The sequence below is a fragment of the Embleya sp. NPDC050154 genome, from assembly GCF_044460165.1.
In the GTDB taxonomy this organism is placed as follows: Bacteria; Actinomycetota; Actinomycetes; order Streptomycetales; family Streptomycetaceae; genus Embleya.
On the sequence record NZ_JBITJP010000014.1, the window covers coordinates 55,988 to 112,902 of the forward strand.

Annotated in this window: 51 protein-coding genes and 1 tRNA gene (2 of these 52 running past the window's edge); 21 read left to right on the top strand and 31 right to left on the bottom strand. The window is 71.7% G+C overall.

Annotated elements, in window-relative coordinates:
• From ACIBSV_RS27525 to ACIBSV_RS27545, 5 genes are all read right to left on the bottom strand, one after another.
• Positions 1-70, bottom strand: the beginning of a protein-coding gene (locus ACIBSV_RS27525; protein WP_395867553.1) for a response regulator. 587 nt of this gene lie to the left of the window's left edge; only the first 70 of its 657 coding nucleotides appear in the window; the start codon lies at positions 68-70; its stop codon lies beyond the left edge, outside the window.
• Positions 71-75: 5 nt separating this feature from the next.
• Positions 76-1,260 (bottom strand): sensor histidine kinase, encoded by a 1,185-nt coding sequence (locus ACIBSV_RS27530; protein WP_395867556.1) that lies wholly within the window; start codon positions 1,258-1,260, stop codon positions 76-78.
• 5 nt (positions 1,261-1,265) lie between these two features.
• The gene (locus ACIBSV_RS27535; protein ID WP_395867558.1) at positions 1,266-3,485 is read right to left on the bottom strand and encodes an MMPL family transporter; all 2,220 of its coding nucleotides are present in this window, start codon (positions 3,483-3,485) and stop codon (positions 1,266-1,268) included.
• A 204-nt stretch (positions 3,486-3,689) separates the two neighbouring features.
• Positions 3,690-3,778, bottom strand: a tRNA-Ser gene (locus ACIBSV_RS27540).
• 103 nt (positions 3,779-3,881) lie between these two features.
• Complete coding sequence (locus ACIBSV_RS27545; RefSeq protein ID WP_395867560.1) at positions 3,882-5,435, bottom strand: trypsin-like peptidase domain-containing protein; 1,554 nt, start codon at positions 5,433-5,435, stop codon at positions 3,882-3,884.
• Between the two features lie 439 nt (positions 5,436-5,874).
• On the opposite strand from ACIBSV_RS27545, the gene ACIBSV_RS27550 reads away from it, so the two are divergent.
• The 3 genes from ACIBSV_RS27550 (at position 5,875) to ACIBSV_RS27560 (ending at position 8,611) form a co-directional block, all read left to right on the top strand.
• A complete protein-coding gene (locus tag ACIBSV_RS27550) occupies positions 5,875-6,702 on the top strand; it encodes a glycerophosphodiester phosphodiesterase (RefSeq protein WP_395867562.1) in 828 nt (275 codons plus the stop codon).
• 202 nt (positions 6,703-6,904) lie between these two features.
• Positions 6,905-7,378, top strand: coding sequence for an ATP-binding protein (locus ACIBSV_RS27555; RefSeq protein ID WP_395867958.1), 474 nt, complete (start codon positions 6,905-6,907; stop codon positions 7,376-7,378).
• A gap of 261 nt (positions 7,379-7,639) precedes the next feature.
• Positions 7,640-8,611 (top strand): DUF5926 family protein, encoded by a 972-nt coding sequence (locus ACIBSV_RS27560; protein ID WP_395867564.1) that lies wholly within the window; start codon positions 7,640-7,642, stop codon positions 8,609-8,611.
• 66 nt (positions 8,612-8,677) lie between these two features.
• Here ACIBSV_RS27560 and ACIBSV_RS27565 read toward each other — a convergent pair whose 3' ends face one another.
• Positions 8,678-10,333, bottom strand: a complete 1,656-nt coding sequence (locus ACIBSV_RS27565) for a sensor histidine kinase (RefSeq protein ID WP_395867566.1) — start codon at positions 10,331-10,333, stop codon at positions 8,678-8,680.
• A 49-nt stretch (positions 10,334-10,382) separates the two neighbouring features.
• Complete coding sequence (locus tag ACIBSV_RS27570) at positions 10,383-11,126, bottom strand: response regulator transcription factor (protein ID WP_395867568.1); 744 nt, start codon at positions 11,124-11,126, stop codon at positions 10,383-10,385.
• A 158-nt stretch (positions 11,127-11,284) separates the two neighbouring features.
• Here ACIBSV_RS27570 and ACIBSV_RS27575 point away from each other — a divergent pair, with 158 nt between their 5' ends.
• Positions 11,285-13,513 (top strand): MMPL family transporter, encoded by a 2,229-nt coding sequence (locus ACIBSV_RS27575; RefSeq protein ID WP_395867570.1) that lies wholly within the window; start codon positions 11,285-11,287, stop codon positions 13,511-13,513.
• Positions 13,514-13,824: 311 nt separating this feature from the next.
• On the opposite strand, the gene ACIBSV_RS27580 is transcribed toward ACIBSV_RS27575, so the two are convergent.
• Together ACIBSV_RS27580 and ACIBSV_RS27585 are read right to left on the bottom strand one after the other, a co-directional pair.
• Entirely contained in the window at positions 13,825-14,451 is a 627-nt protein-coding gene (locus tag ACIBSV_RS27580; protein WP_395867572.1) for a hypothetical protein, read from the bottom strand.
• Positions 14,452-14,631: 180 nt separating this feature from the next.
• Positions 14,632-15,378 carry a bifunctional DNA primase/polymerase gene (locus tag ACIBSV_RS27585; RefSeq protein ID WP_395867574.1) on the bottom strand — a complete coding sequence of 249 codons (747 nt, stop codon included), beginning with the start codon at positions 15,376-15,378 and terminating at the stop codon, positions 14,632-14,634.
• A gap of 404 nt (positions 15,379-15,782) precedes the next feature.
• Here ACIBSV_RS27585 and ACIBSV_RS27590 point away from each other — a divergent pair, with 404 nt between their 5' ends.
• Positions 15,783-16,544: a glycosyltransferase gene (locus tag ACIBSV_RS27590; protein ID WP_395867576.1), complete on the top strand. Its 762-nt coding sequence runs from the start codon at positions 15,783-15,785 to the stop codon at positions 16,542-16,544.
• A 49-nt stretch (positions 16,545-16,593) separates the two neighbouring features.
• Entirely contained in the window at positions 16,594-18,069 is a 1,476-nt protein-coding gene (locus tag ACIBSV_RS27595) for a hypothetical protein (protein ID WP_395867577.1), read from the top strand.
• On the opposite strand, the gene ACIBSV_RS27600 is transcribed toward ACIBSV_RS27595, so the two are convergent.
• From ACIBSV_RS27600 to ACIBSV_RS27615, 4 genes are all read right to left on the bottom strand, one after another.
• Positions 18,002-20,131, bottom strand: coding sequence for a hypothetical protein (locus ACIBSV_RS27600; protein ID WP_395867579.1), 2,130 nt, complete (start codon positions 20,129-20,131; stop codon positions 18,002-18,004). The two genes, ACIBSV_RS27595 and ACIBSV_RS27600, sit on opposite strands and share 68 nt — an antisense overlap.
• 81 nt (positions 20,132-20,212) lie before the next feature.
• Complete coding sequence (larC, locus tag ACIBSV_RS27605; protein ID WP_395867581.1) at positions 20,213-21,406, bottom strand: nickel pincer cofactor biosynthesis protein LarC; 1,194 nt, start codon at positions 21,404-21,406, stop codon at positions 20,213-20,215.
• 118 nt (positions 21,407-21,524) lie between these two features.
• The gene (gene larB, locus ACIBSV_RS27610; RefSeq protein ID WP_395867583.1) at positions 21,525-22,310 is read right to left on the bottom strand and encodes a nickel pincer cofactor biosynthesis protein LarB; all 786 of its coding nucleotides are present in this window, start codon (positions 22,308-22,310) and stop codon (positions 21,525-21,527) included.
• An 80-nt stretch (positions 22,311-22,390) separates the two neighbouring features.
• Positions 22,391-22,831 carry an ATP-binding protein gene (locus ACIBSV_RS27615; protein ID WP_395867585.1) on the bottom strand — a complete coding sequence of 147 codons (441 nt, stop codon included), beginning with the start codon at positions 22,829-22,831 and terminating at the stop codon, positions 22,391-22,393.
• Positions 22,832-23,093: 262 nt separating this feature from the next.
• Here ACIBSV_RS27615 and ACIBSV_RS27620 point away from each other — a divergent pair, with 262 nt between their 5' ends.
• From ACIBSV_RS27620 to ACIBSV_RS27650, 7 genes are all read left to right on the top strand, one after another.
• Positions 23,094-23,846, top strand: a complete 753-nt coding sequence (locus ACIBSV_RS27620) for a hypothetical protein (protein WP_395867587.1) — start codon at positions 23,094-23,096, stop codon at positions 23,844-23,846.
• A gap of 119 nt (positions 23,847-23,965) precedes the next feature.
• Positions 23,966-24,715: a YcnI family protein gene (locus ACIBSV_RS27625; protein WP_395867590.1), complete on the top strand. Its 750-nt coding sequence runs from the start codon at positions 23,966-23,968 to the stop codon at positions 24,713-24,715.
• A 165-nt stretch (positions 24,716-24,880) separates the two neighbouring features.
• Complete coding sequence (locus ACIBSV_RS27630) at positions 24,881-25,600, top strand: SCO family protein (RefSeq protein WP_395867592.1); 720 nt, start codon at positions 24,881-24,883, stop codon at positions 25,598-25,600.
• Positions 25,597-26,250 carry a copper chaperone PCu(A)C gene (locus tag ACIBSV_RS27635; protein WP_395867593.1) on the top strand — a complete coding sequence of 218 codons (654 nt, stop codon included), beginning with the start codon at positions 25,597-25,599 and terminating at the stop codon, positions 26,248-26,250. Before ACIBSV_RS27630 ends, ACIBSV_RS27635 begins: the two co-directional genes overlap by 4 nt.
• On the top strand, positions 26,237-28,051 hold the full coding sequence (locus ACIBSV_RS27640) for a copper resistance protein CopC (RefSeq protein ID WP_395867595.1): 1,815 nt from the start codon (positions 26,237-26,239) through the stop codon (positions 28,049-28,051). The genes ACIBSV_RS27635 and ACIBSV_RS27640 overlap by 14 nt, the downstream gene beginning before the upstream one ends.
• Entirely contained in the window at positions 28,048-30,453 is a 2,406-nt protein-coding gene (gene efeB / locus ACIBSV_RS27645; RefSeq protein ID WP_395867597.1) for an iron uptake transporter deferrochelatase/peroxidase subunit, read from the top strand. The genes ACIBSV_RS27640 and efeB overlap by 4 nt, the downstream gene beginning before the upstream one ends.
• Before the next feature lie 5 nt (positions 30,454-30,458).
• A complete protein-coding gene (locus ACIBSV_RS27650) occupies positions 30,459-30,884 on the top strand; it encodes a hypothetical protein (RefSeq protein ID WP_395867599.1) in 426 nt (141 codons plus the stop codon).
• Positions 30,885-31,091: 207 nt separating this feature from the next.
• Here the strand turns inward: ACIBSV_RS27650 and ACIBSV_RS27655 are convergent, their stop codons facing one another.
• Positions 31,092-32,033, bottom strand: coding sequence for an NADP-dependent oxidoreductase (locus ACIBSV_RS27655; RefSeq protein WP_395867601.1), 942 nt, complete (start codon positions 32,031-32,033; stop codon positions 31,092-31,094).
• Positions 32,034-32,098: 65 nt separating this feature from the next.
• Here ACIBSV_RS27655 and ACIBSV_RS27660 point away from each other — a divergent pair, with 65 nt between their 5' ends.
• Positions 32,099-32,506, top strand: coding sequence for a winged helix-turn-helix transcriptional regulator (locus ACIBSV_RS27660; protein ID WP_395867603.1), 408 nt, complete (start codon positions 32,099-32,101; stop codon positions 32,504-32,506).
• A 112-nt stretch (positions 32,507-32,618) separates the two neighbouring features.
• Here ACIBSV_RS27660 and ACIBSV_RS27665 read toward each other — a convergent pair whose 3' ends face one another.
• From ACIBSV_RS27665 to ACIBSV_RS27680, 4 genes are all read right to left on the bottom strand, one after another.
• A complete protein-coding gene (locus ACIBSV_RS27665) occupies positions 32,619-34,148 on the bottom strand; it encodes a DHA2 family efflux MFS transporter permease subunit (protein WP_395867605.1) in 1,530 nt (509 codons plus the stop codon).
• Between the two features lie 195 nt (positions 34,149-34,343).
• The gene (locus ACIBSV_RS27670; protein WP_395867607.1) at positions 34,344-34,832 is read right to left on the bottom strand and encodes a MarR family winged helix-turn-helix transcriptional regulator; all 489 of its coding nucleotides are present in this window, start codon (positions 34,830-34,832) and stop codon (positions 34,344-34,346) included.
• Positions 34,833-34,992: 160 nt separating this feature from the next.
• The gene (locus ACIBSV_RS27675; protein WP_395867609.1) at positions 34,993-35,820 is read right to left on the bottom strand and encodes an ABC transporter permease; all 828 of its coding nucleotides are present in this window, start codon (positions 35,818-35,820) and stop codon (positions 34,993-34,995) included.
• Positions 35,817-36,821 (bottom strand): ATP-binding cassette domain-containing protein, encoded by a 1,005-nt coding sequence (locus ACIBSV_RS27680; RefSeq protein WP_395867611.1) that lies wholly within the window; start codon positions 36,819-36,821, stop codon positions 35,817-35,819. Before ACIBSV_RS27680 ends, ACIBSV_RS27675 begins: the two co-directional genes overlap by 4 nt.
• Positions 36,822-36,995: 174 nt before the next feature.
• On the opposite strand from ACIBSV_RS27680, the gene ACIBSV_RS27685 reads away from it, so the two are divergent.
• Positions 36,996-37,748, top strand: a complete 753-nt coding sequence (locus ACIBSV_RS27685; protein ID WP_395867613.1) for a TetR/AcrR family transcriptional regulator — start codon at positions 36,996-36,998, stop codon at positions 37,746-37,748.
• Between the two features lie 60 nt (positions 37,749-37,808).
• On the opposite strand, the gene ACIBSV_RS27690 is transcribed toward ACIBSV_RS27685, so the two are convergent.
• Positions 37,809-38,045 (bottom strand): hypothetical protein, encoded by a 237-nt coding sequence (locus ACIBSV_RS27690; protein ID WP_395867615.1) that lies wholly within the window; start codon positions 38,043-38,045, stop codon positions 37,809-37,811.
• Positions 38,046-38,094: 49 nt separating this feature from the next.
• Between ACIBSV_RS27690 and ACIBSV_RS27695 the strand changes: the two genes are divergently transcribed.
• Positions 38,095-40,005 (top strand): FGLLP motif-containing membrane protein, encoded by a 1,911-nt coding sequence (locus tag ACIBSV_RS27695; protein ID WP_395867617.1) that lies wholly within the window; start codon positions 38,095-38,097, stop codon positions 40,003-40,005.
• Here the strand turns inward: ACIBSV_RS27695 and ACIBSV_RS27700 are convergent.
• The 3 genes from ACIBSV_RS27700 to ACIBSV_RS27710 are packed head-to-tail and all read right to left on the bottom strand — an operon-like array spanning position 39,980 to position 42,338.
• A complete protein-coding gene (locus ACIBSV_RS27700) occupies positions 39,980-40,468 on the bottom strand; it encodes a hypothetical protein (RefSeq protein ID WP_395867619.1) in 489 nt (162 codons plus the stop codon). The two genes, ACIBSV_RS27695 and ACIBSV_RS27700, sit on opposite strands and share 26 nt — an antisense overlap.
• Positions 40,465-42,096, bottom strand: a complete 1,632-nt coding sequence (locus tag ACIBSV_RS27705; RefSeq protein WP_395867622.1) for an alpha/beta hydrolase — start codon at positions 42,094-42,096, stop codon at positions 40,465-40,467. Before ACIBSV_RS27705 ends, ACIBSV_RS27700 begins: the two co-directional genes overlap by 4 nt.
• Positions 42,096-42,338: a hypothetical protein gene (locus tag ACIBSV_RS27710; RefSeq protein WP_395867624.1), complete on the bottom strand. Its 243-nt coding sequence runs from the start codon at positions 42,336-42,338 to the stop codon at positions 42,096-42,098. The genes ACIBSV_RS27705 and ACIBSV_RS27710 overlap by 1 nt, the downstream gene beginning before the upstream one ends.
• A 418-nt stretch (positions 42,339-42,756) precedes the next feature.
• Between ACIBSV_RS27710 and ACIBSV_RS27715 the strand changes: the two genes are divergently transcribed.
• Entirely contained in the window at positions 42,757-43,581 is an 825-nt protein-coding gene (locus tag ACIBSV_RS27715) for a BRO family protein (protein WP_395867626.1), read from the top strand.
• On the opposite strand, the gene ACIBSV_RS27720 is transcribed toward ACIBSV_RS27715, so the two are convergent.
• Positions 43,551-44,336 carry an ABC transporter permease gene (locus tag ACIBSV_RS27720; protein WP_395867627.1) on the bottom strand — a complete coding sequence of 262 codons (786 nt, stop codon included), beginning with the start codon at positions 44,334-44,336 and terminating at the stop codon, positions 43,551-43,553. The two genes, ACIBSV_RS27715 and ACIBSV_RS27720, sit on opposite strands and share 31 nt — an antisense overlap.
• 163 nt (positions 44,337-44,499) lie before the next feature.
• Between ACIBSV_RS27720 and pheA the strand changes: the two genes are divergently transcribed.
• A complete protein-coding gene (pheA, locus tag ACIBSV_RS27725) occupies positions 44,500-45,447 on the top strand; it encodes a prephenate dehydratase (RefSeq protein WP_395867629.1) in 948 nt (315 codons plus the stop codon).
• A gap of 22 nt (positions 45,448-45,469) precedes the next feature.
• Here pheA and ACIBSV_RS27730 read toward each other — a convergent pair whose 3' ends face one another.
• Both ACIBSV_RS27730 and ACIBSV_RS27735 read right to left on the bottom strand, forming a co-directional pair.
• A complete protein-coding gene (locus tag ACIBSV_RS27730) occupies positions 45,470-47,116 on the bottom strand; it encodes a diacylglycerol kinase family protein (RefSeq protein WP_395867631.1) in 1,647 nt (548 codons plus the stop codon).
• 30 nt (positions 47,117-47,146) lie between these two features.
• Positions 47,147-47,962, bottom strand: coding sequence for a phosphatase PAP2 family protein (locus ACIBSV_RS27735; RefSeq protein WP_395867633.1), 816 nt, complete (start codon positions 47,960-47,962; stop codon positions 47,147-47,149).
• Positions 47,963-48,063: 101 nt separating this feature from the next.
• On the opposite strand from ACIBSV_RS27735, the gene serS reads away from it, so the two are divergent.
• Together serS and ACIBSV_RS27745 are read left to right on the top strand one after the other, a co-directional pair.
• Positions 48,064-49,341 carry a serine--tRNA ligase gene (gene serS / locus ACIBSV_RS27740; protein ID WP_395867635.1) on the top strand — a complete coding sequence of 426 codons (1,278 nt, stop codon included), beginning with the start codon at positions 48,064-48,066 and terminating at the stop codon, positions 49,339-49,341.
• Positions 49,338-50,135, top strand: a complete 798-nt coding sequence (locus ACIBSV_RS27745; protein ID WP_395867637.1) for an HAD family hydrolase — start codon at positions 49,338-49,340, stop codon at positions 50,133-50,135. The genes serS and ACIBSV_RS27745 overlap by 4 nt, the downstream gene beginning before the upstream one ends.
• A 34-nt stretch (positions 50,136-50,169) precedes the next feature.
• Here ACIBSV_RS27745 and ACIBSV_RS27750 read toward each other — a convergent pair whose 3' ends face one another.
• The 6 genes from ACIBSV_RS27750 to ACIBSV_RS27775 form a co-directional block, all read right to left on the bottom strand.
• On the bottom strand, positions 50,170-51,438 hold the full coding sequence (locus tag ACIBSV_RS27750; RefSeq protein ID WP_395867639.1) for a CynX/NimT family MFS transporter: 1,269 nt from the start codon (positions 51,436-51,438) through the stop codon (positions 50,170-50,172).
• Positions 51,435-52,250, bottom strand: a complete 816-nt coding sequence (locus tag ACIBSV_RS27755) for a FadR/GntR family transcriptional regulator (protein ID WP_395867641.1) — start codon at positions 52,248-52,250, stop codon at positions 51,435-51,437. The genes ACIBSV_RS27750 and ACIBSV_RS27755 overlap by 4 nt, the downstream gene beginning before the upstream one ends.
• 219 nt (positions 52,251-52,469) lie before the next feature.
• Positions 52,470-53,423, bottom strand: a complete 954-nt coding sequence (locus ACIBSV_RS27760; RefSeq protein ID WP_395867643.1) for an LLM class flavin-dependent oxidoreductase — start codon at positions 53,421-53,423, stop codon at positions 52,470-52,472.
• A gap of 2 nt (positions 53,424-53,425) precedes the next feature.
• On the bottom strand, positions 53,426-54,262 hold the full coding sequence (locus ACIBSV_RS27765; RefSeq protein ID WP_395867645.1) for a hypothetical protein: 837 nt from the start codon (positions 54,260-54,262) through the stop codon (positions 53,426-53,428).
• A complete protein-coding gene (locus ACIBSV_RS27770) occupies positions 54,259-55,062 on the bottom strand; it encodes an alpha/beta hydrolase fold domain-containing protein (RefSeq protein WP_395867647.1) in 804 nt (267 codons plus the stop codon). Before ACIBSV_RS27770 ends, ACIBSV_RS27765 begins: the two co-directional genes overlap by 4 nt.
• Before the next feature lie 165 nt (positions 55,063-55,227).
• Positions 55,228-56,745, bottom strand: coding sequence for an MFS transporter (locus tag ACIBSV_RS27775; protein WP_395867649.1), 1,518 nt, complete (start codon positions 56,743-56,745; stop codon positions 55,228-55,230).
• A 95-nt stretch (positions 56,746-56,840) separates the two neighbouring features.
• Between ACIBSV_RS27775 and ACIBSV_RS27780 the strand changes: the two genes are divergently transcribed.
• Positions 56,841-56,915: the 5' end (the start) of a TetR/AcrR family transcriptional regulator gene (locus ACIBSV_RS27780; RefSeq protein WP_395867651.1), read on the top strand. 630 nt of this gene lie beyond the right edge of the window; the window shows 75 of its 705 coding nt (coding positions 1-75); its start codon is at positions 56,841-56,843; its stop codon lies off the right edge, out of view.

Below are 56,915 nucleotides of genomic sequence, written 5' to 3' on the forward strand. Positions count from 1 at the left end.
GGGCGACCACCCCGGCCCGCATCACCGAGTGGTCGTCGACCACGATGACCCGCAGCGTGTCCTGTGTCATGTCCTTCACTCCTGACCGTCGGTGGGAATCATCGCCAGGATCCGGGTGCCGTCGCCGACGGAACTGGTGACGGTGAACTCGCCGCCGAGTTCGGCCAGTCGTTTGCGCATGCCGTCGAGCCCGAAACCGCGGGCGTCCCCGACCACGAACCCCCGCCCGTCGTCGGTGATCTCCAACTCGATGCCGTGCGGGTGCCGGGCGAGCACCACGCCGACCGCGGCGGCCTCCGCGTGCTTGCGTACGTTGGCCAGCGACTCCTGGGTGCAGCGCAGCAGCGCGATCCGGGTCGGCTGGTCGCACTCGACGTCGGGCAGGTCCGCGTCCACGGTGATCCCGGTGTCCTCGACGAAGCGGTCCAGTGTGCGGCGCAGGGCTCCGGCGACCGAGCCGGGGACGACGCCGCTCTGCGGGGCGGAGCCGACCAGTACCCGGGCCTCGGCGAGGTTCTCCCGAGCGGTGTGCTCGATGGAGAGCAGTTGCCTGCCGCTGGTCGCGGGATCGCTGGCGATGCCGGAACGGGCCGCCTCCGCCAGCACGATGATCGACGCGAAGCCCTGGGCGAGGGTGTCGTGGATCTCCCGGGCCAGCCGCTCCCGCTCCTCCGCGGCGCCCCGACGCTGGTTGGCCTCGGCCAACCGGAGCTGGGCGCTCTCCAGTTCGCTGCCCAGGACGCGGACCCGCTCACCGCTCTGCTCGACGAGGCGGTGCACCGACAACCCCAGCGGCACGCTCACCGTGTAGGCGATCAGGGTGGCGACGGTGTTGCCGGTGAGCAGGTCCGGACTCCAACCCTGCGGCGCCACCCCGCCGATCACGGTGGCGACCGCGGCGAGGCCGCCGTACGTGATCGCGGGCCTGGGGTCCCGAGTGAGGAACCAGAAGAGCGGGAGGGTCGCGACGTACACCGAGGCACCGCCGTCGCGCGGGTAGGCCATCGCGCCCAGCCCGATGATCAGCACCCACACGAAGGTGTGCGGTCGCAGCACCCGGTTGCCGGGGAACACCCGCGTGATCAGGTAGGCCAGGCCGAGCACGACCGGCAGCCCCACCGACCAGTACCGGGTCGCGCCGGCATCGTCCGTGCCGGCGACGGCCATCGGAGCCAGTCCCAGCAGCACCCAGAAGAGGATGTACCACCGGTGCAGGGTCCACATCCGGAACGGGTCGGTGAGCTGCGGCCGTTCGGACATACCGATCAGCCTACTTTTTCGGTCGTGCGAGCGTCGGCGGCGGGGGCTTGCTCCCGGGTCCGACGCGTCCCGATCGACGGCCACCAGGTCTTCTCCCCCAGCAGCAACATCGTCGCCGGCAGGATCATGATCCGGATCACGAACGCGTCCAGGAGCACGGCCACCGCAAGGCTGAAGCCGAACTGCTTCATCTCGATCAGATGCAGACCGATGAAGCTGGCGAACACGGTCACCATCACGAACGCCGCGCTGGTCACCACGCCGGCCGAGCTGCCGATCCCGTCGAGCACCGCCTGCCGGGTCGACACCCCACGCAGCGCGGCCTCCCGGATCCGGCTGATCACGAACACCTGGTAGTCCATCGACAGCCCGAACAGGATCACGAACAGGAACAGCGGTACGCGAGAGCCGATCGATCCGGTGGAATCGAAGTCGAGCAGCCCCTCCGCCCAGGTGCCCTGGAAGGTCAGCACGAGCAGCCCGAGCGCGGCGCCGGCCGAGAGCAGGTTCAACACCACGCCGACCAGGCCCAGGACCACCGACCGGAACGCGAACACGGTGATCACGAAGGTGACCAGGAGCAGCGTCACCACGATCAGCGGCAACTTGCCCTTTTGATGTTCGGGATAGTCCGCGTAGCGGGCGACGTCACCGGTCACCGCGACGTCGACGCCGGACAGCCTGCCCACGGTGGCCGGCACGTACTCGTCGCGTACCCGATCGAGCGAGTCCTGCGCGGTGGCGGCGCTGACGAAATGCGGCACTCGCAGTTCCAGCATGGTGATCCGGCGGTCGGGCGACGTGCGCAGCTCGGTGACCCGGGAGAGCGACGGGTCGGCCTGGGCCCGCTGTTCCAACTCGCGCAGCGCGCCGGCCACCTCGTCGGCGCGGCCGGCCTCGGCCCGAACCACGACCTGGTGCATCGACTTCAGTTCCGGGAACGCCTGGTTCTGCCGGTGCCAGGTCTCCATCGCCGGGAGGTCGCGGGAGTAGGTCTCCCGGCCGATGTCGGTCAGCTTGAGGTCCGCGAGCGGAGCGGTCATGGCCAGCATGGCCAGCACGGCGACGGCGAGCGTGGCGCCGGGGCGCCGGCTGGTGACCCGCAGCATGGCCGAGGTGATCCGGCCGGCTCCGGTGGTACGCGGCGGCTTGGCCGCCGCGACCTCGCCGCGTCGGTTCGCCCGCTCGGCCCGACGGGCCGCCCGGCGCTCGGCCCGGGCACCGAGCTTGACCAGCAGCGCGGGCAACACGGTCAGCGAACCGAGCACCGCGACCAGGCTGACCACGATCGCACCGGTGGCGATCGAGGAGAAGATCACGTCGTCCGCGAGGAACAGCGTCGCACTGGAGGCGGCGACCGCGAGCCCGGACACCACGACGGCGTGTCCTGAGGTGGCCGCGGCCAGCTCCACCAGGGCCCGCGAGTCGAGCCGGCCGTCGGACCGGGCCCGCTCCTCGCGTTCGCGCTTGAGGTAGAAGAGCGCGTAGTCGACGCCGACCGCCAACCCGATCAGCAGGATGACGTTGGTACCGACGCCGGCGTCCGGGAACACGTGCGACACGAGCATCGACAACCCGATGGACGCCGCGATCGAGGACAGCGCGAGCAGCAGCGGCACGGTGGCCATCGCCGCCGACCGGAACACGATCAGCAGGGTGATCAAGGTGATCGGCAGCGCGATCAGTTCGGTACGCGAGAGGTCCTCGCCGCGTTGGCCCTGGACGTCCTTGCTGATCGAGGGGCCGCCGGTCTCCGCGATCAGCAGCCCGGGATGGCCGGCCCGTACCTTCGCGGTCTGCGCCAGCAGCGGGTCGACGTGCTCCTTGCCCTCGAGTTCGGCGCCCTTCATGGTGACGTCGACCCGGACCGCCGTACCGTCCGCCGAGCGCACCGGCGCGGCCACGGACAACACTTCGGGCAGCGCCCGCATCCGGTCGACGACCTCGCGGGCCGCGGCGTCGGCGGCGCCCGGGTCCAACTGTTGCGCCCCGGGCTTCGCGGTGATCAACACCCGCTCCGTCGGCTTCTGTTGCAGGCCGCCCTCGGTGGCCAGCGCCTCGCCGCGCCCGGCCTCGCCGACCCGGAAGTCGTCGGCCGTGGCCGCGTTGGTCCCGACACCGATCCCGGCTCCGAGGCACAGCGCGACGAAGAGGAACCAGCCGGCTATCGCCCGCCAGGGATGTCCGGCGCTCCACCGCGCCATGCGAACAGGAAGTTTCGTCATGCCCGAAATCCTGGTCTCGGCGCCCATATCCCGGACAGGCTCGACCGATGGAACTCGTCGTCCACCGATCGGTGGACAAGGGCGACGGGGAGCAGCGATCACGACCGCTCCACGAACACCACGACACACAGGTGGGCGGCGGCACCCGATTCCCTCCGGGTACCGCCGCCCACCTGTGTTCTCGTGTGTCCGCGTTGCTTCCTGCGGAGGACGTGGGATTCGAACCCACGAGCAGAGTCACCCCTGCTAGCAGTTTTCAAGACTGCCGCCATCGGCCACTAGGCGAGTCCTCCAGCGTCGCGACCGGGATCGGGCGCGGGCGGGATCAGTCTCTCATGAGCGATGGTGTCGATCACTGGGGATTCGGGGCGGGGGTGTTCGGGCCCGGGGTGGCGGTCAGTTGTCACCGACGCGCTGGCCCAGGGTGACCTCGGTGGTGGCTTCCTTGCCGTCGCGCTGGTAGGTGACCTTCACCTTGTCGCCCGGGCGGTGGCTCCAGATCTCGCTGAAGAGGTCCTCGTAGGAGCCGATCGCCCGGTTGTTCAGCCTGGTGATCACGTCGCCGGCCTTCAGGCCCGCCTTCGCCGCCGGGCCGTTCGCGGTGACCGGGTCCTGGCCGTTGGTGTTCTGCGCCACGATCTGCGCGCCGGTCCCGGTGTAGCGCGAGTCGGGCAGGATGCCCATCTGCGCGTAGACCGGCTTGTTGCCCTGGATCAGGGTGTCCGCGACCCACCTGGCCTGGTTGATCGGGATCGCGAAGCCCAGGCCGATGCTGCCGGACTCCTGCTGCTGGCCGAACGGCGACTGGCCGCCGCCACCGGTCGAGCGGATCGCCGAGTTGATCCCGATCACCTCGCCGGCCGCGTTCAGGAGCGGACCGCCGGAGTTGCCGGGGTTGATCGCCGCGTCGGTCTGGATCGCGTTCATGTAGGAGACCTTTTGCTGGTCGCCGGAGGCGACCGGACGGTCCTTGGCGCTCACGATGCCCGTGGTCACCGTGTTGGAGAGGGTGAACGGTGCGCCGATCGCGATCACCGGGTCGCCGACCGCGACCTTGTCGTTGTCGCCGAGCGGCAGCGGCTGCACGCTGGCCGGCATGTCGTCGACCTTGATCACCGCGAGGTCGTAGCCCTCGGCGCGGCCGACGATCTTGGCCGGCTTGGTGGTGCCGTCGGAGAAGGTCACGCTCAATTCGCCACCGGCGGCGGCGAGCGAGACCACGTGGTTGTTGGTGAGGATGTGGCCCTGCTTGTCGTACACGAAGCCGGCGCCGGCGCCGGTCTCGGTGCCCTGACCGGACGCGCTGCCCTTGGTCTTGATCGTCACCGTGCTGGGAACGGCCTGCTTGGCGATCCCCGCCACGCTCGTGGGCGAGCGGTTCAGCGAGGCCGGGTCCACCGGGGAGGAGGACGGGCTGACGCCGGCCGTGGCCGGAGTGTCGTCGCGGTCCACGATCCACGCGCCCACCCCGCCGCCGACACCACCGGCGAGCAGCGCGGCCACCACGGCCGCGACCAGGATCCCGGACGGGCGACGCTTGGGCTTGGGCGGTGCGCCGAAGCCGGGGTAGCCCGGGTAACCGGGGTAGGCACCGGTGGTCCCGAACGGCGGAACGCCCGCGCCGGCCCCACCACCCGCACCGGCCGTGGACGCGCCGGCCGCGAACGCGGCGGGCACCTCGGCCGACGGCTCGCCCACCGGCGGCAGCGGAGCGGTCGGCGACACCGACGCGGCGTGCGACTGACCCACGGTGGGCGCCTCGACCGGCTTGGCCGGCACCTCGGCCCGAAACTCCGGCTCGGCCGCCGCTTCGGAACGGAACGCCGGCTCGGCCGGCCCGGACCCGATCACCGGCTCCGCCGGCAGTGGTGTGGCGGGAGACGATCCGTTGCCCTCCCCTGGCACCGGTGAACCGACTTCGCCGCCGGTCACGTCGCGGTCGTCGCTCACGGTCTTCCTCCCACACACTTCGGAATCGTTGATGTCCACAGACTCCCCGACGCCCTGTCTGAACACCGTAAGCGCCGGGCGTCCCGACCGCCCGCCCCCCTTATCCCGGGGTTATCCGCGCAGGTCGAACCCCCTGAACCGGGGTGCAAATCCCGGAAGAATCACCGAAGATCGACCCGATCCGGCGCCGTCGGGCCGGTGCGCGCCCCGGTTCGCACCCCGATCGGCGGCCCCATCGGCGCCGTATCGACCGCTTCCGGTGAGCGCTCCGGGAGCATCCGAGGGCCCACCCCACCGGCCTTCCGCCGGACCTGCCGACCATTTTGCCGGCGCCCCGCCGGCACCCCGGCGGCAATCCCGACAACGACCCGCCGCCGGACACCGACGCCGGACACCCGGCCGTCACCCTGTGCTCACCTCGGGATGGCACGATTGTCCCGTGTCCACCACCGGGGCGCGCCCACTGCGCGCCAACGTGCAGGTCGTCGCCCATCGAGGCGCGTCCGACACCGTCCCCGAGCACACGCTCGCGGCCTATCTCCAGGCCATCGAGGACGGCGCCGACGCACTCGAATGCGATGTCCGATTGACCGCCGACGGCCATCTGGTCTGCGTCCACGACCGCAAGGTCGACCGCACCTCCAACGGCAGCGGGATCGTCTCGACGCTGGAGCTCGCGGACCTGTCCGCGCTCGACTTCGGCTCCTGGAAGGAATCCGGCGTCGAACGCGAACGCCCGGAGGAGCCGGAGGCCCCCGACTGGGACCGCCGGTCGGTACTCACCCTGGAGCGCCTGCTCGAACTGGTCGTGGACGCGCCGCGCACCGTGCGCCTGGCGATCGAGACCAAACACCCCACCCGCTACGCGGGCCTGGTCGAGCGCCGCCTGGTCGACCTGCTGGAGCGGTTCGCGCTGACCCGCCCGACCGCCGAGGGCCCGTCACTGATCCGGGTGATGAGCTTCTCCCAACTGTCCCTGCGCCGGATGCGGCTGATGGCGCCGGAGTTGCCCACGGTGTTCCTGATGGAGCACGTCCCGCTGTTGTTCCGCGACGGTACGTTGCCCCGCGACGTGCGCATCGCCGGCCCCAGCATCGACATCGTGCGGGACCATCCGCGCTACGTCGCCCGCCTGCACCGGGCCGGCCACCGGGTGCACGTGTGGACCGTGGACGCTCCCGAGGACGTCGAGTTGTGCCTGCGGCTCGGCGTGGACGCCATCATCACGAATCGGCCACGACAGGTACTGGCCCAAGTGTCCGATTGAACCCCATAAGGGGGCGTACGCTGGTAGCCTTTCGAGCCGTTATATCCGTCTTGGCAGGATCGCATACCCCTATACGCCCCTGGGCGAGTCGGAGCGCGCGTCGCCCCGCCGTTTCCCGTCCGTCGGCATCGGGCATCTCAAGCCCGACGCGCGAGAGATGCGCTCGCGACAGGCGTGTGCACTAAGGAGGCCGGGGGTGGCAATGGTCGTGGCCCGTGGGGTGCCCGATTCCGCGGCGGTGTTGGTACCGCACGCTCCGATCGGTGTGTCCGCGGCTCGGCACCGCCTGGCCACCGACCTCGGCGAACGCGGCATCGCCGGGGACGTCGTGGACGACGCGGTGCTGATCCTGTCCGAATTGTTGAGCAACGCGCTACGGCACGCCCGCGCGCTGCCGTCCGGCAACGTCCGCGCGGCCTGGTGGGTGCGTCCCGACGGGCTGCTCGCCATGGAGGTCACCGATGGCGGCAGTTCGACCCGCCCCCGGCAGGCCAGCCCGTCGCTGAGCGCGCACGGCGGCCGAGGCCTGTCCATCATCGGCACTCTGGCGGCCGACTGGGGCGTGCGCGGCACCCCGGACGAGGTCACCGTGTGGGCACTGGTCCCGATCAAGTCGCGCACCGGCGACCGACTGTGGGACGAGTTCGACCTGGACGCGGTGGACCCACTCGACTGAATCCGGCCGCGCCGACCCCCGCGGCGTACGCACGGCGAGTTCACCCGTGCGGCCGAACCCGGGCCACCGAGCCCGCACCACCAAGCCCGCACCGCCGAGCCGGTACGCCGACCGACGCGGGCCGACCCGCGCACCCATCGCGTCAGCCACGCGTTCGCCCACCCGTTCGAGCGGCTACCCGTGCTCGCGGAACTCAGTACCCTCGGACCTGGTGAGTCGTCGACCACCATCCCCCCGACACCGAGGCGGAGAGACCGCAGCATGGGCAAGAAGGCCGCGCTGAAGGGCCACACCGGCAACAAGACCCAGACCGCAGCCGCCACGGGATCCGTCCCGGTCGTCGGCGGTCGCGAACCGTGCCCGTGCAACTCGGGCCGCCGGTACAAGGCATGTCACGGACGTGAGGCGTCCTCCGCCGCCGAGACGCTCGTGCTGCGTCCGTTCCAGGGGCTGCCGAACGAATGCGACTGGATCGCGCTGCGCGAGTTGGTCCCGGCCGCGACCGCGCGGCTGACCCTGACCGGCGAGCACGCCGACCAGGTCGTCACGCTCGCGACCGTGCTGCCGATGGCCTGGCCCGCGCTGCGGCGCGCCGACGGCGCGATCCTGGTCGGTCTGCAGACCCACACCAGCTCGGGTGACGTCAGCCGGGACCTCGCGCACGCCCTGGAGCGCGCGCTCGCGCAGGAGGACGGCACCTCGGTCACCCCCGGCCCGCTGCCCGAGTCCGGCGACCGGCTGCAGGACCTGCTCGACCTGTCCAAGCCGCTGGAGATCACCGTCCACCAGGGCTTCGACTTCTGGGTGGACGACCCGGCCGCGATGAACGCCGAGGTGAGCGCGTCGCTGGAGCGGGCGAACGCGGCGGCCATGCCGACCGTACGGCTGACCTCGGTGGACGCCGCCTACTGGTGCGGCACCACCGAGAAGAACCACCTGCGCTGGGTGATGCCGTACGCGGAGGAGGAGCTGCTCGACGCGATCGCGCGGCTGCACGCGGCCGGCGAGTCGAGCCTGGGCGAGGGCACCCGCTTCGTCGGTTCGTTCCGCGCGCACGGGCTGCTCGTCCCGGTGTGGGACCTGCCGACCGCGATGAGCGCCGAGGACGTGGAGAAGCCGGCCCGCGAATTCGGTGAGCGGCTCGCCGCCGCGATGGCGGACACCAGCCCGTTGACGCCGCGTCAGCGCAGCGCCCGCAACGGTCTGCTGAACCGCCAGATCACGCTGAACTAGTCGGACCCCGCGGGCACCCGGGTCGGCCGCACCCGCGGCCGACCCGGTCGGTCGACCGGACCGCGTTCAGCGCGAATCCGACGTCGGGGCCACCAGCGACGGCGGTCGCGGGCCGAAGTCCTCATCCGTCCCCTCGTCCGCCCCGCCCTCCCGCCGCCGCGCGTCGGCATCCGCGGCCGGCAGTTCGACGACGACGGACAGCCCCGCCCCCGGTGCGGTCTCCACCCGCACACTGCCCCGGTTCGCGGCCACCCCCGCCCACACGATGGCCATGCCGAGCCCGCTCCCGGTGTCCGAACCGGTCCCCCGGTCGATGCCACTCGCCGTGCCGTTCCCGCCGCGCTCGCGCGCGGCCCGGAAGAACCGGTCGAAGATGCGCTCGGCATCCCGCGGACGCATGCCCGGCCCCTCGTCGCGCACGCACAACACGACCCGCCGCTCCCCGTCCTCGCCCGCGGCCTCGGACATCGACACGGACACGTGCACATCCGCGGACGTCGGCGTGTGCGCACGCACATTGGTCAGCAGATTGCCGACGATCTGACTCAGCGTCGCCTCGTCGGCCAGCACCACACAGGTCTCCGGCAGATCCGTGTGCACCCGCCGGGTCGCCTGCTGCGCGCGCAGGTCGGCGATCGCGCCACGCACCACGCACACCAGGTCGATCGGGCGCGGCCGCAACTGCGGGCGCTGGTCCAGCCGGGCCAGCGCCAGCAACTCGTCGACCAGCCGGTCCATCCGCTCGGCCTCGACCCCCATGCGGTTCAGCGCCCGGGTGCGCTCGTCCTCCGAGGCCAGCATCCCCTTTTCGTACAACTGCAGATAGCCGCGAATCGCCGCCAACGGTGTACGCAGCTCGTGCGACGCGTCGGCCACGAACCGCTTGAGGTGCGTCGCCGCGTGTTCGCGGATCTCGAACGCCGACTCGACCTGCTGCAACATCGCGTTCAACGCGGTACGCAGTTGCTCGACCTCGCTGAACGACCGATGGCGCGGCGCCACGCGCGCGGACAGGTCGGGTCGGTCCGGACCGCCCTCGGCGATGCCCGACGCCGTCTCGACCATGTCCTCCAACGGCCGCAGCCGCCACCGGGCGACGAAGTAGATGGACCCGCCCAACAGCACCAACAGGGCGCCGCCGACCAGCAGTTCGAAGTGCACGACCTGGTCGACCACACCATCGAGGTCCTCGGTCGAGCGGGCGAGGAGGATGTAGTGACCGTCGGCCAGGCGTGCCGTGACGACCCGGTAGGACTCCCCGCCGAGGGAGACGGCGCGCGGCTGTTCGTGCGCCGTCATGCCGCGTGGATCCCGGACCACCGCCGCCAAGGCGCGCTGCAGGGCGTTCGGCGTCTGGTCGGCGACCGGCAGGGCGGTGCCCCGCTCGTCGACCATCACGAAGACTTTGCCGTGCAGGCCGACCGACATCAGCACATCGCGCAGGCCCGCGGTCGGGCCCGGTTCGGACAACTGCGCGCGGGTGAGGCCGGCCCGCTCGATGCCGGTCCGGCCCGTGGTCAGGTCGTCGTCGACGCCCGACTCCAGATAGTGCCGAACCCCCATCATGCTGAACCAGATCAGCAGCGCCAGCCCGATCGCGAGCACCCCGATGCTGCTCAGCGCCAGCGTCGCGCGCATGGCCACGATGTGCGGACGCTTGCGCTCGCACGCCTTTTTGCGCCGGCGCAGTCGTCCGCCCGCCCGCCCCGTCAACCCGCTCACGTCGACCCGCCCACGTCGCTCCGCCCCTCGCTCCCGCCGATCCCGCCCGTCACGCCCCGTAGTCCGCCGGCCGGAGCCCGTACCCCATGCCCCGTCGCGTCGTGATCAGCGGCGGCCCGTCCGGCACCAGCGGGTCGAGCTTGCGACGCAGATAGCTGATGTACGTCTCGACCACCGTGGACTCCACGACGTGCTCGTACTTCCACACCTCGCGCAGCAGTTGCTCCTTCGGCACGATCCGGTCGCCGTGCCGGATCAGGTGGCGCAGGAGCGCGAACTCGGTCGGGGTCAGCTCCACGCCGCGTCCGCCCCGGCGCGCGGTGTACGTCGCCTCGTCCAACTCCAGGTCGCCGTGCCGCAGTACGGGCGGACGCGCGATCGGCGGCGCGCTCGCGTCCGGCGCCGGCCGGGTACGTCGCAACACCGCGCGCGTGCGCGCGACCAACTCGTCCACATTGAACGGCTTGGTGATGTAGTCGTCGCCGCCGAGGGTGAGCCCCTTGACGACGTCCGCGGGCGCGTCGCGGGCGGTGAGGAACACGACCGCGATCTCCGGCCGTTCGGCGCGCAATATGCGGCACACCTGGCGTCCGTCGCCGTCCGGGAGCGAGATGTCCAGCAGCACGACGTCGGGTCGCACGCTGCGCGCGGCGGCGAGGGCGGCGTGCACACCGTCCGCCGTGGCCACCTCGAAGCCGTGGAACCGCAGGGTGATGGCGAGGACGTCGGTGATGCTCGGCTCGTCCTCGACGATCAGGACCGTGGCGCCCGCGCGCGGCTGACTGCTGCTCATGTCCCCAGTATCCGGCGGAAGTTTGCGGAACTGCGGGGGACTGCTTGTGAGCTTCCTGTGAGTGCGCCGGCCGGCCGCCGCACCGCCTCGGCCGCCGCCGAGTCTGGCCTCGGAACGCACGACCGGGCCGCGTGGCCCGCACGAGGAAGGGAACGGCTATGGCGGCTTGGGCGCGATGGTGTCTCGATCACCGGTGGGCGGTGGTCCTGCTGTGGGTGGCCGCGCTGTTCGGAACCGTCGCGGCGAGCGTGACGGCGGGCAGTGCGTACTCCAACGTGTTCAAGATCCCCGGGACCGAGTCGTCGACCGCGTACGAGCGCCTGCAGAAGGCCTTCCCCGACGCGGCCGGCGATGTGGACAACGTCGTGTGGCAGACCGAGCGCGGCACCGTGCACGATCCGGCGGTACGCGACCGGATGACCGCGCTGCTCGCCGACATCGCGCGCATGCCCGACGTCGGTCGTGTGGTCGGCCCGTACGATCCGGACGGCGCCGAGCAGGTCGGCGCCGACGGCCGGATCGCGTTCGCGCAGGTGACCTTCGTCAAGCAGCAGTTCGAGCTGGACACCGAGAATCTCAAGCACCTGATCGAGCGCTCCGAGCAGGCCCGCGCCCCCGGACTGCGCGTCGAACTCGGCGGTCCCGCGATCGAGGCCGCCCAGGAGCCTCCGGCCGGGCTGGCCGAGGCGGTGGGCATCGTCGCGGCGGGCATCATCCTCTTCCTCGCCTTCGGATCGTTGTTCGCCATGTTGCTCCCGCTGGTCAGCGGGGTGTTCGCGGTCGGCACCGGGATCTCCACGGTCGTCCTGCTCAGCCACGTCACCGACATCCCGGAGACCGCGACGCTGCTGGGCAGCCTGATCGGGCTGGGTGTGGGCATCGACTACGCCCTGTTCATCGTGACGCGACACCGCAACGGCCTCAAGGCGGGCCTGTCCCCCAAGGAGGCGGCGGTACGGGCACTGGACACCTCCGGGCGGGCCGTGGTGTTCGCGGGCGGCACGGTGTGCGTCGCGCTGCTCGCGCTGTTCACCGTCGACATCACCCTGTTCGACGGAATCGCGATCAGCACCACGCTCGTCGTGGTGCTCAGCGTGCTCGCGTCCGCCACCCTGCTGCCCGCGCTGCTCGGGCTGCTCGGCCTGCGCGCGCTCAGCCGCCGCGAACGCCGGGCCTTGGCCGCGACGTCCGCCGCCGACGCCCCGCGCGACGCGGAGGCCGGGCGCGCCGCGCTGCGCTGGGCGAGCCTGGTGCAACGCCGGCCCCGACTCCTCGGCCTCGTCGCGCTGGTCGTCATGGCGGCGCTGTCGGTGCCCGCGCTCTCGCTCCGCCTGGGCACCAACGACCAAGGAAACCAGCCGACTTCGCAGACCGTGCGGCAGGCGTACGACCTGCTCGCCAAGGGTTTCGGCCCCGGCTTCAACGGCCCGCTGCTGATGGTCGCCGAGCTCGACGGTGCGCGGGACCGGCAGGCGTTGGACACCCTGATCACCGAGATACGCCGTACCCCCGGTGTCGTGCGCGTCATCGAGGCCCCGGTGCCCGCCGACGCCCGCGGCCTCGCCGCCGATACCCGGGTCGTACAGGTCGTGCCCGCGACGTCCCCGCAGGCCGAGGCGACCGACAAGCTGATCGACACGTTGCGCGACAAGACCGTCCCCGCCGCCGCGAAGGGCAGCACGCTCAAGGTCCACATCGGCGGCGAGACCGCGCTGCAGAAGGACTTCGCGGCCGTGGTCGGCGACCGCATGCCGAGCTTCATCGCCCTGATCGTGGGGCTGGGCGCCCTGCTCATGCTGGTCGCGTTCCGCAGCCTGCTGGTGCCGCTGACCGCCGCGCTGATGAACCTGATCGCCGCGTGCGCGTCGTTCGGCCTGCTGGTCGCGATCTTCCAGTGGGGCTGGGGCATGGATCTGCTGGGGCTCGGCAAGGAGGGGCCGATCATCTCCTTCCTGCCGGTGATCATGCTGCCGCTGCTGTTCGGGCTGTCGATGGACTACCAGGTCTTCCTGGTCAGCCGCATGCACGAGGAATGGCTGCACACCGGCGACAACGCCCGTGCGGTACGCGTGGGCCAGGCCGGGACCGGACGGGTGATCAACTCGGCCGCGCTCATCATGATCTTCGTGTTCGGCTCGTTCATCCTCAGCGGCGACCGCGGCGGCATGATGGCCGGCCTCGGCCTGGCGGGCGCGGTCGCGCTGGACGCGTTCATCCTGCGCATGCTGCTCGTGCCCGCCCTGATGCACGTCCTGGGCCGGGCCAACTGGTGGCTGCCCGCGTGGCTCGACAAGGTGCTGCCGCACCTGGCGGTGGACCCGCCCGACCGACCCGCCGGCGGCACCGCCGAGGGCACCGCGGAGAAGGTGCTGACGCCCAGCCGATAGGGAACGGGGCGGGGTCGATCCGCCCGGTCGCCGACGTACACCGAGGACGACAAAAATCGCCCGCACGCCCGACAACGGGCGTGCGGGATCGGTCGCGATCGGTCGATGAACGGCCCCGGATTGGAGATCGGCCGGCTTGTTGTTACCTTTGAGACAGCTCGGTCGCTGATGCATCCCCCGTCTTCAGCGGCCGGGCCTCTCACTTTTCCGGGGTCTTTTCCCGATTTTGTCCCGAGGGCTTTTTTCACCACCGAGCATCGAATTGTCCGTATGCGTCGATCGCCGGACGCGGCGGCTTTCCCGGGCCGAAGTCAGCGCTGCGTGGTGGCCGATCCCGAACGGAGCAGCTTGGTCGAGCCGTCCTTGGAAGCCAGTTCGGCGACCGCGGACCAGCCCTGGATGTCCTCCTTGGGCACACGCACGCGCGGACTGTCGCAGCGACCCTCGGTGTCCTTGGGTTCGACGGTGCAGGTCACCCGCAGCGTGTTGCCGCCCGGCTGGAGAACGCTCATCACCAGCAACAGCGGGTCGGGCGTGGGGTTTCGGTAGTAGACCCGCCCCCATGCCTCCGAGCCGTCGCGCTCGACGCAGGTCTGCGCGCGCACCCCCTGGGGGCCGTCGACCGCCTTGCCGCACACGCTTTCCGTGCCCACGACCGGCAAAGTACCGGCCGTGGCCGAGGACTTCGCGGTGGGCTTGCCACCGATCAACTCCAGCAGCCCGGCCGAACCGGCCCGATCACGATCGCCGACACCATTGCCGAACTCGGCCGCCTTGGCGGCGCTCGGGCGGGTGGTCGGCCCCGAGTCGGCGGTGTGGCGGCCCTTGTCCGGGCCCGCCGAGTCCGCGGAGGCGGCGGCGAGCGGGACGATCAGGCACAGACCCACGACCGCGCCCAGAGCCACCGTGCGGACGTGACCCGTGCGTGGGCGCTGCATGGTGTCTCCTAGCGCGCAAAGCCCCCCTCCACACGCTCCCCGACGATGGGGATCCGGGTGCGGAACGGGGCCGGAATGATCGGCGCGCCGAGCCTATCGCGCCGCCACGACGTGCAGCGATCACCACATGTTGCGGTTACGCCACAACGATCACCGCATCGCGTGACGGCGCGCTTTCGATCAGGCTCTGGGCCCGGCGTGTTGGCAGGTGTCCACGAGCGTGCGGACCAGGTCGGCCACGGCCGGCAACCATGGTCCACCGGCCGTCGGATCCCCGGAGGGAGCCGGTGGCCGGGCCCAGCGCAACAGGCCGCCCTGCACTCGGGACGGCGGCAGCGCGAGGTAGCCGCCGTCGCCGTGAAAGCGCAGGGTGGAAGGCACCGTGCCGTACCGATCGAGGCCGTATCGGTCCAGCAACTCACCCAGTTCGCCCAACTCGTATGGCTCAACCAGGAACGCGTAGCGGCCCGGCGCGGCGACGACCGGACCGGTACGCACACCGAGCCGGGCGAGTTGGTCGAGCGAGCGGGCACCGGCTTCCGACGGCACACTCAACGCCGCCACCCGCCCACCCGTCGCCAGGATCACCGACGCGTCCGGGGTCTGCTGCCACCACCAGCGCGCCATGCGCTCGTCACATGTGGCCGCGAGCAGGGGAGGTTCACCCGGATGGGCGCCCGGCACGCGACAATCGGTCGCACCACAACGACACACGCCCGACCAGCGGTCGTATCCGACGCCGGGAACCACGGGCCAGCGCCATCTCGCACACGTCAGCACGGCCGACATCAATGCGGTGCGTTCCCTCCGTCGTCTTCCGAGGATCTCGCGCAGCATGCGCTCGTTCCTTTCCGTGAACGTGGAAGCACTATGCGTGATACTCAGGTACTCCGCAGCCGACCACGAGGAGGCCGCTTGGCGGCACATGGCGCGAGGTGGCGCAGGGGTGGCGAATTACGGCGCCCGGTACGGGTGTTGCCCTCGCGGATCGGGCCTCGGGCGGGAGATGGGGGCTCCCGAGCGGACCGTTGTGCCATCCATTGCTGCGGTTTGCGCTGCGGTTGGGTCTGTTGGTCTCTGCCTGGCCCGGCACCGCGTCCGATGCGACGCCGCGCCTATTCCAGCACTCCTCACCGAGGACGACGAACGGCCGGCCCTCGGAGGTTCCGCAGATATCACGAGACCGCGATCACAGGGTCCTGGAGCATACCCGCGATGTGGCTCTCTTCCGTTGTACCCCCATCGCCCGTGACCTTCACGCCGCCGCGCCGCGGCGTTGGGCAGGACGGGTGGAACCGGCCGGCATTCGGGTCGGCTCGTAGGATCACGCCATGGCGGAGCACACGACCGGCACACCGACCGGCGACACGGCCGTGGTGATCCCGGCATACGACGAGGCACAGCGAATCTCGGCCACGGTCGAGGCAGCACGATCGATCGGCGGCGTGGACCTCGTGGTGGTGGTGGACGACGGTTCCACCGACGACACCGGTACGGCGGCGCGCGCCGCGGGCGCCGTGCTCGCCCGGCACGGGCGCAATCGCGGCAAGGCCGCGGCGATGGAGACCGGGGCGGCCGTGGTCGCCGCGATCGACGTGCGCGAGGGCCGGGAGCAGCCGCGTCACCTGCTGTTTCTGGACGCCGACCTAGAGCGTACGGCCGCCGCCGCGGCACCGCTGATCGCCCCGGTCCGGGCCGGCGCGGCGGCGATGACCATCGCGGTGTTGCCGCCGCAACTGCGGGCCGGCGGCGGGCGCGGGTTCGTCGTCCGGGCCGCCCGGGACGGGATCGCCCGGGCCTGCGGGTTCACCGCGACCCAGCCGCTTTCCGGCCAGCGCTGCCTGACCCGCGAGGCGTTCGAGGCGGCGCTGCCGCTCGCGGCCGGCTTCGGCGTCGAGACCGGACTGACCATCGACCTGGTCCGCGAGGGGTTCGCGGTCGAGGAGGTCGAGGTCGAACTGCACCACCGGGTGACCGGAACCGACTTCGCCGCGCAGCGCCATCGCGCCCGGCAGTACGCGCACGTGGCCCGGGCGTTGGCCGAGCGCGGCGCGGCCGGGGCGTTGCCGGGGGCGATCCGCGGTCGTGGCTGAACCGGTGACGGCACGGCCCGGCGCGGAGCGTCGCTCGTCGATGTTTCACGTGGAACACCCGTTTGGGTGTGTCGCGCTCGGCCTGACGGCACTGGCGATCGCGCTGCTCCTGCTGACCGGGCTGCTGGGGCCCTCGGCCGCGCAGCCACCGGTGCCGGGCGGGCCGTCGTGGCTGCCGCCCTACCATCTCGACGTCCGGCCCGGCGCCGGTGTGGTGACCGCTCTGCTGCTCGCGGCGGCGCTGTCGGGCGCGCTCGGGCTGGGTGTGGCGATGCGCGAGCTGCGCCGGGGCTGGACACCGGATCCGGGCCGGCTCACCCTCGCCGGGGCGGTCGCCGCGCTCGCAATGGTGTGCGTGCCGCCGATGGGCTCGGCCGACCACCTCGTGTACGCCGCGTACGGCCGGCTGGCGGCCACCGGTGGCGACCCCTACCGGGACACCGCCGCGACGCTGGTGCGGGACGGGGATCCGGTCGGCGTGGCGGTCGAGGCGCCGTGGACGGACACACCGTCCGTGTACGGGCCGGTGGCGACCGCCGAGCAGTGGCTCGCGGCCCGGATCGGCGGGACCTCGGTGCACACGACCGTGCTGGTGCTGACCCTGCTCGGGGCGGCCGCGTTCGTGCTGACCGGATTGCTGCTCCAGCGTGCGGCCGGCCCGGACCGGGGCGCCCGGGCCCGGGTGGCGATCCTGTGGTCGCTCAATCCGCTGCTGCTGTTCGTGGCGGTCAACGCGGGCCACCTGGACGCGTTCGCGCTGGTGTTCGCGGTCGGCGCGCTGCTCGCGGTGCGCCGCTCCCCCGCGCTCGCGGGCGTCCTGGTCGGTCTGGCCTGCGCGGCGAAGATCTCGCTGGGCCTGTACGTGTTGGCACTGGCCTGGGGCCTGCGCGGTCGCCCGCGCGCGCTGGCCGCGCTGATCGGGTCGGCGCTGCTGGTCGGGATCGCCACCTATCTGCCGGTAGGCCTCGGCGCGTTCGATCAGATGCGCGAGAACACCAGGCTGGTTTCGCTCGCGGTGCCGCTGCGGCTGGTGCTGGGGCCGCTGGAGTCGGCCCTGGGGCATGACACCGCCCGCACGGTGATCGGCCTGTTCGGCTGGCTGCTGGCCGCGGTGGTGGTGTGGTTGCTGGCGCGCACCGCCGCCCGGGCCCGGCCCGCAGCGATGGCCCACGTGACGCGCGACAGCGCCGCCGCGGCCGCGCTGTTGTCCCTGGCCTGGCTGCTGACCACGCCGTACAGCCTGCCCTGGTACGACGTCGCGGCCTGGGCACCGCTCGCACTGCTCGCGCCGTCCGCGCTCGACGGGCTGCTGCTGGCCCGCAGCACGCTCCTGGTGTGCGCGTACATTCCCGGCCGGGTGGTTCCGCTGCCGGACGCGGTGGACACCCTCCAGCGCACCCTGCGCGGCACCGTCGGCCCGTGGGCGGGCGCGGCGATCCTGGTCGCGGTGGTGCTGGTCAGCCGGCGTGCGGGCGGGCCTCCGCGGCTGCGATCACCGCGATCGCCAGCGGCGCCGCGATGGTGAGCGCGACCGCCGGGATCTGGATGCCGGAGTCGTTCACCGCGTAGCCGACCACCGCGGTCAACCAGCACGCGAGCAGCGTCGAACGCAGCCATGGCACGGCCGCGAAGGACCGTGCCAGGGCGGGCGCCCGCCACTTCGCGGGATCGCGCAGGGCGAGCACGAGCAGCACGAACACGACCGGGATGATCAGCGTGAACGGCGTGGTGAACGAGTGCAGGTTGCCCATGATCTTGCGGTGCAGCGTGTCGCCGGCGTCGCCGTCAACGATTTCCTGGACGAACCGGCCCAGGTGCGAGCGGCTCGCCGCCGGGCGCCGCCAGTCCAGCACGGCGATGGTGCCGATCACCACGACCGCGCCCAGGCCGACCAGGCCGACCTTGGCCCACGAGATCCGGGTGCCGGTGAGCAGCAGGCCGAGCACCGCCAGGCCCGGGATCAGCGCGAGCACGCCACCGAAGTCGCTGCCGAACGCGGGCCAGCCGTCGGCCACCACCGCGACCGTGCCCACCGCCGCGAGCACCGCGACCGCCGCCCGCCGCCGCTCGGCCGCGAGCAGCCGGCCCGTGGGCCACGCGACGGCGAGCAGGACGGCCATCGCGAAAATCGTCCAGGCGACGTTGCCGAAGCCGTAGAACCGGCCCGCGACCAGCGGGGACAGGCCGAACAGGGTGTTCAGTTGCAGCGGTGAGCCGGCCATGACGTCACCGGCCAGGATCACGGCGGTCGCCGCGGCGACCACGCCGGCCGGGCCGTAGGGGTGCCGTCGCCAGGGGCCGAGCAGGGCCACTGCCGCGAGCACGGCGGCGAACACCACGGTGAGCCCGAGCAGCGCCCAGGCCGGGTCGCCGGCCTGCTCCCACGGGACCAGGCCGACCAGGAACGATCCGCCGGGAACGGCACCGAAGAACACCCCGATCCCGGTCGCCGCGCGTATCACCGCGCGCCGGGCCCGGGTCCGGCCACCGCGGCCGAACCGCACGGCGAGCCACAGCGCGAGCGCCGCGAGCACGATCGGCAGCAGGGTGAGCCAGGTGAAGAAGTACCAGACCTCGCGCACCGTGCGCGATGCCTGCGCGCCCACGTCGAACAGGCGCAACTCGTCGATCGCGGTGCTCCCGGAGGGGCCGGGCGCCCGGGTGTAGACCGCGCCGACCAGGTCGCTCGGCGCGTCGATGCCCAGCGGCGCGAGCAGACTGGGGGCCAGGTCGGTGAGTTGGACCAGACCGTCGTCGCGGGTCGAGGTCGCGGTCAGGTAGCCGGAGGAGAAGGTCGTGTCCGTCGCGGTGCCCGGCCCGCTCGCCATCAGCGCGCGCAGGTGCGGGGTGCCGGTGTCGTCGGCGAGGCCGGCCACCACGAGTTGCGTGCGCGGCGGCAGCGCGGCGCCGATCCGGGCCACCTGCGCGTCCACCGCCCGCAGCCGCTCCGCGCGGTCGACGCCGGGTCCGGTCAGGCCGCCGAGGTCGATCAGGGTCAGCGCGGAGCGTTCGATCAGCGCGGTGTCCACGGCGTTCGGGTCCGGCAGGTAGGTGCCGCGCACCCGGCCGGTCGGGTCGGCGCTCGCGTAGGCCGCGCCGGGGCCGACCGAGGTGACCACCCGGCCGTGCTCGGCGACCGAGGCGGCGAGTTGCCCGTACCCGGGGTTGTAGCCGAACGAGTCGTTGCGCTTGACGATCGCGCGCATGTTCGGCACCGTCGCCGAGCCGTCCGGGGCCAGGGTCGGCGGCAGCGGCTCGGCACACGGCTCGGCACTCCTGGCACTGGTCCGGGCATCCGTCGAGCGGGCACCCGAGCCGGTGGTGAGCCACCCGTCGACCGGGCACGCGCGCGGGTGCACGGTGCGCACCGACATCGCCGCCGAGGTCGCGTGCCCGGCCTGCGCGGCCAGCCCCGGGGTGCCGGTGGCGTCGATGTCGGCCCAGGTCAGGCCGGGTATCCCGAGCAGGACGACATGGTCGGCGGCGGCCGGACGAGCGGGTGCGGCGCCGGCCGACCCGGGCAGCGCCGAGAGCACGAGCACCGCCGTGAGCACGGCGAGCAGCAGCCGGAGGGGACGTGCGATCACGGGTGCCTGCTCCTCGACGTACACGGCCTACACGGGGACGGATGCTCGCCCAAGGCTATGCGCCCGCGCGCGCCCGCACGTTCAGGGCAGCAGGCCCGCCGCGTACGCCGCCGCGGTCGCGGCGCCCATCACCACCTTCACCGGTCGGCCCAGCGACGCGGCCGCGGCGGCCACGTCCTCGTACTCCGGCTGGGCGTTGACCACCCTGCCCTCGAACATCGCGGTCTTGACCCGCACCGGCAGGCCCTCCACCCGTACCGTGCCGAACTCGCGGGCCAGCGCCCGCTTGGCCACCGGAACGATCCGCGCCCCTATCGTCGAGGTCTCCAGGAACACCGTGTGCAGCGCCGCGTCCACCCGGTCCGCCGGGACCAGGACGCACAGCGTGTGGGCGGGACGCCCCTTCTTCATCAGAATGGGCACCAGCCACGCGTCGCCCGCGCCGATCGCGAGGAGCTTGCCGAGCACCGCCGGCCACAGCCGCGGGTCGAGATCGTCCACGTTGGTCTCGATCAGCACGTCCTCGCCGGTCGGGTGCACGCGCTCCGCCTCGTGCCGTTCGCCGAGCACGACCCGCAGGACGTTGGGCACCTCCTCGACCCGCCGGCTGCCCGCGCCGGTCCCGGCCGCGGTGATCCGCAGGGCCGGCATCGGCCCCCAACTCCGGCACACCGCCGTGAGCAGGGCCGCGCCGGTGGGGGTGCACATCTCGTACGGGGCCGGGCCCGCGTAGACCGGCGCGGCGGCCACCCGCATCAGTTCGAGCACGGCCGGGACCGGCACCGGCAGCACGCCGTGCGCGGCCCGCACGCTGCCGTTGCCGAGCGCGACCGGCGAGCCGACCGCGTCCTCGACGCCCAGCGCGTGCAGCGCGGTACACGTGCCGACCACGTCGGCGATCGCGTCCAACGCGCCGACCTCGTGGAAGTGCACCTCCTCGGGCAGACATCGGTGCGCGCGGGCCTCGGCGTGCGCGAGCCGACCGAACACGTCGTGCGCGCGGGCGTGCACGGGTTCCGCCAAGTCGGCGCGATCGAGCAGGTCGCGGACGTCGTTCCAGGTGCGGTGCACGTGGCTGTGCACGGTCTTGACCCGGGCGTGGGTCGCGGCGATCCCGTGTCGGTCGGTGCGTTCGGCGGTGATCAGGATCGGTTCGACGCCCACCGCGTCGACGGCTTGCTGGACGGCCTCCAGCGGGGCGCCGGCGTCGATCAGGGCCCCGAGCAGCATGTCGCCGCTCGCACCGGCCTGGCACTGGAACCATGCGATTGCCAAGCGGATACCTCCCGTCGCGGCCACTGTCGCAGCCGATCGCGGGTCCCGCCGGGAAACCGACGAAGCGACCGAAAGCGACCGCTTTCTTGCGTTTTCCCGTGTGCTTCGGCGTTCGTGACTACCGGGTCTCGGCGCTCCGCGCCGCCCCGACCGACCGCGCCACCCGGGCCGCGAACACGCCCGCACCGAAGCCGTTGTCGATGTTGACCACCGCGACCCCGGGCGCGCACGAGTTGAGCATCGCCAGCAGCGCCGCGAGCCCGCCGAAGGACGCCCCGTAGCCCACGCTGGTGGGCACCGCGAGCACCGGCACCGACACCAGGCCCGCCACCACGCTGGGCAACGCGCCTTCCATGCCCGCGACCACGATCAGACAGTCCGCCGCGTCGAGTTCGGCGTGTACCGCGAGCAGCCGATGGATGCCGGCCACGCCCACGTCCTCGATCCGCTCCACGTCCGCGCCGAACAGGCGCGCGGTGAACGCCGCCTCGCCCGCCACCGCCGCGTCCGAGGTGCCCGCCGAGACCACCCGGACCAGGCCGCGCGGGGTAGGCGGCGTGCCCACCGCGACACACGTGCCGCTGTCGTCGGTGTACGCCTCGCCGGGGAACGCCGTGCGCACCGCGTCCACCACGGCGGCCGAGGCGCGGGTGGCGAACGCGGGCCGCCCGCCCGCCTCGCGCAACCGGCGGAAGAGCGCGACGGTCTGTTCGGGGGTCTTTCCGGCCGCGAAGACCACCTCGGGATCACCGGTGCGCAGTGCCCGGTGGGTGTCCACCCGGGCGAAACCCAGGTCGGCGAAGCCCGCGGTCGGCCCGCGCACGAGGTCGTCGAGCGCCTCGTCCACGCCCGCCTCCCCGGCTGCGACGCGGTCGAGCAATTCCCTTACCTCGGCCCGGTCCACTGCCCCGATCGTAACCTGCACCGGAACGACCGCGTCCGGCAAGGCAGTTGGCGGCGGACGCCGGGCCGCCCGCGGACCGGCTAGGAGACCGGTACCAACGCGTCCTTGCGCCAGCGCAACGTCTTCTCGAAACGCAGCACCGCACCGCGCCGGGGGTGGTTGCTCAGTTGCACGTGATCGGTCATCGCCCGGATCAGCATCAACCCGCGACCGTTCTCCGCGCCCGGGCCGACGTTCACCGTCGAGCCGCGCAGCCGATCCATCGGAAAGCCCGGGCCGCCGTCGATGATCTCGACCCGACAACAGTCACCGGTGATGCCCGCGCGAATCTGGTATTCCGAATACGGCCCGCCCCGGGCGTGCTCGACCACATTCGCGCACGCCTCGGACAACGCGAGGCCGATCTCCATCGCGATCTCGCGATCCACCCCCGCCGTCTCCATCGCACCGACCAATAGCCGGCGCGCCATCGGCACGCTCGCCGTATCCCGTGGCAGGTGGACAGTCCACCTCATGTCCATGAGCGGCCTTTCGACATCTCTGGGAGTCCGGCTGTATCCGGCGGATCACACACCCGGTTTTATTGCCGCCGCTTGCTCCCTGTATGCGCACATCACTTGATCGGTCGTCAATACCCCGTAAAGACGATTCGTTCGGCCGCATCGTGGGGACATCATGTGCTCGCCCCGCCGGTGCCGGGTCGCCGGCCATGATCATCGGCCATTCCCGGCCCCGGGCACGACGGGCCCGCGCGCGATGAGACGATGGGGCGTCATGCAGGCCGTGTCCGTACCTTTCCGCGCCGTGCGCGCCGCCGTCTTCGCGGCGGTCTGCGCCGCGCTCGCGGCATGCGGTCACGCGTGGATGTCGACCGAGCCGCTGCCGCTGTGGGCGCCCGTCGCCGGCTTCGCCGCGGTGTTCGTCTCGGCCTTCGCCGGAGCCGGGCGACAGCGCTCCTTCGCCGCGATCACCACGCTGCTCGCGGCGGCCCAACTCGCGCTGCACACCCTGTTCGCCGCCGCGGCGGCGAACGCCGCGACGCCCGGCCGTTCGGCCGCGGCCGGCGGCTCGGGGTCGAGCACCCTGCTGGATCGACTGCTGTGTGGTCCGCGCGACTCCACCGGGCACATCCTGCTGCCCAACGGCTGGACGCCCGAGGAGATCATCCGCAACGCCCGGGTGGACCCGACGCTGTTCCCGCAGGACCCGCCGGCCGGACACCACCACATGGGCGGCTCGGGCCCGCTGCTGTTCGACGGCGGCGCGGGCATGGTGTGCGCGCACCTCGCGGCGGCCCTGCTCACCGGCTGGTGGCTGCGGCGCGGCGAGGCCGCGCTGTTCGCCCTGCTCGGCCTGGCCGCGGCGCCGCTGCGGTTGGTGCTGGCGGTGCTCTTCGGCCTGGTCGTCCCGGTGGTCGAGACCCCGGGCGGCATCCGGCGGACCGGCTCGGCGCCGGACCCGACGACACACCGGACGCTGCTTCGGCACGCGGTGACCCGGCGCGGCCCGCCGGCGGAGTACGCGCTCGCCTGCTGATCCGCTCTCGACCGGGTGTGGGATCGGCGGTGGCGCGCGTCCGCCCTCCTGCCGTCCCCTCCCGGACCGAGGCCGCCTCTGTGCGCCCTCGGCCGGATCACCCATGGAGCAGACACCCCATGACCATGACCACCACGCGCCGCCGGCTGTCCGTGATAGCCGCCTCGGCCGGCGCCGGCATCCTCGTCTTCGCCGGCTCGGCCTCCGCGCACGTGACGGTGCAACCCGGCACCGCCGAGCAGGGCTCGTACGCCAAGGTCGCCTTCCGGGTCCCCAACGAGCGCGACGACGCGGGGACCACCGAGCTCGAGATCACCCTGCCCGCCGACAAGCCGCTCACGTCGGTGCAGACCCGGGCGATGGCGGGCTGGAAGGCCGAGGTCGAGAAGACCAAGCTGACCACGCCGATCGACAACCACGGCAAGCCGCTGACCGAGGTGGTCTCCAAGATCACCTGGACCGCGGACGCCGGCACCCGGGTGAACCCGGGCACGTTCGAGGACTTCGAGGTGTCCATGGGCAAGCTGCCCACCGACACCGACAAGCTCGTCTTCAAGGCCGTGCAGACCTACGACAGCGGCGAGGTCGTGCGCTGGATCGACCTGGCCGGCGCGGACGGCAAGGAGCCGCAGTACCCCGCGCCGACGCTCAAGCTCACCGCCAAGGCGGGTGCCGGAACCACAGCGCCCGCCGCCTCGGCCAAGCCCTCGACCGACGCCAAGGCGTCCGTCGCCGCGGTCGCCGAGGACAAGAGCGACGACTCGACGGCCCGCACGCTCGGCGTGGTCGGCATCGTGGTCGGCGTGCTGGGTCTGGGCGCCGGCGTGTTCGCCGTCCTGCGCGCGTCGCGTCGGGGCACCTCCGCCTGATCCTCGGCCCGCCCCGACCGAGGTCTCGCACCACGGTCTCGGGGTGAACTTCCCGGCCCGGGCGCCGGCACCGCATCGATCGGTGCCGGCCGCCCGGGCCACCGGGCCCGCGCCGACGCCGAACACGTCGGCCACGAGCCCTCGGCAGCAACGACCTGGAGAACGATGAGCAACGCAACGCAGTCCCCGGTCCGGGGCCGCCGTACCGGCCTCCGCCTCGCCGCGCTGGTCGCGGCCGGGCTGCTCCTGGCCACGGGGTGCGGTGACTCCGACAAGTCCGACAACGGTGCGCCGGTGAAGGTGCGCGAGGCGAACTCGAAGTACAAGGGCATCGCCGTCGACCCGCCGTGGAGCAAGCCGGAACTCACCCTGACCGACACCTCCGGGCAGCCGTACGACTTCCGGGCGAAGACCGCCGGGCGCACCACGCTGCTGTACTTCGGCTACACGCACTGCCCGGACGCGTGCCCCACGGTCATGGGCGACATCGTGCGCGCGCTGGGCAAGCTGCCCGCGCCGGACCGGGCCACCGTGGACGTGGTGTTCGTGACCACCGACCCGGAACGCGACACCCAGGCGGCGCTGCGCGAGTGGCTCGACTCGCTGGACAAGTCCTTCGTCGGCCTGACCGGCCCGTTCGACAGGATCCAGGCCGCCGCACGCCAGGTCGGGGTCTCCATCGAGCCGCCGACCACCGGCCCGGACGGCAAGGTGGTGAGCACCCACGGCACCCAGGTGATCGCCTTCGCCCCCAACAACGAGGGGCCGGTCATGTACAGCGCGAGCAGCGGACTGCTGCCGGACGGCACCCCGAACGGGAACTCCTCCGACGACTTCGCCCACGACCTGCCGCTGCTGATCCACCCCGAGGACGCCAAGAAGTGAAGCTCTTCCCCCTCCCCCGCAAGGCCGTACCACTCGCCGTCGGCGGCGTGCTCGCGCTCGGGATCGGCGGTGTGCTGGTGGCCTGCGCCGACTCCGGGTCCTCCGACTCGGCCGACCGCGAGGCCGCCGCGCCGGCGAACGCGGGCGCCGCCAAGGGCACGCCGAAGTTGCGCATCGTCGACCCGTACATCCCGCAGCCCTCGTCGACGGACGTCGCGGCGGGCTACCTGATCGTGCAGAACGACGGCGACACCGCCGACCGGCTGCTCTCGGTGGCCAGCCCGCTGTCCGGCGAGGTGATGCTGCACCAGACCAGCGGCAACTCGATGCGACACATCCCGGGTCTGGACGTGCCCGCGCACGGCAAGGGCGTGCTGGCGCGCGGCGGCGCCCACATCATGTTCATGAACCCGAACAAGGCCGTGAAGAAGGGCGACACCGTGCCGCTCACGCTGACCTTCCAGCAGACCGGGCCGGTCACCGTACAGGTGCCCGTGCTCGGGGTGACCGAACGTCCCGGAGACGCCCCGGCAGCGGGGTCGCCCGGGTCGACCACACCGGGCTCGACCACGCCGGCACCGGCCGCCTCGTCGGCCGCGCCCGCGGCGGTCGCGCCCTCGGCCGAACAACCGGGCCATGCGGGTCACTGACCCGGCCGGCCGCCCGGCCGCCGTCCCGGCACCGCCCCCGTCCCCGGCCCGAGCCGCCGGCGGGGTGGGCCGCCGCGCGCTCGCGTGGCTGCTCGCGCTGCCACTGCTGCTCGCCGCGCTCGTGCTCGGCGGGGCCGGGTCCGCGTCCGCGCACGCCGTCCTCCAGTCGTCCAACCCGGCGTCCGGCTCGACGCTGACGAGCGCGCCCGCGACGGTCACGCTCCGGTTCAGCGAGGGCGTGGAGATCGGGCTCGGCGGGGTCAAGGTGTTCGACCCGAGCGGCACCCGGGTGGACAACAACCAGGCCAAGCACGGTCCGGACGGCGACACCAGCGTGGTCACCCCGCTCCGGGGCGGCCTACCGACCGGTACCTACACGGTCGCCTGGCGTGCGGTCTCGGCCGACTCGCACCCGATCTCCGGCGCGTTCACCTTCAACATCGGCCAAGCCTCCGGTGGTGTCCGGGTCTCCGACCTGACCGACCAGGGCTCCACCGCGACCGACGTGCTGGAGCGGGCCTCGACCGGGGTCGCCTACCTGTCCTTCGCGGTGCTCGGCGGCGCGGTGCTGTTCCTGCTGATCGCCCGACCCGCCGCGGTCGGCCGGTTCCGGGTCTGGCTGCTGCTGTCCGGCGCCTGGGGCGGGCTGCTGTTGTCCTCGCTCGCGGTGCTGATGCTGCACGGTCCGAACGCGTCCGGTCTGGGCCTGTCCTCGGCGTTCGACGCGGACGTGCTGCGCGCGACGCTGGACACCAAGCTGGGCAAGGCGATCGCGGCCCGGGTGCTGCTGCTGGGCGCGGCCGGCGCACTGCTCGGCTGGCTGATCGCCTCGCTCGCGCACGCGGCCGACCGCACCCGGCACGTACTGGCCGGCGTCTGGGCGGTGTTGTGCACCGCGATCGCGATCACCTGGCCGATCGCCGACCACGCGTCGGTGGGCCGCCAGGTGGAAGTGGCGATGGCCGCGGACACGCTGCACCTGCTCGCGATGTCCACCTGGCTGGGCGGGCTCGCGATCGTGGTCACGCTGATCGTGCGGCCGGGCGAGCCGGCGCCGGAGGCGGGCCTGGACGTGCCGACGGTGCGGATCTTCTCCCGGACCGCGTTCGTCTCGGTCTGCGTCCTGGTGGCGACGGGGCTGTACGCGAGCTGGCGTCAGGTGGGTTCCTTCGCCGCGCTGTTCGACACCACGTTCGGCCTGCTGCTGGTCTTCAAGGTCGACCTGGTGCTGCTCATGCTGGCCGGCGCCTGGGTCTCCCGGCGCTGGCTGATGCGACAGTTGGCGGCGGCCGGGAAGTCCCCTATCGGCAAGAGCACCGCCGGGAAGCCGAAGTGGGCCGTGCTGCGCAAGGCGGTCGCGATCGAGGCGGCACTGGCGATCGCGGTGCTCGGCGTCACCACGGTGCTCACCGACACCGAACCGGGCCGCACCGCGCACGAGCGCAAACAATCCGAGGCGGCGGGCCCGGTCAGCCGCAGCGTCCCGTTCGACGCCGGGGGCGCCGCGGGCAAGGGCAAGCTCGACGTCACGGTCGATCCGGCCCGGGTCGGCCCCAACGAGCTGCACATCTACTTCTCCGATCCGATCGGGCAGATCCGGGACGTCGCCGAGTTGACGGTGTCGATGGCGCTGCCGGGCAAGGGCATCGACGGAGCGGACGTCCAGGTGCGCCGGGGTGGTCCCGGGCATTGGCTCGGCGATCTGTCGCTGCCGATGGCGGGCCGCTGGGAGTTGTCCTTCTCGATCCGAACCTCCGATGTCGACCGGATCACCGTGACGGTGCCCGTGGAGGTCAAGTGAGGCACGTACGCCGCCTCGTGCTGCTGTTCGTCGGGGTGCTGGTCTGCCTGGCCCCGGCGGGCAGCGCGTTCGCGCAGGAGTTGTCCGGTCAGGGGCCGAGCAACTTCCACACCGTGATGACCTCGCCGAGCGAGCTCGACCCGGGCCTGACGGTCAAGGTGATCGAGAACGGTGCGCGGATGGAGGTGCGCAACACCGGTCCGCAGGACGTGGTCGTGCTCGGCTACATGAGCGAGCCGTTCCTGCGGATCGGCCGCGGCGGGGTGTTCGAGAACCGCCAGTCCCCCGCCGTGCAGTTGAGCAGCGAGCGGTGGGGCTCGGTCGACGAGAAGTCGAACCTGCAACCGACCGGCGCGCCGCAGTGGCACCGGATCTCCGCCGAGCCGGTGGCCCGCTGGTACGACCAGCGCGTGCACTGGATCGTGCAACAGCGGCTGCCACCGCGGGTGATGGCCGATCCGGATCGCGCGCAGCGGATCTCCACCTGGACCGTGCCGATGCGGATCGGCGAACGCGAGCTGGCCGCGACCGGCGAACTGCGCTGGTTGCCCGGGCCCAGTCCGTGGCCGGGCATCCTCGGCTCGATCGGGCTCGCGGTGCTGGTGTTCGCGGTGGTGTGGCTGCCGCCGGTCCGCCGCCGGGCACTGCTCGGGTACGGCGTGCTCGCGGGCGTGGTCGCGGCGGCGAGCGTGCTGCACCTGGCCCTGGTCGCGGCGGCCCGGGCCGGCGGGTTCGGCGCCTGGGCGGGCGCGTTCTTCGCCGGCAATCTGCTCCAACTGCTTTCCGGGGCGGTGGCGTTCGCGGGCGCGGCGCTGCTGGTCCGGGGCCGGGTGGGCGGCGCGTGGTTGGCCGCGCCGGCGCTCGGCGTGCTGGCTCTGCGGGTGGCCGGGTACGACCTGCCGGTGTTGTGGCGCTCGTCGTCGCCGTTCGTGGGCGGGCTGGCGCTGGACCGGGCGCTGACCGTGCTGGTGCTCGGCGCCGGCCTCGGCGCGGCGCTCGCGCTGGTCGTGGTGGTGCGACGGGGACCGAACCCGGTGGCGGCGACCGCCGGAGCCGCGGAAGCGGTGTGTGTGACAAACGGCGAGCGCGACGCGAACGGCGCGCACGAGCCGGTGGAACCTGCGAGGGACGACGTGATGAGCAGCCCTGAATCCTCCGATCGAGCGAGCGCCGATTCGGCCGTCTCGCGCCGCCGGTTCGTCGGTGTCGCGGGAGCGGCCGGCGCGGGCGGCCTGGTGGTCGGCGCGACCGGCGGCGCGGTCGCGTTCGCGGACGACTCGACCGCCTCCGGCCCGACGCTGGCCCACGTCGGCTCGACCAGCGTGCCCTTCCACGGCAAGACCCAGGCCGGCATCACCACCCCGGCCCAGGCCAAGGCCGTCTTCCTGGGCTGGGACCTGGAACCGGGCGCGGACCGTGCCGCCGTCGCCGCGCTGATGCGGCGCTGGTCGGACGCGGCCGCACGGCTGACCTCGGGCCGGCCGGTGGCGGACGACGACCGGGTCGCGGCGGACGCCGGGGCCTGCTCGTTGACGGTCACCTTCGGCTTCGGCGCCGGCCTGTTCGACAAGGTGGGCCTGGCCGCACGGCGGCCCGCCGCGCTCAAGCCGCTGCCGCCGTTCCCGGACGACGCGCTGGATCCGGCCCGCGGCGACGGCGATCTGTTCGTCCAGGTGTGCGCGGACGACGGGCTGGTCACCTTCGGCGCGGTCCGCACGCTGCAGCGGCTGGCCAAGGGCGTGGCCCGGATCCGCTGGCAGATGAACGGCTTCGCCCGGTCGCCGGGTGCCACCGCCAAGCCGATGACGCACCGGAACCTGATGGGCCAGATCGACGGCACCAACAATCCGAAGCCGGCCGACCCGAAGTTCGACGAGAAGATCTTCGTCACCGCCGCGGCCGGGCCCGACCAGGGCTGGCTGACCGGTGGTACCTACGTGGTCTTCCGCCGGATCCGGATGTTGCTGGACGCGTGGGACGGCCTGGACAAGGCGCATCAGGAGCGGGTGATCGGCCGGACCAAGGACACCGGCGCGCCGCTGTCCGGCGGCGGCGAGCACAGCGCCGCGGACTTCGGCAAGCGGGGTGCCGACGGCGAGTTGGTGATCACCGCGAACGCCCACATGCGCGTCGCGGCACCGGAGTTCAACCGCGGTTCGACGATGTTGCGGCGCGGCTACTCCTACCACGACGGGTTCGGTACGGACGGCGCGCCGGACGCCGGGCTGCTGTTCGTGGCGTGGCAGCACGACCCGGACGACGGCTTCGTGCCGATCCAGCGCAAGCTGGCCCGCGGCGACGCGTTGTCCCCGTTCCTGCGGCACGAGGCGAGCGGGCTGTTCGTGATCCCGCCGGGGTGCGCTCCGGGCGGGTATGTCGGTCAATCCCTGTTGGAGGGCTGAGTCCGATGCGCCGTCGATGGTTGGTCGGGGCCGCGGCCCTGCCGTTGCTGCTCACCGGCTGCGGGAGTTGGGGCGCGGAGGGCGGCCCGGGTTCGTACATGAGCGAGGCCGAGGCGACCGCGGCGGCGTCCGAGGGCGTCGCGGCCCTGGGCAGTGACGGGGTGCAGCGGATCGAGCTGCGGGTGGACGACAAGCTGCGCTTCTCGCCGTCGGTGATCCGCGCCCGGACCGGTCCGCTGGTGATCACCCTCGCGGACACCGGGATCACCCCGCACCAGATGATCCTGCCCGGCGGTGCGCCGGTCGCGCCGTCCGAGGGCGGCAAGTCCCAGGACATCAAGCTGAGCTTCGGCCGACCCGGCTCGTACACCTTCAACTGCATGTATCACGTGGGCACCGGCATGGCGGGCACGATCGAGATCACCGAGTAGGACGCGCACCGGTCGAAGCCGGGTACCCCGGCCGTTCGGCACGGGTACCCGGCTTCGCCGTCGTGGGGCGGGGGTGCCGGTCTCGGGGTGTCGAGGATCCGCCCGGCCGGGCTCTCGGTCTTCCGAGGCGGGCCGGGTTTCCGGGACGGCTCGGGGTTGTCGGGCCGGCACGGGGTTTCCGGGACGGCACGGGGTTTCCGGGCCGGCTCAGGGGATCAGCACGATCTTGCCGGCGGTGCGGTTCGTCTCGGCCAGTTCGTGTGCCTTGACCACCTCGACGAGCGGGAAGGTCTCGGCGACGACCGGGCGCAGCAGGCCCGCGTCCACCGCCTCGGCCAGCAGGGCCAGCCGTTCCGGGTTCGGCGCCAGGTCGACGGTGATGCCGCGGACGCCGGCCGCCTCGGCCTTGGCCGCGGTGGCCTCGGCGGCGGGCGGGTTGGTGATGTTGATCAGGATGCCGCCGGGGCGGAGGGTACGCAGCGAGCGGTCCTCGTACGCGCCGCCGACCAGGTCGAACACGACATCGACGTCGCGTACCGTCTCCGCGAAGTCGGTTGTGGCGTAGTCCACGACCTCGTCCGCGCCCAATTCGCGGAGCAGGTCGTGCTTGGCCGGGCTCGCCGTGCCGATCACGTACGCGCCCCGGGACTTGGCGATCTGTACCGCCAGGTGCCCGACGCCGCCCGCCGCCGCGTGGATCAGCACGCGCTGCCCCGGTCGCACCTGCGCCGCCTCGACCAGGGCCTGCCACGCGATCGAGGCGGACAGCGGCAGGGCGGCCGCCTGCACGTGGTCGAGCGTGCTCGGCTTGAGCGCGAAGGAGGACTCCGCGGCTACCACGAACTCCGCGTATCCACCGGCAAGTCGCGGAAACCCGGGAATCCCGTGGACCTCGTCGCCGACGGTGAGCCGGGAGACGCCAGCGCCGACGCCCGCGACCACACCGGAGACGTCCCACCCGAGCGTGAACGGCGGCGTCAGCCACATTCCGCCGGCGCGGATCTTGGTGTCGATGGGGTTGACCCCCGCGGCGCGCACTTCGACCAGTACCTCACCCGGTCCGGGTGTGGGTATCGCGGTCTCGATCACCCGGAGAACCTCCGGGCCGCCGAGCGTGTCCTGATGCACAGTGATCATGTTCTTCGTCATGCGGAGAGCATCGAGGACCCGGTAACCATTGTGAAGAAGGCACCTTCCTGGTACCTGGGTACCTTATGCATACCCCTCCCGACCTGCGCCCTTACGGTGGCGCCGACGTCTATCTCGCCGACTGCGCCTCCCGGGCGGTCCTCGACCTGATCGCGAACAAGTGGGTGGCCCTCGTCGTCGGCGCCCTCCACCCGCAGACGCTGCGCTACGCGGAACTGCGCCGCCGGCTCGGCGGGATCACCAAGAAGATGCTCACCCAGACCCTGCGCGACCTCGAACGCAACGGCCTGGTCCGACGCAAGGTCTACGCCACGGTGCCGCCCCAGGTGGAGTACTCGCTGACCGAACTCGGGACCAGCGTGAGCGGCTTGATGAGTGAGATCCGGACCTGGTCCGAGAGCCACATCGACGAGATCGAGGCGGCGCAACGGGCCTACGCCGAGGCGACGGCGAACCGACCGGAGGCGGTCTAGTCTGACGGGCGCCGCTCGCGGGTGCGACGGGCTGCGGTCGCGCCGAGGCCCCGGTCGCGGTGGCGACACGGGGCCTTCGGGTGTTCGGAGTGGGGTTTTGTACCGGCTCCGTTCAGCGTGCGGATGCCGTCGGTTCGGCCGGGGCCGTCTCCGCGCTTCCCGTGCCGCCCGTTCCCTCGGTGTGTTCGGTGCCTTCGGTGCCGTCGGTGACCACGATCGACTCCCGCTTCGGCGAGCGCAGCACCAGCAGGGTGAGCACGATCGCGGCGGCGATCAGACCGGCGCCGATGCCGAAGGCGAGGGTGTACCCCCCGGTCAGCGCCTCGGGCGCGGAGGTGCCCTCGGCCACCAGCCGTTCCGCCTTGGCGCTGGAGAGCGTGTTCAGTACGGCCAGTCCGAGCGCGCCGCCGACCTGCTGAGTGGTGTTGAACAGACCGCCGACCACGCCGGCGTCCTCGGCGGTGGCCCCGGACATGCCCAGCGTGGTGAGCGCCGGGATGGCCAGACCGAAGCCGGCCAGCAGCAACATCGCGGGCAACACGTCGGTGAGGTACGCGCCGTCCGCCGGCACCCGGGCCAGGAACAGCAGCCCGACCAGCAGCAGGGCCAGGCCCGCGACCACGACGTTTCGCTCGCCGAACCGGGCGTTGATCCGCGCCGAGTAGCCGAGCGTGATGACCCCGATCACGACCGCCGACGGCAACATCGCGACGCCGGTCCGGGCCGCGCCGTAGCCGAGCACATGCTGGAGGTAGAGCGCGATCATCAACTGGAAGGCGAACAGCGCGCCGACCATCAACATCTGGATCGCGTTGGCCCCGGACACCCGCGCCGACCGGAACACCCGCAGCGGCAGCAGCGGCGTCCGAGCCTTCGCTTGGCGGACCACGAAACCGGCGATCAGCAGGAGTGCCACCGCGCCCATGCCGAGCGTGCGCGCCGAGGCCCAGCCGTGCGCGTCCGCCTCGACGATCGTGTAGACGAGCAGCATCAGGCCGGACGTGATCAGCAGCGCGCCCCACAGGTCCGCGCCCGCCGACCGGCCCAGACCCCGGTCGGCGACCAGCAGGCGGAACGCGAGCGCGGTGGCGGCGACGCCGATCGGCACGTTGACGAAGAAGATCCAGTGCCACGTGAACGCCTCGGTGAGCAACCCGCCGAGCACGAGCCCGATCGACGCGCCGGCCGCGCCGACGAAGCTGAACGCGCCGATCGCCTTGGCCCGTTCCCGAGGGTCCGGGAAGAGCGTGACGATCATGCCGATCGCCACGGCCGAGGACATCGCGCCGCCGATGCCCTGCAGGAAGCGGGCGGCGATCAGCAGTTCCGGCCCGGTGGCCACGCCGCACAGCAGCGACGCGGCGGTGAAGACGACCATGCCCGCGATGAACATCCGGCGCCGCCCGATCAGGTCGCCGAGCCGGCCGGCCAGGAGCAGCAGGCCGCCGAAGGCGATTCCGTACGCGTTGACCACCCAGGCCAGGCCCGACTGGGAGAAGCCCAGGTCGCTCTGGATGGCGGGCAGGGCCACCGTGACGATCGTGCCGTCGAGGACGACCATCAGCACCCCGGCACACAGCACCGCGAGCGCCGACCAGCGTGACCTGTCCGTCGATTCCGGTGTGGCGAACGTGCGCGACATGCTGCTCATCTCCCTGGACGACCGGTCGGCGGGCGGCCGACTCACAGGAGAGACGTTAGCAGATAGTTTTGTTATAGACGATCTCTTTCAGACTCTTCTCTTTGAAACCCATCTGTCACGGACTCATCTCGATCGACCGTGCCCGCGGTCCGCTGCTCGCGCCCTGCCACCTGCCACCTGAGAGGTAACCCGCGCCTACCGCTTCGACGTCCGCGCCCGCCGTACCGTCGCCTCGGACTCGACCGGCTTGGCAAGCACTCCGCCGACCAGGCGCGCCAGCGCGGAGGCGAACACCGCACGCTCGTCCTCGGGCAGCGCCTCCAGCACCTCGTGATGCACACCGTCGACGATCCCGCGCCCGGCCCGGACCAGGTCGCGCCCGGCCTCGGTGACCACGATGATCCGCGCCCGCCGGTCGGTCGGCGCGGGCCGCCGCTCGGCCAGCCCGGCCCGCTCCAGCTCGTCCATGGTCACGACCATCGTGGTCTTGTCCAGGTCGGAGAGCTCGGCCACCTGGGCCTGGGTCAGATCCCGGTCGATCGCGTGCGAGAGGACGCAGAAGCTGCGCGGCGTGACGTCGATCGCCGCGAGGGCGGCGGCCATTCGGGTGTTCATCACGTGACCGGCGTGCACGAACATGCCGGTCATGTCCAGCACGGTCGGGGCCAGGCTCTCGGTAGTCATGTGGCCAGCGTAACAAGATAGGTAAGCCAATAGATTGTTCCGTAGTAGACCTATGGCCGGGATCGGAAGGGCGTGCGCCCGACCGACCGGTCCGCCCCCGCCGACCGGTCCACCCCGCCGACCGGACCGGCCGCGAGGAGATCGCGGCCGGCCTCGTCGATCAGCGGCCGAGGGCCTGGAACTTGCGCACCGCGAGCGGCAGGAAGATCGCGGTGATCACCAGCGGCCAGACCACCGCCATCGGCAACGCGTGTTCCTCGATCCAGCTCCCCCCGTGCGGAGCCGGACTGCCGAACAGGTCGCGGATCGTGTTCGCGGTGGAGGAGACCGGGTTCCACATCGCCACCGCGCCCAGCCACTGCGGCATCATCGACGGCGGCGTGAAGACGCTGGAGATCATCCCGAAGGGCAGGGCCACCGCGAACAGGCTGCCCGCCGCCTCCGCGTTGGGCACCAGCAACCCCAGGTAGATACCGACCCAGGTCAGCGCGAACCGCAGCAACAACAGCAGCCCGAATGCGGCCAGGATCTCCAACAAGGTGCCGTCCGGTCGCCATCCGACGACGAGCGCGATCGACGCGAGCACCGCGAGGTCCAGACTCGCGCCGAGCACGTCGGCCACCCCGCGCCCGCTGACCACCGCCGAGGGCGCCATCGGCATCGAGCGATACCGATCCATCACACCGAGCTGCCGGGTGACCGCGACGACCGTCGCGGTGTTCATGAACCCCTGTGCCATGGTCATCGCGAACATGCCGGGCAGCGCGTAGTCCTTGTAGTCGATCGATCCGCCCACGTCCATGGCACTGCCGAAGACGTACACGAACAGCAGCACGGACACGATCGGAAAGCCCAACTGCCAGGCCAGCACGCTCGGTTGCCGAGCGATGTGCTCCATCTCGTTGCGCACGACGGTCAGACAGTCCGCGATCGCCCAGTACAGCCGGCGTTCGGGAGCCTCCACCGGTCCCGCGGTGGTCACGCTCATCGGCGCACCGCCTCCTTCGCGGATTCGTTCGCGGCCTGCTCCGGCTCGTGCGCGCGGTGGCCGGTCAGCCCGAGGAAGACCTCGTCCAGGGTCGGCCGGCGTACGCCGATGTCCTCGATCGTGATCCCCTCGTCCTGGCAGGCCCGGGCGGCGTGGGTGAGCGCCGCGACCCGATCGCCGACCGGGGCGGTCACCCGCCGATCCTCGGGATCGAGCACCGGCTCGGCGCCCGACTCGGCCACGCGGGCCACCACTGCGGCCACGCGCGGCAGGTCGACCGCGTCCCGCGCGACGATCTCGATCCGGTCGCCGCCCAGTTCGCGCTTGAGCCGATCCGGGGTGTCGTCGGCGATCTTGCGTCCGCGATCGAGCACCGCGATGCGATCCGCCAACTTGTCCGCCTCGTCCAGGTATTGCGTGGTCAGCAGCACCGCCGTACCGCCCGCGAGCAGCGAGCGCACCGCCTCCCAGACCTCGTTGCGCCCGCGCGGGTCGAGTCCGGTGGTCGGCTCGTCCAGGAAGAGCACGTCGGGCGCCAGGATCATGCTCGCGGCCAGGTCGAGTCGCCGGCGCATGCCGCCGCTGTACTGCTTGACGCTCCGGTCGGCCGCCTCGACCAGGCCGAACCGCTCCAGCAGTTCGTCGGCGCGACGGGCCGCACCACGCTTGTCCAGGTGGAACAGGCGGCCGAACAGGATCAGGTTGTGCCGCCCGGTCACCTTCTCGTCGACCGCCGCGTACTGACCGACCAGTCCGATGTGCCGGCGCACCCGCCGGGGATCGCCGGTCACGTCGTGGCCCGCGACCAGGGCCCGGCCGCCGTCCGGTCGCAGCAGCGTGGACAGGATCCGGACCGCCGTGGTCTTGCCCGCGCCGTTGGGCCCGAGCAACCCCTGGACGGTGCCTCGGGGCACGGTCAGGTCGAAGTCGTCGAGCGCGTGGGTGTTGCCGTAGCGCTTGGTCAGGCCCTCGGCGAGGACCGCGTGGCTCGTGGTTTCCATCCGCATTTCCGTCGGTGTTCTCATCGACGTGCTCATCGGCCTCCTTCAAACCGAGTACACCGTACCCGATTGCGCGTACGGCGTACCCAGTTGTCTTGGATCGGTCGCGCGCGGACGCCGGGCGATCGGCATACCAGTGGAGGTGCCGAGGCGGGCTCCTACGATGGGGGCACCATGACGAGCACCGACCACACCGGCGGCGGCGATCTCGCGCGCAGCCTCGAACTGTTGTGGGGCGTGGACCGGAAACCGGCCCGAGGCCCCAAACCGGCGCTGACCCTGGACCGGATCGTCACGGCCGCGATCGCCGTCGCCGACGCCGAGGGGCTGGACGCGGTGTCGATGCGGCGCGTGGCCGCCGAGATCGGGTCCGGCACGATGTCGCTCTACCGCTACGTCCCGGGCAAGGCCGAACTGCTCGACCTGATGGTCGACAAGGTCAACGCGCCGGGCGACGCCGAGTTCCCCCCCGAACTCGGCTGGCGCGGGGCCCTGGAGCAGGTCGCGCGCGGCATCTGGCAGATGTACAACCGCCACCCGTGGCTGCTCGGCGTCGATCAGGCGAGGCCGGTGCTGGGACCCAACTCGCTCGAGGCCCTGGAGCTGACGCTGGCCGCGATCGGCGACGCGGCGCTGTCCGACCGGGAGAAGATGACCGTCCTGTCGATCATCGACGGCGGCTATGTGAGCGGCATGGCGCGCACCCACTTCAACTCCGTGCACGCGGCGCAGCGCACCGGGGTCAGCGACGAACAGTTCTGGGCCGCGCAGGCTCCCCTGCTGAACGCGGCGATGACGAGCGGGCGCTACCCGAGGTTGGCCGCGCTCGCCGAGGACAGCTTCACCCAGGACGGCGAGGCGGTGTTCGAGTTCGGCCTGCGCCTCCTGCTCGACGGCCTGGAGACGTTCGTCGACCGCCGCGCCTGAACCCGATCCGCACCCATACCGCACCCGGCCCCAGGAATTGTGGACCTGGCGGACAAGGGGTCACGAAAGCGGAATGGCCGGCATCATCATCGGTGCTCGGCTACGGGGAACGGGGACCATGAACAGGACACTGCTGCGGATGCGGGCCGCGCTCGGCATGGGAATCGGGGCTGTGGCCCTGACCCTGGCGCCCCTCGCGTTCGGAACTTCGGCCGCCGGCGCCACGAGCGCCACGAGCGCCACGAGCGCCACGAGCGCCACGAGCGCCACGAGCGCCACGAGCGCCACGAGCGCCACGAGCGCCACGGTGAGCGTGACACCCGGCCCGGTGCGACCGGGAGATTCCGTGGCGATCCGAGGATCCGGGCTGGCCGGCTGCCCGACGAACAAGGTGGACGTCTACCTCCTGTCGGCCAACGGCGGCAGCTCCGGGGAGTACCTCGACCTGCTCGCGGCAGACCTGCCGGTGGACACCGCACACGGGGACTCGATCGCGTTCCGGCACACGATGCTCGCCCCGACCTTCAGCTCGAACGGGGCAGCGAGCACGGACCGGCCGGTGAACCGGATCGCGGTGCGCTGTCCGGGGCAGGAGAAGGCCCTCGCGGAGACGGCGATCGAGATCAACGCGTTTCGTCCCGAGGAGACCCGTACCCCACCGGCCGACCTGCGCACCAGGCACCTCGTGCTGGAGCCGGCCACCGGCGTGCCCGGCACCGAGGTCACCCTGTGGACCGACCTGCGCTGCGGGGACGCGAACGCGAGCGACGACGCACGCGTGACGTGGGGTGGACGCGACCTCGCCAAGCTCAGCATCTCGGGCACCGGTGCCGAGGCCCAGCGCTTCATCGTGCCGGACGGACCCGATCGCGGCCCACGCCCGATCACCGTGACCTGCTTCGCGCAGGGCGCGGGCATGCCGGACAACGGGGTCGTCCAGCGCGCCGACTTCCAGGTCGCCCGGCCCGAATTGACGCTGACGCCCACGCAGCCGACGGCCGGTCGCCCGTTGCGCGTCGAGGGCAGCGGGTTCGTCACGTGCGGTCGGCCGGTCGACGGCGGGGCCGGGACACTGACGGTGCGTCATCGCGGCACCGTGCTGGGGAGGGTGCCGGTGGCCGCCGACGGGCGGTTCGCGAGCGAGATTCGGGTACCGCGCGAACTCCCGGGCGGAGAAGGGATGTTGACCGTCGCGTGCGCGACTGGCGCGGGCTACGACGGTGACTTCTCGGTACGGGTCGCGGTGCTGGGCGCGGCCGGGACGAGCGCGGTCTCGGAGCGGTCCGAGGCTGCGGTGAACCTGCCGAGCCCGAGCGCGCTGTTCGACGAGCCCCGGCCGGTGGTGCTGGCCGGCGCGACGGCGGTGGTGGCGCTTCCGGTGCTTGGCTTCTCGGCCGAGCTGTTCAACAAGACGTGGGAGCAGAACCGGCTTCGGATCCGACGCCGCCTGCGCCCGGGGGCCGCGCGCCCGCGATCGCAGCCGCGCATGCCCGAGTTGCAGGTTCTCGTCTTCGTGCTGCTCTCGGCCGCGTTCTGCGTCGCGGTCGAACCCGGTACGGGCTGGAACGCGGGCACTGCCGCGCTCGCGCTGGCACTGGTGGCGGCGGTTCCGCTCGGCGTGCTGGTGTACGAGGGTTCGGCGGAGGCCTACCGAAGGCGTATCTCCCGCATCCGGGCCCTGCCTCGGCTGGTTCCGGGAGCACTGGGCGTCGCCCTGGTGCTGGCCGTGGCGTCGCGGCTGCTGCATCTGACGCCGGGCTATGTGTACGGGCTGTTCCTCGCCTTCACCTCGGCCGGCCTGCGGCGGCTGGCTCCCTCGGACGAGGGCCGCGCGATAGCCCTCGGCTCCTGGTCCCTGGCGGGCCTCGCGTTGGTCGCGTGGGTGTGGCGCATCCCGGTGACCCACGTCCTGAACGAATCGGACGGCGCGCCCTTCGGCTGGGTCTTCGCCGAGGACGTGCTCACCCAGTGCTTCGTGGCGGCGGTGGTCGGCCTGGTCTTCGGCCTGCTGCCGATGCGCTTCATGGACGGCCACGCCCTGTGGCAATGGAACCGCTGGGCCTGGGCGGCGATCTACGCCTTGGCCCTGTTCCTGTTCGTCCTGGCCCTCCTCGACCCCACGGGCGCCGCCAACGGCCTCACCCGAGACATGTGGCTCCGCTCCACAATCCTCTTCGCCACCGCCGCACTCGCATCAATCACTTTCTGGGCCTTCTTCCGCCTGCGGCCTCCTACGAACCATCCTTCGGGAGCCTGACGCACGGAGAGGAGACACGAACAATGACGCGGTTTACATCACCCAGAGCCTTAACGCGGATCACGTAGTTATCCCGAGGGTTCTTGGCTCGAACAGCCGCATCGCCTACCTCTGGCGGAACGGCATAGTCGATGATCTGCCAACCCTGTATTTCAAGGTGCTTACGCAGCCGGTCAACCGCCAATCTGGCCTCACCCGTGGGAAGAGCATCAATCTGCCAAAAATGTGTGACCGCCTGCCAACTGGACTCTAGGCTTGCCGATCCAGACGCACAATCAGCCGAGTTAATATCGTCTGCATCACCATGCTTTCCTTGCAATGCAAGGCCATCGAAAACACGGCTGGAATACTCGCGGAGAGTTTTATTGATTTCGACATGATTCACAACTCCACCCGAAACATCCGATTGTCCACACCCTACAACAATGGCGGCAAGAAAAAGTAGGGCCCCAGGGCGCTTCATGGACGCTCTCCCCAAATAAGACGAACATCCTTATAGTTGCCCGTGATAATCGCAGCTTGGTTATCTAGGCTCATCGGGTCAGATGTGGACCAGTATTCACTATGTCCGCTGGAGCCGTCAGACGTGAACCGGTTGGCACCGAATTCTTTATCATCAGGCGTCACACGCCGATGGACTTTTGCGTTCTCAGAGATTGGCGCGTGGGCTCCTGCCCCAATGCTGGTAACAAGATCACCCTCCGCCGCCCCAACCCATACATGCTTCGGAGAGATATGCAGATCTTCTGCTTTCGTCGCATGGAGGCCAGGGCTTCCAACCACGACGACATCCTGTGCAACGAGACCGCCGCTGCAGTGAGCAGCTTGTCCCACAACCACTGACCCGTAGCTGTGGCCGATCACAGTCACATGGTTGTTTGAACTAATGCCTTGCGTCACCCCGACTCCACGCAAAAATCGCACGAAGGCTGGCGCCGCCTCATTCGCACTTGAAGTCGATATGGCATGTGCCAGAGTGTCTGGGGCGTCGTAGCCGATCCATGTAATCGTCGAAACACCGCCACTCCGAGATTCCTGACGTGCAGCCAACCAAAGACTCCGCATCCTGCTGACATGCGAACCAATTCTCGCCAATCCCGCTCCCGTCCCCGGAACGTAGACCGCTGTGTGGGCAGCTGTATCGGGGTTGCCGATGGCGACGATTGCGCGGCCGTCGCCCTTGGCGCTGAAGCCCATCAGGTAGAGGTCGTCGCCCGAGCGCAACGTCGCCTCCAAACCCTCGATCGCCGCCAGGCGTTCCTTGAGCGCCGTGACCCGGAGGCGCCACTTCGCGTCGTCGGTGCGGCCCGCCGCGTCCCGCTTGGCACGCGCGGCAGCAAGTTCGGCGATGAGCCCGGCCTTCGCCTCGGCCAGCGCGACCCGATTGGCGCGGTCCCGGATCTCCGTCGGCAACCCGTCCATCGCCCCCAGCACCGCCGGATAGCCGGCCAGATACATCGCCCGCTCCGAAGGATTCAGCCCCGCCCACCACTTGGCCGCAGCGACCGGATCGCCCCTCGGGATGGTGGCGAGGTCCAAACCCGCCAACGCCATCACGCACGTGCCGTCGGCGGCCGTGTCCGCCCAGTCGGCCGTCCCCGTCGGATACAGCCGGGCCAACGTCTCCGCGCAGTGCGTGTCGACCTCGGTCGCCTTCCGGACCGGCGCGGCCAGGAGCTGCTCCAACTCGTGCCGCCGCGAGATCATCGCCGCGTCGGCACGGCTCGTCGGATCGGCCGGCTCCATCCGCCCGTCCTCGAACACGGTGAATCCCGCAGCCGCCGCCTCCGCCAATCCCGCCCACAAATCGCGCTGCGCGTTCCGGAGTTGGTCGGCCGCCGTGTCCAGGACGGTGAGCACGCACCGGGCCTCCTGCGCCGCCACCATCACCTGCTCACCACGCGCGGCCAACCCCCGTGCCGCCGCGTCCGCGTCCGCACCCTCCCAGCGCGAAGCTCGCAGCGGCCCGCCCACCCCTGTAGTCGCCCGCCCGACCAACCCGTCCAACGCGGCCGCCAGGTCGGTCCACTCGACCACCGCACGGTCCAGCCCGCCCAACGCGGCGTCGCGCAGTTGAGCCAGCGTCACCATCAGCGCCGCGCCTCGGCGAACGCACCCGCGACCGCCTGATCGGTGCGATCGTGCGCGTCGGCGTTCGTCCACAACACGTCGCCGACCCCGCCGTACCCATCGCCGAGCGCCCGCAGATGATCCGCCCACGCCACCGTCAGCGCCCCGGCCGCCCCCGCGACCGCGAACCCCGGACACCCCGAGACCCCCGCACTCGACCCTCCGGCCGCCCGCCGCAGTGCTCCCGCCACCTCCCGAGCCACCGTGGCTCCTTGCCGCAACGCCCCCGTCTCGACCCGAATCGCCGAGCCTCCCCCACCCTCACCGCCACCAGCCAAGATCCCTCCCCGTGGTCGCCTGATCACGCAATGAGATCAAACGATACCCACCGATAAGCCTCATCCGGCTGCCCAGCCTCGCGAATCCCCCGAGGGCGAACAGATCCACCAACCGGCACGTAACCCGACCGCCCCACGCTCGTTCATACATATGGGCGAACGCAATGAGCCGTTCGAGGGACACGAAAGCCGCTTGAAGCCGTGCAGCGACAGCAGCCCGCAAGGCATCGATCGGGTCAGGACTCGTCTGCAAAACCACAGGTCAGACGGATAGCGTAAGAAATCCTTACGGAACCAAACGGGACAAACAACACCATCGAGCCGGAACAAGCGAGGAACTGGCATGAGCCACGAGAACATCGTCGAGGTCTTCATGTACACAGAGGAGACCCAGGTACGCATCGTCATGATCGACGGCGACCCGTGGTTCTGCGCGACGGATGTGTGCGCCGTGCTCGACCACACCAACTCCCGCATGGCGGTCTCAAACCTCGACGCCGACGAAAAAACCAGCGTCCGCGTCGGGAAAACCGCAGCTCAGAGGGGTTCCGTAAGCAATCCTTACGGAACCTCCGACCCCGGTGGCAATCCGAACATGACCTTCATCAGCGAGGCCGGTCTCTACTCGCTGATCCTGCGGAGCAACAAGACGACGGCCAAACCCTTCCGCCGCTGGGTCACCCACGACGTCCTCCCCACCATCCGCCGAACCGGCCGCTACACCCCCGCCACCAGCGAAAACATGGATGCGCTGCTCTCCCGCGCGATCGGTTCGATCACCGATCTCGCCGCCCGCACCGGCGATCTCACCAAGGCGATCGAGATCAACACCATGGCCGTCGCCCGCCTCACCACCGGGTTCGAGTCGGCGGCTCCGTTGTCCACAGTTACCTCTAACGCGACCCCTCCCACCTCGGAAACCCACAGCCCCACCCAAGTTCTCCACAGCGATTTCCACAGGGTTATCCACAGGCCCGCGCAACTACCCACACCCGGTGATCGGCGTCGTCTCACCCCCGAGGTCGTCGCCGAGTGCCGGCGTCGGGCCCGGGACGGGGTGTCGGTCTATCGCCTCGCTCGCGAGCACGGTGTGAGCGACTCGACCATGCGCTCGGCGGTGCGCGGCCAGACCTACCGCTACGTGCCCGAGCCGCCCTTGTGCCCCTGACCCGACTGCGTCCGCGCCAGCCGCCCCCGCGCCGCCAACTCGATGGTCAAAGCCACCGCGACCGCCTGGACCTGAAGCAGCGCGACCAACACGAACAACTGCACCGCCCCCGCCTGCAGCGGTGTCGCCCCGCCGAGCAACATGCCCACGAAGGCCCCGGGCAGGGTCACCAACCCCACCGTCCTGGTCTGGTCCAGAGCCGGGATCAGCGCCCCCGCCGCGGTCGGCCGACAGATCTCCATCGCCGCGTCGCGATCGGAGAAACCCAAGGTCAGAGCCGCTTCGACCTCACCGTGGCGCTGTGCCAACTCCTCCAGCGCCCGCCGCCCCGCCAGCACCGTCGCGGTCATCGCACCGCCGATCAGGATGCCCGCGATCGGGATCAGCACGATGCCCTCGGCAGGCAGCAGACCGGTCGCCCACAGCAGGACCAGAGTCGGCGCCGTCGCCGTCACGATCGGCACCGCGGGCCAGAACAACCGTCGGTTCGCGGTCACCCGCCCGGCCGCTGTCAAGGCCGCGACGGTGTACATCATCACCACGAACAGACCCGCGAAGCCGAGTCGGTCCACCACGTGTGTGATGACGAAGGACACCGCGAGCAACTGCGCCGTCGCCCGGAGCCCGGCCACCACCACCGCCCGGCCGTGGCCCAGTCGCGCCACCCCCGCGACCGCCATGGCGACGACCAGGAGCAGCACGGTGACGATCCCCAGGGTGGGGGTCACCGGGAGCAGCGTCGCGGCGTTTTCCACAGGCCCAGCCTCACCCTCTCGGCGGTACCGCGCAGCGCGGGCGTCCACAGTCCACAACGCGTGCACACACCGCGGGCACCCGCCTCCCGCAACCGTCGCAGCCCACCCGTCCGCACCCCGGAACACGGCCGATACACGCCGGCCGGCTCAGTACAGTGACGACATGTCCGACGCTCGTACGCCCGCCGCCGCGCCCCGCTGGACCTACCTCGGCCCCGCGGGCACCTTTACCGAGGCCGCGCTGCGTACGCTGCCCGGCGCGGAGCACGCCGAGGTCACCCCGATGGAGTCGGTGCCCGCCGCCCTGGACGCGGTCCGGCGCGGCGACGCCGACGGCGCGGTGGTCGCGCTGGAGAACTCGGTCGAGGGCGCGGTGTCCATCACGCTGGACGAGTTGGCGACCGGCGCCCCGCTGGTGATCACCGCCGAGGTGCTGCTGCCGATCGCGTTCGCGCTGTTGGTGCGTCCGGGCGTGGGCCTGGACGACATCAAGACCATCTCCAGCCACTCGCACGCGCAACCGCAGGTGCGCAACTGGCTCACGACGAACCTGCCCGACGCGCACTGGTACTCGTCCGCGTCCAACGCCGACGCCGCCCGGCTGGTCCAGGAGGGGCGCTACGACGCGGCCCTGGCGGGCGAGTTCGCGGCCGCGCCGTACGGCCTGGTGCCGCTGATCACCGACATCCACGACGTCGAGGGCGCGGTCACCCGCTTCGTGCTGGTCGAGCGCCCGGACCGGCCCACCCGGCCCACCGGCGCGGACCGCACCACGGTGGTCGCGTACATCGTGGACGACCACCCGGGCGCGCTGCTGGAGATCCTCCAGGAGTTCGCGGTCCGCGGGGTCAACCTGACCAGGATCGAGTCGCGGCCGACCGGGGACGGGCTGGGGCACTACTTCTTCTCGATGGACGCCGAGGGCCATGTCGCGGACGCGCGGGTCGGCGAGGCGCTGATGGGGCTGCGGCGGGTGTGCGCGGCGGTGCGCTTCCTCGGGTCCTATCCGCGTGCCGACCAGGTCCGTCCGACGCTGCGTCGCGGGACCTCGGACGCCGAGTTCGCGAACGCGAGCGAGTGGCTGGCGCGCGCTCGCGGCGGCGGGATCTGAGTCGACGCTCCGCGGCGAGGCCTCAGGGAACACGCACCGTGAGCGAGCCGGGCCGGATCCGGACCGAGAGCCGGGTGCCGGGCCCGATCGGGTCGCCGTCCAACTCGCGCGGCTCCGGGCAATCGGTCTCGATCAGTACCCGGTGACCGGTAAAGTGCTCGATCGGGCGCAGCCGTTGCTGCTTGACCGGCACCACGGCCGGCTCCTGGTCACGGCGCCGGCCTATCACCCGCACCGTGGCGTGCGCCCAGCCGGTCATCCCGTACGGCGCGAACACCACGACGTCCAGGAGCCCGTCGTCCGGCGTGGCCCCGGGCAGCAGTTGCATGCCGGCCTGGAGCGCGCCGACGTTGCCGACCAGCACCATTCGGGCCCGCCGCCGGATCGGCTCGCCGTCGTCGACGGTCAGCGTCACCCGCATCCGCCGATCGCGCAGGTGCCGGGCCCCGGAAACCACGTACGCGGGCCAGCCGACCTTCTTCTTGAGCGCGTCCGGCGCGTCCGCGACCATCGCCGCGTCCAGGCCGATGCCGGCCATCGCGGTGAAGCAGCGCGGTTCCACGCCCGCGGTGCCGGCGAGTTCTTCGTCCGGGTCCACCGTGCCCAGGTCGATCCGCCGGTCGCGCCCGTGCATCGCGACGTGTAGCGCGTCGGCCACGTCGATCGGCAGCCCGAGGTTGCGCGCGAGCAGGTTGCCGGTGCCCGCCGGGATCACCGCGAGCGGGGTGTCCGTACCGGCCAGCGCGCCGGCGCACTCGCGGATCGTGCCGTCGCCGCCCGCCGCTATGACCAGGTCGACCCCCTCGGCCAGCGCCTTGGCGGTCACCCCGGCGCCGGGGTCGAGCACGGTCGTCTCCAGCCACAGCGGCTCGGCCCACCCGGCGTCCTGCATGATCCGGTCGATCCGGGTGCGCGACTCGGCGACGTCGAGCTTGATCGGGTTGACCACCAGCGCCGCGCGCGGCCGTCCGCCGTCCGCCCCCTGCGGCGCCTCGCGCCGGCGGGATCGAAATCCCCAGATCGACTTCGGGGACAACAGCGCGCGGTTCATCACCACCAGCACGACGCTCGCGTACAGCAGCGACATCAGCACGTCGCTGGGGTGGTGCATGCCTCGGTACATCCGGCTCCCGGCCACCGCCAGCGGCACCGTGCCAAGCAGCACCCACACCAGGGCGACCACCGCGCGCCCGCGCAGCCGGCTCGCCAGCAGCACCGCCAGCCCGGCGTACAACGCGAACGCGGCGCCGGTGTGCCCGGAGGGGAAGCTCGACGTCGCGGCGGCCTCGTCCAGGCGCGGCACGTCCGGCCGGTCCCGCGAGACGAAGAGTTGCACGAGGAAGAACACCAGGGCCTGACCGGCCACCGAACAGGCCAGGAACAGCGGGCCGCGCCAGGAGTGGCCGACGATCCGGGCCACCACCGCCGCGAGCAGCGTGGTGGCGATGATCACACGGGTGTCGGCCAGGGTGGAGAACACGTGGGTGACGTCGTTCCAGCCCCCCGAGCGATGCTCGGCGAAGGTGCGGTCGAGGTCGTCCTCGATCGTGAACGGCCAGACACCGTCCAGGCTCTTGGTGATCAGCAGACCGAGGCCGACCATGACGAAGGTCAATATGGCAAGGGGCAGGACGATACGGCGCAGGAACCGTCCTGCTTCGGTCAGCATGACCGACATTCTTACCCGGCCACGGATCCTTCAGTTCCGCCGATCCGAAGAGTGCCCCTCCGTTCCGGGCCTAATGTGCCGAATCTCCGGATCCGGATCGTGCCCGTCGATCTCCGGTTCCAGCCCCTCGTCGGTCGCGTCCACATCCCGCAGTCCGGCGTCGCGACGCCACCATTCGAAGACCGCGGACGTCGCGGCGAGCACTATCAGGCCGAGGACCCAGCCGCCGAGCACGTCCGTGACGTAGTGCACACCGAGTGCGACCCGGGTGAACCCGACACCCACCGCCGATGCGATCGCGACCACCCACGCGATCGGCCGGCACGCCCGCGGGATCAGCGGCAGCAGCGCCAACAGCAGCACTCCGGGGCCGACCACGCCCATCAACGCGTGCCCGGACGGGAAGGACCAACCGCCCGCGTGATCGACCGGGTTGGGCAGATTCGGCCGGGCCCGGGTGAAGACGAGTTTGAACATCGCGCCCAGCAGCCCGCCGACCGCCATCGTGACGACCGCCCACACCACCAGCCGACGGGCGCCGCGCCACCACAACCACACGCACATGATCGCGACCAGGAGGCGGTACATGTTCGGATCCCAGACCCAGTCACTGAGGATCCGCAGCGCGTGCTGCCATCCGGGATGCTCGCGGACCCAGTCGTTCAGCCCGGTCGCGACGTCCTTGTCCAGATCGAGCAGCGGCGACCACTTGGTTTCCACCAGGAGGGCGAGCAGCCCGAACGGCAGGGCGCCCACGAGCAGGGCGAGTGCGACCAGGGTCATCCTGAGGCCGAACCGTCGGTCGGGGTCGAGGCGCCTTCTGGTCCAGGTCGGGGTGGAGGTCATCTCTCATTCTTAGCCCGAATCCCGCCCGTCACTTCATTCACCCGCCATCGGCTTCGACGCACTCGGGAAATCCGTTGGCGGTCCCCCGGTAGGCTTCGGGTGTGATCGACCTGCGACTGCTCCGTGAGGATCCCGACCGTGTCCGCGCTTCGCAGCGCGCTCGCGGCGAGGACGAGACCATCGTCGACGCGCTGCTCGCGGCGGATGAGCTCCGCCGCTCGTCGGGCTCCCGGTTCGACGCGCTGCGCAACGAGCAGAAGTCGATGGGCAAGCAGGTCTCCAAGGCCAAGGGCGACGAGCGGCAGGAATTGCTGACCCGGGCCCAGGCGCTGGCCGGTGAGGTCAAGAGCGCCGACGCGGAGCAGGCCGAGGCCAAGGCCGAGACCGACCGGCTGCTCAAGGCGCTGGCCAACCTGATCGACCCGGACGCACCGGTCGGCGGCGAGGAAGACTTCGTCACGATCGAGGAGATCGGCACCCCGCGCGACTTCGCGGCCGAGGGCTTCGAGCCGCGCGACCACGTCGAGTTGGGTCGCGTGCTCAAGGCGATCGACGTCGAGCGGGCCGCGAAGGTCTCCGGCTCGCGCTTCTACTACCTGACCGGCATCGGCGCGCTCCTCGAACTCGCGCTGGTCAACATGGCGATCGCGCAGGCGACCGAGGCCGGCTTCACGCCGATGCTGACGCCCGCGCTGGTGCGCCCGCCCGCGATGGAGGGCACCGGCTTCCTCGGCCAGGCCGCGGAGAACGTGTTCCACCTCGAGGCCGACGACTACTACCTCGTGGGCACCGCCGAGGTACCGCTCGCGGCGTACCACATGGACGAGATCATCCCGGCCGCCGAACTGCCGCTGCGCTACGCCGGCTTCTCGCCGTGCTTCCGCCGCGAGGCCGGTACGTACGGCAAGGACACCCGCGGCATCATCCGGGTGCACCAGTTCGACAAGGTCGAGATGTTCTGCTTCGTCGCGCCCGAGGAGGCCGAGGCGGAGCACCGGCGTCTGCTGGCGTGGGAGAAGGAGTTCCTGAACCGGCTCGAACTGCCCTACCGGGTGATCGACGTCGCGTCCGGCGACCTCGGCGCCTCGGCCGCGCGCAAGTTCGACATCGAGGCGTGGATCCCGACCCAGGGCAAGTACCGCGAGGTCACGTCCACCTCGAACTGCACCGAGTTCCAGGCTCGCCGGCTCCAGGTGCGGATGCGCGACGAGCAGGGCACCCGCCCGCTGGCCACGCTCAACGGCACGCTGTGCGCGGTGCCGCGCACGATCGTGGCGATCCTGGAGAACCACCAGCGGGCGGACGGCTCGGTCGTCGTACCCGAGGCGCTGCGTCCCTTCCTCGGCGGCCGTGAGGTGCTGGAACCGGTGCAGGCGTGACCTTCTCCCTGGTCGCCACCGACCTGGACGGCACGCTCCTGCGCGAGGACCACACCGTCTCGGAGCGCAATCGTGCGGCGTTGGCCCGGGTCACCGCGGCCGGCGCGAAGCACGTGATAGTGACCGGGCGGGCGGTGACCTGGACCCGTCCGGTGTTCCAGGCGCTGGGCTACCGGGGCCTCGCGGTGTGCGGGCAGGGCGCGCAGGTCTACCACGCGGGCGAGGACCGACTGCTCACGTCGGTCACGCTGGACCGGCAGCTGGCCAGGCTCGCCACCGAGCGGTTGACCGAGGAACTGGGCGCGGTGCGGTTCGCGGTCAGCCGGGATGGCCTGTGCGGCGAGATCGTGGTGGAGCACGGCTACCCGTACAACCCGGTGTTGCCGGTGCGTGTGGTCCGAGACCGCGACGAGTTGTGGTCGGAGCCGATCCTCAAGCTCTACCTGCACCACGAGGACTACGACGACGACCGGTTGACCGCGTGCGCGCGCAAGATCTGCGCCGGTCTGGTGGACGTCACGCACGCCGGGACGGGCATCGTCGAGCTCTTGCCCCTGGGCCTGAGCAAGGCGGTCGGCCTGTCCCTGGCCGCGCGCAAGCTGGGGGCCAGGGCCGCGGACACCATCGCGTTCGGCGACATGCCCAACGACGTCGCGATGTTCAAGTGGGTGGCACACGGCGTCGCGATGGCCAACGCCCACGCCGAACTGCTCGCCGTGGCGGACGAGGTGACCCTGTCCAACATGGACGACGGCGTCGCGGTGGTCCTGGAACGGCTGTTCCCCGACCACTGAGCACCCGTTCCGGCGAGCCGAGCCTCGTCCCACCTCATCCGACGGGTGCACGATCGCCCGGCACGACCTCGCGCGCCACGCGCACGTGCATCGGGCGCGAGGCGCCCACCCCGCAGGCGAGGGCGCACACGCACAACACCAGCATCAACACGATCGGCACGGTCCACCCGTCGGTCGCCTGACGCAGCGCCCCGGCGGCCAACGGCCCGAACGCGGCGAGCACGTACCCGACCGCCTGGGCCATCCCGGACAGTTGCGCGGCCGTGTTCGGATCCGGCGAGCGCAGCACGATCAGGGTCAGCGCGAGCGAGACCGCGCCGCCCTGCCCCAGCCCCAGGAGCACCGCCCACAACCACGCACCGCCCGTCGGCGCGACCATCAGCCCCACGTAGCCGGCCGCGACCAGCCCGATCGAGGCGATCACCAACGGGCTCTGGTTGCGCATCCGACCGGCGATGATCGACCCCGCGAGCGAGGCCGGGATCTGGACGAACGTGTTGAACGCGAAGATCGTCGCCGCGGTGCCCTTGCCCATCCCGTTGTCGGTGAGGATGGTCGGCATCCACGCCAGCAGTACGTAGAACAACAGCGACTGCAGGCCCATGAAGCCGGTCACCAGCCAGGCCAGCGGCGACCTCCACAGACCCGGCACGTGCGGCATCGCCGCCGCGACGCTCCCGCGCCGACGGCGCACGTGCGGCAGCCAGACCGCCACCGCCGCGAAGGCGAGCAGCGCCCAGACGCCGAGCGCCGGCTGCCAGCCGTGCCCGATCGCCTTCTCCAGCGGCACCGTCGCGCCGGCCGAGACCGCCGCGCCGAACACCATGGCCGCGCTGTACACGCCGATCATCGCCGCCGCCCGATGCGGGAACTCGCGCTTGACCACACCCGGCATCAGCACGTTCAGCACCGCGATCCCGGCACCCACGAGCGCGCCGCCCGCGAACAGCGCGGTCAGGTCGGGAATCACCCGCAGCAGGATCCCGACGCCCACCACGACGAGCGCGCCGAGCAGCACCGTCTCGGTGCCGTACCGGCGGGCCGCGATCGGCGCGAGCGGCGAGATCAGGCCCAGGAACAGCACGGGTATCGCGGTGATCAGGCTGCCCGTGGTCGCGGACAGGTGGAACACCTCGCGCAGTTCGCCCACCAGCGGCGACACACTGGAGAGCCCGGCCCGCATGTTGAGCGCGATCAGCACGATGCCGGCGAGCAGCAGCGCGCCGCCGGTCGCCCGCGCGGTGCTCGTGCCGGTCCGGCCGGACCTGCCGGTCGGGGGTATGCGCAGTTCGGTCGTGCTCATGCGTCGTGCTCCATGGGGTGGTGCCCAGTCGGGTGGTGCCTTGTCGAGTGGTGCCCTGTCGGGTGGTGTCCTGTCGGGTCGTGCAGCAGTGCGTCCAGGGCGATCACGGCAGGTTCGAGGATGCGCCGCACGGCGCGTTCGGCCGCGTCCGGATCGCCCGCCTCGATCGCGTCGGCCAACGCCACGTGCAGGGCGTGCGACGCGTCCGGCAGGGTGCCGTCGCCGACCACCGTGCGGATGCTGCGCCACAACGAGTCGCTGAACCAGCGGTAGGTGGAGACCAACGCCGAGTTGTGCGACGCGATGGCGATCGCGGTGTGGAAGGCCACGTCCTGCTCGACCAGGTCGTCCAACTCGCCCTCGGCCACGTCGCCCCGGTCGAAGTCGTGCGGTTCCGGGGTGTCCGCGCTGCCGTCGGCCGCGCCGCGCCTGCTCAGGGCGGCCCGGATCCGGTCCAGGTCCGCGGTGTCCCGGCGCTGCGCGGCGAGCCGGGCGGCCTCCACGTCCAGCGCTCGGCGCATCTCGAAGATGTCCCGCAGGTCGGCGTGTTCGATCCGGCGGACCAGGTCGCCGGGGTCGGTGGTCGAGCGTACGTAGGTCCCATCGCCCTGGCGCGACTCCAGCATCCCGGCGTGCACGAGCACCCGGATCGCCTCGCGCACGGTGTTCCGGCCGACCCGGAGCCGCTCGGCGATCACGCTCTCGCTCGGGATGCGCGCACCGATCGGCCAGGTCCCGGCCGTCAGTTGGGCACGGAGCTGGTCGATCGCGTCGTCGACGAGGGATCGCCGACCGGCTGCCTGAAGCGACATGGACTCTCCCGAATTCGTGGGGTTGCCCAGTCATCCTACAAGTAGCTGCATAGTGCACGCGATAGGGCGGCAAAAAGCCGGCGCCCGCGGCCCGAGGTCCACGCACGCCGGCTTTCCCCTTCGACCGGTGCGACCGGTCCGACCTGCGCAACCGGTGCGACCAGTCCGATCCACGCGACCGGTGCACCGGTGCTGCCGGTGCGATCCGCGATCGTCGCGTCACGCGGCTCCCCGCAGCGGCGTGCCGGCGGCCTCGACCGTGCCGTAGACCTCGGCCAGCAGTCGGTACGAGCGCTCCCGGTCGGCCGGGTCGTGGGTGAACGTGTTGACCACCAGCTCGTCCACCCCGTGCCGGTCGGCCAACTCGTCCAGCCCGGCCCGGACCCGCTCGGGCGTCCCGGTCAGCAACGCACGCGCGTTGTGCCCGGCCCGCTCGCGCTCGGCGCCGGTCCAGCGGTGCGCGCGGGTGCGCGCCCGGTCCGGGAAGGGCTCGTCGAAGCCGAGGTCCTTGCGGCTGCGCCAGAGCAGGTACGCCGAGCCCAATTCGCTCGCGTCGGCCTCGGTGTCCGCGACGATCGTGCGGACCGCGAGGGCGGCGCGAGTACGGTCCGCGCCCGCCGGCCCCGCGCGGAACGTGTCCAGCGCGCCGACACCGAGCCCGGGGTTGAAGAAGTGCGCGAACGCGAAGTGGGTGCCCAGTTCGGCGGCGAGGGCGGCGGATCGGGTACCCGCGCCGAGCAGCCACACCGGCGGCGGGACGTACCCGGGGAAGTCCTGCGCCGGGTCGCCCAGGTGCCCGAGCAGTTCGGCCACCTGCTGTGGAAAACGGTCGGCCGGGCCACCCGCGCGGCCGATCCCCAGGTCCACCCGGTCCGGATACAACGCGGCCAGCACCCGGAAGACCTCGGCCGGCTTGGCCGGCGCGTAGCGCGGCAGCAACACCCCGCCGCTGCCCACCCGCAGCCGGTGAGTGTGCGCAAGCAGCGTCGCGACCAAGACCTCGGGCGCGGTACCGGCGAAGCTCGGCGAGCCGTGGTGCTCGGCCACCCAGTAGCGGTGGTAGCCCAGCCGGTCGACGGTACGGGCCAGGTCGAGAGTCGCGGTGAGCGCGTCGGCCGGCGTACCGCCCGCGGGGATCGGCGACTGGTCCAGGACGGAGAGGCGGATGGACATGGTCAAGCTCCGTTCTCGATGCGCACGGCGTGTGCGGCGTGGGTGGTGGTGCTCTCAACGCGAGCAGTGCTCTCTTCGTGAGCGGCGCTCTCTTCGTGAACAGCGCTCTCGCTGTGAGCAGCGCTCTCAACACGGGCGGCGCTCTCTTCGTGAGCAGTGCTCTCGCTGTGAGCAGTGCTCTCAACGCGACCAGTGCTCTTCTCGCGAGCGGTGTTCTCTACGTGAGCAGTGCTCTCGTGGTGACCACTGCTCACAACGTGAGTGGTGCTCTCCTCGCGAGCACTGCTCTCAACACGAGCACCGCTCACCCCGCGAGCACCGCTCTCAGCCCTCCCCGCACCCCCAAGCACCCGCTCGCCACCCGTCGGTCGCGTCGTCGCCGGGACGATCCGGAAGTCCCGCAGGAAGACCAGGTTGTGCAAATCGGCGGCGGCGATCGTGCGCAGCGTGGGCAGTTCCTCGATGGCCTGCTCGGGGGTGAACACGTTCAGCGGCCATTCCCGGACCGTGCCGCCGCGTAGGTGCGGGTGATGGAAGCCGGCGCCGTAGACCGCCCGCAGCGTGATCGGCGGGACGCCGGCCGCGCGCTGCTCGGGCCAGGACAGCGCCCAGATCGCCTCCAAGCCGCCGTCCGGCGCGCGTCGGACGCCGCTCGCGGTGTACTCGCCGGTGCCCAGCAGCAGGTCGGCGTCCAGTTCGGCGAGCGCCCGGCGGGCCTGTGGGTCGAGCAGCGCGACGGCCGCGCCGAACAGCCTTTCCTTGTCCCGGCGCGAGACCACGTCGCCGTGGGTGCCATCGCGCAGGTCCGCGAAGTGCCGCAGCAGAGCGGTGGTGTTCATCGGGTCCTCCTCGGGGACGCGGTGCGGTGGGCCGCGGCGTACGCGGTGCCCAGGCGGTGTCGGAAGGCCGGGTCGGTCAGGAAGGCGCCATGCCCGGTGCCGGCGAGTTCGTGCAGGTCGATCGGGACGCCGGCGGCGCGCAGTCGGCGGGCGTAGTCGCGGACGTCGTCCACGACCGGGTCGAGCGAGCCGACCACGAGGATCGCCGGGGCAACCCCGGTGAGGTCCTCGGCCTCGTCCGGCGTGCTGTACAGCGGTCGCGCGCCGGCGGCGGCCGGGTGGGTCGGCGCCTCGCCCCGGTACGCCCGCCAGGCCGAGCCCAGCGCCGCGCGGGACGGGAAGGCTCCCGGCCGACCGCGGTAAGACCCGGCTCGGCACCCGGGGTCGATCGGCGGATAGGCGAGCACCTGCGCGGCGAGCGGCCGGCCGAGGTCGCGCCGGGCCAGCGCGGCGGACGCGGCGATCGTGGCGCCGGCACTGTCCCCGCCGACCGAGACGTGCTCGGCGTCGGCCCAGTCCAGCACGGTGAGGACGTCGATCAGCGCGGCGGGGTGCGGGTGTTCGGGGGCCAGTCGGTAGTCGACACCGACCACGGTGGTGGCCGCGATCCGCGCCAGGTGGGCCAGGGCCGGCGCCCAGTCGACGGTGGCTCCCGAGCGCCAGCTCCCGCCGTGCGCCCAGACCAGCAGGCCGGCCGAGCCGGTTCCGCCGGGAAAGACCCGGACCGGGACGTCGTGATCGGCGCCGGGAACGATGATCGTCGGCGGCAGAGTGTCGGGAGTGGCGCGGGTCACGGCCATGACAAACCTCCTCGGTCTTGTCGTGAAGCCTGGGCGCACGAACTTGTCGTGCGGCCTCGGGCGTACGAAGCGGGACGGAACGGCGCGGCGCGGGACAGGGCGACGCGGGACGCGGGCCGGGGCCCGCGCGGCCAGGTTGGTGCCCGCCGAGCCGCCGGTCGGCACTCAGACCGTCGTCCGCCGAGCCCGACGCGGCGCCAGGAACAGCCCCGCGAGCAGCGCCCCGAGCAGGACCAGGGCCGAGTCGATCAGGATCGCGACGGCAACCCCGGACAGGACCGCGTCGGGTCCGGTGCTGCCGAGCGAGCTCATTCGCGCGGTGGCGATCGCGCTCATGATCGGGATGCCCATCGTGATGCCGACCTGCTGGGTCATCGTGGCCAGACCGGTGGCCAGGCCCTGCTCGGCGTCCGGCAGGCCCGAGGTCGCGGTGACCATGAAGCCCACGATCATCAGCATGTTGCCGATGCCGCCGACGAAGGTCGCCGCGAGCAGCAGCCAGATCCACCCGCCGGAGCTGCCGAGGGCGACCAGCGACAGCGTGGCCAGTGCCTGGACGACGCCGCCGCCGACGATCGTGGCGCGGGTGCCGAACCGGCCCACCGCCCGGCCGCCGAGCGTGCCGCCGATGACCGTGCCGATGCCCAGCACGCCGAACGCGAGCCCGGTGGCCAACGGCGAGTAGTCCAGGACCTCCTGGAGGTAGAGCGTGAGCAGGAAGACCAGCGAGGTCTCGGTGACGAACGCGATCAGGCCGGTGATGTTGCCCCACAGCACACTGCGGCGCTTCATGATGCCGACCGGGACCAGCGGTGAGGCGGAGCCTCGCTCGATGAACCAGAAGGCGACCAGGAGTCCGGCACCGGCGATCAGTGCCCCGAGGGTGGTGGGCTCGCCCCAGCCCTCGGCGCCGGCCTGGGTGAGCCCGAAGACGAGTGCCAGCAGACCGCCGGTGACCGCGATCGCGCCGGGGACGTCCAGCTTGGGCCGGTGGGTCGGCCTCGAGTCGGTGATCACGGACGGCGCGAGGATCAGCACCAGCGCGGCGACGGGGACGTTGACGAAGAAGGCCCAGCGCCAGGACAGCATGTCGGTGAGCAGGCCGCCCAGGACCGCTCCGGCGGTGAAGCCCGCCGACATCAGCGCGCCGTTCAGGCCCAGCGCCCGATCCCGCAGCGGTCCCTCCTTGAACGCGGTGGTCAAAAGCGACAGGCCGGCCGGCGTCACCGCGGCGGTGGCCAGGCCCTGGAGTACCCGCGCGGTGAGCAACATCTCGGGCGAGGTGGCGAAGCCGCCGAGCGCCGAGGAGGCGCCCAGGAGGGCCATGCCGCCCAGGAACAGTCGCTTGCGGCCGAACAGGTCCGCGACGCGGCCGAAGAGCAGGGTGAATCCGGCGGCGGTCAGCGCGAACGCGGTGGCCACCCATTGGAGGTTGTTCAGCGAGAAGCCGAGGCCCTCGCCGACCACGGGCAGCGCGACGTTCAGAATCGAGAAGTCCACCGCGATCATGAACTGGGCGCCGAGGAGAAGGGTGAGGATCAGCTTCTGCTGTCCGGTCATCCGGTCGCCGCGCGATTCGGGCGGGGCGTCCGGCGATGCGTCGGCCGATGTGGCTGGCGGTGCGGCGGGCGGTGCGGCGGGCGCGGCCTCGACGGGCCTCGCGCGGTGGTCGAGCGTGGACATGTGCGTCTCCCGAGATGCTCTAACGGGTCTGCTTTCCCGTTAAGATGCCCCGAAGGTAGCACGCTGGATCGACTTAATGGAACAGGAGTCCCGTTATGGCTTCGGATGGTCTCGCCGGCGATCCCCCTCCCGGCTCCGCCGACCGCTCTGCGGAACCGGCCGACGCACCG

Bases quoted from the DNA above. Each gene is read 5' to 3' on its own strand.
- ACIBSV_RS27530 (WP_395867556.1), bottom strand. From the start codon at position 1,260: ATGTCCGAACGGCCGCAGCTCACCGACCCGTTCCGGATGTGGACCCTG.
- ACIBSV_RS27535 (WP_395867558.1), bottom strand. From the start codon at position 3,485: ATGACGAAACTTCCTGTTCGCATGGCGCGGTGGAGCGCCGGACATCCC.
- ACIBSV_RS27555 (WP_395867958.1), top strand. From the start codon at position 6,905: ATGGTCGTGGCCCGTGGGGTGCCCGATTCCGCGGCGGTGTTGGTACCG.
- ACIBSV_RS27560 (WP_395867564.1), top strand. From the start codon at position 7,640: ATGGGCAAGAAGGCCGCGCTGAAGGGCCACACCGGCAACAAGACCCAG.
- ACIBSV_RS27570 (WP_395867568.1), bottom strand. From the start codon at position 11,126: ATGAGCAGCAGTCAGCCGCGCGCGGGCGCCACGGTCCTGATCGTCGAG.
- ACIBSV_RS27575 (WP_395867570.1), top strand. From the start codon at position 11,285: ATGGCGGCTTGGGCGCGATGGTGTCTCGATCACCGGTGGGCGGTGGTC.
- ACIBSV_RS27580 (WP_395867572.1), bottom strand. From the start codon at position 14,451: ATGCAGCGCCCACGCACGGGTCACGTCCGCACGGTGGCTCTGGGCGCG.
- ACIBSV_RS27585 (WP_395867574.1), bottom strand. From the start codon at position 15,378: ATGTGCCGCCAAGCGGCCTCCTCGTGGTCGGCTGCGGAGTACCTGAGT.
- ACIBSV_RS27590 (WP_395867576.1), top strand. From the start codon at position 15,783: ATGGCGGAGCACACGACCGGCACACCGACCGGCGACACGGCCGTGGTG.
- ACIBSV_RS27615 (WP_395867585.1), bottom strand. From the start codon at position 22,831: ATGGACATGAGGTGGACTGTCCACCTGCCACGGGATACGGCGAGCGTG.
- ACIBSV_RS27625 (WP_395867590.1), top strand. From the start codon at position 23,966: ATGACCATGACCACCACGCGCCGCCGGCTGTCCGTGATAGCCGCCTCG.
- ACIBSV_RS27630 (WP_395867592.1), top strand. From the start codon at position 24,881: ATGAGCAACGCAACGCAGTCCCCGGTCCGGGGCCGCCGTACCGGCCTC.
- ACIBSV_RS27640 (WP_395867595.1), top strand. From the start codon at position 26,237: ATGCGGGTCACTGACCCGGCCGGCCGCCCGGCCGCCGTCCCGGCACCG.
- ACIBSV_RS27650 (WP_395867599.1), top strand. From the start codon at position 30,459: ATGCGCCGTCGATGGTTGGTCGGGGCCGCGGCCCTGCCGTTGCTGCTC.
- ACIBSV_RS27655 (WP_395867601.1), bottom strand. From the start codon at position 32,033: ATGACGAAGAACATGATCACTGTGCATCAGGACACGCTCGGCGGCCCG.
- ACIBSV_RS27660 (WP_395867603.1), top strand. From the start codon at position 32,099: ATGCATACCCCTCCCGACCTGCGCCCTTACGGTGGCGCCGACGTCTAT.
- ACIBSV_RS27665 (WP_395867605.1), bottom strand. From the start codon at position 34,148: ATGTCGCGCACGTTCGCCACACCGGAATCGACGGACAGGTCACGCTGG.
- ACIBSV_RS27670 (WP_395867607.1), bottom strand. From the start codon at position 34,832: ATGACTACCGAGAGCCTGGCCCCGACCGTGCTGGACATGACCGGCATG.
- ACIBSV_RS27675 (WP_395867609.1), bottom strand. From the start codon at position 35,820: ATGAGCGTGACCACCGCGGGACCGGTGGAGGCTCCCGAACGCCGGCTG.
- ACIBSV_RS27680 (WP_395867611.1), bottom strand. From the start codon at position 36,821: ATGGAAACCACGAGCCACGCGGTCCTCGCCGAGGGCCTGACCAAGCGC.
- ACIBSV_RS27685 (WP_395867613.1), top strand. From the start codon at position 36,996: ATGACGAGCACCGACCACACCGGCGGCGGCGATCTCGCGCGCAGCCTC.
- ACIBSV_RS27700 (WP_395867619.1), bottom strand. From the start codon at position 40,468: ATGAAGCGCCCTGGGGCCCTACTTTTTCTTGCCGCCATTGTTGTAGGG.
- ACIBSV_RS27705 (WP_395867622.1), bottom strand. From the start codon at position 42,096: ATGGTGACGCTGGCTCAACTGCGCGACGCCGCGTTGGGCGGGCTGGAC.
- ACIBSV_RS27715 (WP_395867626.1), top strand. From the start codon at position 42,757: ATGAGCCACGAGAACATCGTCGAGGTCTTCATGTACACAGAGGAGACC.
- pheA (WP_395867629.1), top strand. From the start codon at position 44,500: ATGTCCGACGCTCGTACGCCCGCCGCCGCGCCCCGCTGGACCTACCTC.
- ACIBSV_RS27730 (WP_395867631.1), bottom strand. From the start codon at position 47,116: ATGCTGACCGAAGCAGGACGGTTCCTGCGCCGTATCGTCCTGCCCCTT.
- ACIBSV_RS27735 (WP_395867633.1), bottom strand. From the start codon at position 47,962: ATGACCTCCACCCCGACCTGGACCAGAAGGCGCCTCGACCCCGACCGA.
- ACIBSV_RS27750 (WP_395867639.1), bottom strand. From the start codon at position 51,438: ATGAGCACGACCGAACTGCGCATACCCCCGACCGGCAGGTCCGGCCGG.
- ACIBSV_RS27755 (WP_395867641.1), bottom strand. From the start codon at position 52,250: ATGTCGCTTCAGGCAGCCGGTCGGCGATCCCTCGTCGACGACGCGATC.
- ACIBSV_RS27760 (WP_395867643.1), bottom strand. From the start codon at position 53,423: ATGTCCATCCGCCTCTCCGTCCTGGACCAGTCGCCGATCCCCGCGGGC.
- ACIBSV_RS27765 (WP_395867645.1), bottom strand. From the start codon at position 54,262: ATGAACACCACCGCTCTGCTGCGGCACTTCGCGGACCTGCGCGATGGC.
- ACIBSV_RS27770 (WP_395867647.1), bottom strand. From the start codon at position 55,062: ATGGCCGTGACCCGCGCCACTCCCGACACTCTGCCGCCGACGATCATC.
- ACIBSV_RS27775 (WP_395867649.1), bottom strand. From the start codon at position 56,745: ATGTCCACGCTCGACCACCGCGCGAGGCCCGTCGAGGCCGCGCCCGCC.